39 protein-coding genes and 3 tRNA genes are annotated in these 45,249 nt (G+C 40.7%); 12 read left to right on the top strand and 30 right to left on the bottom strand.

Annotated elements, in window-relative coordinates; genetic code table 11:
* Positions 1-197: 197 nt before the first annotated feature.
* The 12 genes from H0U71_07285 to H0U71_07230 all read right to left on the bottom strand — a co-directional run bounded on the left by H0U71_07285 (position 198) and on the right by H0U71_07230 (position 10,651).
* Positions 198-1,910: a glycosyltransferase family 39 protein gene (locus H0U71_07285; protein ID MBA2654852.1), complete on the bottom strand. Its 1,713-nt coding sequence runs from the start codon at positions 1,908-1,910 to the stop codon at positions 198-200.
* A complete protein-coding gene (locus tag H0U71_07280; protein ID MBA2654851.1) occupies positions 1,907-2,692 on the bottom strand; it encodes a TatD family hydrolase in 786 nt (261 codons plus the stop codon). Before H0U71_07280 ends, H0U71_07285 begins: the two co-directional genes overlap by 4 nt.
* A complete protein-coding gene (locus tag H0U71_07275; GenBank protein MBA2654850.1) occupies positions 2,679-3,656 on the bottom strand; it encodes a DNA polymerase III subunit delta' in 978 nt (325 codons plus the stop codon). Before H0U71_07275 ends, H0U71_07280 begins: the two co-directional genes overlap by 14 nt.
* 41 nt (positions 3,657-3,697) lie before the next feature.
* Positions 3,698-4,333 carry a dTMP kinase gene (locus H0U71_07270; GenBank protein MBA2654849.1) on the bottom strand — a complete coding sequence of 212 codons (636 nt, stop codon included), beginning with the start codon at positions 4,331-4,333 and terminating at the stop codon, positions 3,698-3,700.
* On the bottom strand, positions 4,317-5,456 hold the full coding sequence (gene mltG, locus H0U71_07265; GenBank protein MBA2654848.1) for an endolytic transglycosylase MltG: 1,140 nt from the start codon (positions 5,454-5,456) through the stop codon (positions 4,317-4,319). The genes H0U71_07270 and mltG overlap by 17 nt, the downstream gene beginning before the upstream one ends.
* 13 nt (positions 5,457-5,469) lie before the next feature.
* Positions 5,470-6,711: a beta-ketoacyl-ACP synthase II gene (gene fabF / locus H0U71_07260; GenBank protein MBA2654847.1), complete on the bottom strand. Its 1,242-nt coding sequence runs from the start codon at positions 6,709-6,711 to the stop codon at positions 5,470-5,472.
* 32 nt (positions 6,712-6,743) lie between these two features.
* Positions 6,744-6,995, bottom strand: a complete 252-nt coding sequence (gene acpP, locus H0U71_07255) for an acyl carrier protein (GenBank protein MBA2654846.1) — start codon at positions 6,993-6,995, stop codon at positions 6,744-6,746.
* Positions 6,996-7,160: 165 nt separating this feature from the next.
* Complete coding sequence (gene fabG, locus H0U71_07250; protein MBA2654845.1) at positions 7,161-7,907, bottom strand: 3-oxoacyl-ACP reductase FabG; 747 nt, start codon at positions 7,905-7,907, stop codon at positions 7,161-7,163.
* 53 nt (positions 7,908-7,960) lie between these two features.
* Positions 7,961-8,914: a ketoacyl-ACP synthase III gene (locus tag H0U71_07245; GenBank protein MBA2654844.1), complete on the bottom strand. Its 954-nt coding sequence runs from the start codon at positions 8,912-8,914 to the stop codon at positions 7,961-7,963.
* Entirely contained in the window at positions 8,911-9,954 is a 1,044-nt protein-coding gene (gene plsX, locus H0U71_07240) for a phosphate acyltransferase PlsX (GenBank protein MBA2654843.1), read from the bottom strand. Before plsX ends, H0U71_07245 begins: the two co-directional genes overlap by 4 nt.
* A gap of 1 nt (position 9,955) precedes the next feature.
* A complete protein-coding gene (gene rpmF / locus H0U71_07235; protein ID MBA2654842.1) occupies positions 9,956-10,147 on the bottom strand; it encodes a 50S ribosomal protein L32 in 192 nt (63 codons plus the stop codon).
* Positions 10,148-10,150: 3 nt separating this feature from the next.
* Positions 10,151-10,651, bottom strand: coding sequence for a DUF177 domain-containing protein (locus H0U71_07230; GenBank protein ID MBA2654841.1), 501 nt, complete (start codon positions 10,649-10,651; stop codon positions 10,151-10,153).
* Positions 10,652-10,756: 105 nt separating this feature from the next.
* Between H0U71_07230 and H0U71_07225 the strand changes: the two genes are divergently transcribed.
* Positions 10,757-11,869, top strand: a complete 1,113-nt coding sequence (locus H0U71_07225) for a DotI/IcmL/TraM family protein (protein ID MBA2654840.1) — start codon at positions 10,757-10,759, stop codon at positions 11,867-11,869.
* A 43-nt stretch (positions 11,870-11,912) separates the two neighbouring features.
* Positions 11,913-12,491: a septum formation inhibitor Maf gene (maf, locus tag H0U71_07220; GenBank protein MBA2654839.1), complete on the top strand. Its 579-nt coding sequence runs from the start codon at positions 11,913-11,915 to the stop codon at positions 12,489-12,491.
* Here maf and H0U71_07215 read toward each other — a convergent pair whose 3' ends face one another.
* Complete coding sequence (locus H0U71_07215; GenBank protein ID MBA2654838.1) at positions 12,492-13,424, bottom strand: RluA family pseudouridine synthase; 933 nt, start codon at positions 13,422-13,424, stop codon at positions 12,492-12,494. It lies immediately after the preceding gene.
* A gap of 519 nt (positions 13,425-13,943) precedes the next feature.
* On the opposite strand from H0U71_07215, the gene H0U71_07210 reads away from it, so the two are divergent.
* Positions 13,944-16,346 (top strand): Rne/Rng family ribonuclease, encoded by a 2,403-nt coding sequence (locus H0U71_07210; protein MBA2654837.1) that lies wholly within the window; start codon positions 13,944-13,946, stop codon positions 16,344-16,346.
* Positions 16,347-16,394: 48 nt separating this feature from the next.
* Positions 16,395-17,165 carry a sulfurtransferase gene (locus tag H0U71_07205; protein ID MBA2654836.1) on the top strand — a complete coding sequence of 257 codons (771 nt, stop codon included), beginning with the start codon at positions 16,395-16,397 and terminating at the stop codon, positions 17,163-17,165.
* Positions 17,166-17,167: 2 nt separating this feature from the next.
* Here H0U71_07205 and H0U71_07200 read toward each other — a convergent pair whose 3' ends face one another.
* From H0U71_07200 to recQ, 12 genes are all read right to left on the bottom strand, one after another.
* Positions 17,168-17,338, bottom strand: a complete 171-nt coding sequence (locus H0U71_07200) for a Trm112 family protein (protein ID MBA2654835.1) — start codon at positions 17,336-17,338, stop codon at positions 17,168-17,170.
* 16 nt (positions 17,339-17,354) lie between these two features.
* A tRNA-Pro gene (locus H0U71_07195) sits at positions 17,355-17,431 on the bottom strand.
* An 18-nt stretch (positions 17,432-17,449) separates the two neighbouring features.
* Positions 17,450-17,830 (bottom strand): MerR family transcriptional regulator, encoded by a 381-nt coding sequence (locus tag H0U71_07190; protein ID MBA2654834.1) that lies wholly within the window; start codon positions 17,828-17,830, stop codon positions 17,450-17,452.
* Complete coding sequence (locus H0U71_07185) at positions 17,793-18,110, bottom strand: integration host factor subunit alpha (protein ID MBA2654833.1); 318 nt, start codon at positions 18,108-18,110, stop codon at positions 17,793-17,795. Before H0U71_07185 ends, H0U71_07190 begins: the two co-directional genes overlap by 38 nt.
* A 4-nt stretch (positions 18,111-18,114) precedes the next feature.
* Positions 18,115-20,490, bottom strand: coding sequence for a phenylalanine--tRNA ligase subunit beta (gene pheT / locus H0U71_07180; protein MBA2654832.1), 2,376 nt, complete (start codon positions 20,488-20,490; stop codon positions 18,115-18,117).
* Between the two features lie 14 nt (positions 20,491-20,504).
* Positions 20,505-21,515 (bottom strand): phenylalanine--tRNA ligase subunit alpha, encoded by a 1,011-nt coding sequence (gene pheS, locus H0U71_07175; protein ID MBA2654831.1) that lies wholly within the window; start codon positions 21,513-21,515, stop codon positions 20,505-20,507.
* A gap of 76 nt (positions 21,516-21,591) precedes the next feature.
* Complete coding sequence (gene rplT / locus H0U71_07170; protein MBA2654830.1) at positions 21,592-21,951, bottom strand: 50S ribosomal protein L20; 360 nt, start codon at positions 21,949-21,951, stop codon at positions 21,592-21,594.
* Between the two features lie 35 nt (positions 21,952-21,986).
* A complete protein-coding gene (gene rpmI, locus H0U71_07165; GenBank protein ID MBA2654829.1) occupies positions 21,987-22,190 on the bottom strand; it encodes a 50S ribosomal protein L35 in 204 nt (67 codons plus the stop codon).
* Positions 22,191-22,256: 66 nt separating this feature from the next.
* Positions 22,257-22,808, bottom strand: a complete 552-nt coding sequence (gene infC / locus H0U71_07160) for a translation initiation factor IF-3 (GenBank protein ID MBA2654828.1) — start codon at positions 22,806-22,808, stop codon at positions 22,257-22,259.
* Positions 22,780-24,711, bottom strand: coding sequence for a threonine--tRNA ligase (gene thrS, locus H0U71_07155; protein ID MBA2654827.1), 1,932 nt, complete (start codon positions 24,709-24,711; stop codon positions 22,780-22,782). Before thrS ends, infC begins: the two co-directional genes overlap by 29 nt.
* A gap of 22 nt (positions 24,712-24,733) precedes the next feature.
* Positions 24,734-24,808 (bottom strand) — tRNA-Val (locus H0U71_07150).
* A gap of 98 nt (positions 24,809-24,906) precedes the next feature.
* Positions 24,907-26,730, bottom strand: a complete 1,824-nt coding sequence (gene recQ, locus H0U71_07145; GenBank protein MBA2654826.1) for a DNA helicase RecQ — start codon at positions 26,728-26,730, stop codon at positions 24,907-24,909.
* Between the two features lie 535 nt (positions 26,731-27,265).
* Between recQ and H0U71_07140 the strand changes: the two genes are divergently transcribed.
* Positions 27,266-31,573, top strand: coding sequence for a hypothetical protein (locus tag H0U71_07140; GenBank protein ID MBA2654825.1), 4,308 nt, complete (start codon positions 27,266-27,268; stop codon positions 31,571-31,573).
* Positions 31,574-31,867: 294 nt separating this feature from the next.
* Here H0U71_07140 and bioA read toward each other — a convergent pair whose 3' ends face one another.
* Positions 31,868-33,169 (bottom strand): adenosylmethionine--8-amino-7-oxononanoate transaminase, encoded by a 1,302-nt coding sequence (gene bioA / locus H0U71_07135; GenBank protein ID MBA2654824.1) that lies wholly within the window; start codon positions 33,167-33,169, stop codon positions 31,868-31,870.
* An 89-nt stretch (positions 33,170-33,258) separates the two neighbouring features.
* On the opposite strand from bioA, the gene bioB reads away from it, so the two are divergent.
* The 4 genes from bioB to birA are packed head-to-tail and all read left to right on the top strand — an operon-like array spanning position 33,259 to position 37,043.
* Positions 33,259-34,224 carry a biotin synthase BioB gene (bioB, locus tag H0U71_07130; GenBank protein ID MBA2654823.1) on the top strand — a complete coding sequence of 322 codons (966 nt, stop codon included), beginning with the start codon at positions 33,259-33,261 and terminating at the stop codon, positions 34,222-34,224.
* Between the two features lies 1 nt (position 34,225).
* Complete coding sequence (gene bioF, locus H0U71_07125; GenBank protein ID MBA2654822.1) at positions 34,226-35,386, top strand: 8-amino-7-oxononanoate synthase; 1,161 nt, start codon at positions 34,226-34,228, stop codon at positions 35,384-35,386.
* Entirely contained in the window at positions 35,367-36,044 is a 678-nt protein-coding gene (gene bioD / locus H0U71_07120; GenBank protein MBA2654821.1) for a dethiobiotin synthase, read from the top strand. Before bioF ends, bioD begins: the two co-directional genes overlap by 20 nt.
* A gap of 18 nt (positions 36,045-36,062) precedes the next feature.
* Positions 36,063-37,043 carry a bifunctional biotin--[acetyl-CoA-carboxylase] ligase/biotin operon repressor BirA gene (gene birA / locus H0U71_07115; GenBank protein MBA2654820.1) on the top strand — a complete coding sequence of 327 codons (981 nt, stop codon included), beginning with the start codon at positions 36,063-36,065 and terminating at the stop codon, positions 37,041-37,043.
* Positions 37,044-37,095: 52 nt separating this feature from the next.
* Here birA and uvrB read toward each other — a convergent pair whose 3' ends face one another.
* A complete protein-coding gene (gene uvrB / locus H0U71_07110; GenBank protein ID MBA2654819.1) occupies positions 37,096-39,096 on the bottom strand; it encodes an excinuclease ABC subunit UvrB in 2,001 nt (666 codons plus the stop codon).
* A 220-nt stretch (positions 39,097-39,316) separates the two neighbouring features.
* Between uvrB and H0U71_07105 the strand changes: the two genes are divergently transcribed.
* From H0U71_07105 to H0U71_07095, 3 genes are all read left to right on the top strand, one after another.
* Entirely contained in the window at positions 39,317-40,513 is a 1,197-nt protein-coding gene (locus H0U71_07105; GenBank protein MBA2654818.1) for a pyridoxal phosphate-dependent aminotransferase, read from the top strand.
* 56 nt (positions 40,514-40,569) lie between these two features.
* Positions 40,570-40,645, top strand: a tRNA-Asn gene (locus H0U71_07100).
* 232 nt (positions 40,646-40,877) lie between these two features.
* Positions 40,878-42,320, top strand: a complete 1,443-nt coding sequence (locus H0U71_07095; GenBank protein MBA2654817.1) for a hypothetical protein — start codon at positions 40,878-40,880, stop codon at positions 42,318-42,320.
* A 140-nt stretch (positions 42,321-42,460) separates the two neighbouring features.
* Here the strand turns inward: H0U71_07095 and H0U71_07090 are convergent, their stop codons facing one another.
* From H0U71_07090 to H0U71_07080, 3 genes are all read right to left on the bottom strand, one after another.
* Positions 42,461-43,372, bottom strand: a complete 912-nt coding sequence (locus tag H0U71_07090; protein MBA2654816.1) for an Abi family protein — start codon at positions 43,370-43,372, stop codon at positions 42,461-42,463.
* 181 nt (positions 43,373-43,553) lie between these two features.
* Positions 43,554-43,814, bottom strand: a complete 261-nt coding sequence (locus H0U71_07085) for a hypothetical protein (GenBank protein MBA2654815.1) — start codon at positions 43,812-43,814, stop codon at positions 43,554-43,556.
* Positions 43,815-43,876: 62 nt separating this feature from the next.
* Complete coding sequence (locus H0U71_07080) at positions 43,877-45,031, bottom strand: site-specific integrase (protein MBA2654814.1); 1,155 nt, start codon at positions 45,029-45,031, stop codon at positions 43,877-43,879.
* Positions 45,032-45,249 lie beyond the last annotated feature (218 nt).

Genomic DNA, 45,249 nt, shown 5'->3' with positions numbered 1-45,249 from the left:
GCGACTTGATCGCGGGATCCAGCCTCGAACCTGGATCCCGCGATCAAGTCGCGGGACGACGTAGAAATATATATGCGAGGCTAGTAGAAATATATATGCGAGGCTAGTAGAAATAAATATCGCGAGGCTACGTAGAAATAAATATCGCGAGGCTCGTAGAAATGCATTCCGCGGAGCTACATGGAAATACATTTGGATTATTGAGCCTCACATTCCTCAAGTTTATTGCTTAACAATACACTGGAACCACTCTGCGCAAGAATACAATATTCATGCGGTGTGACAGCGTGTAAAAACTCCATTAGTCTATCTTTTCGAGCGATAACATAATGCGTTTCTTTATCCTTAGTATTTAAAAAATTATTCAAAGAGAAAAACCAATCTTCTGAAGAAAGCTTACGCATACCGTATTCAAGATCTTTGCTTTGGCTATCAATTAGAGGCAGTCTCTTTTGAAGATAAAACACAATCGAAGAAATTTTTTCATAATCTTGATAAAGATAAGTTGGACGATTAGGATCGTGCTGACTAATGAAGTTAGCTAAGCTTTTTTCTGATAAACGATAGCCAATTTTTTGTTTATTGATCACATAAAAAGCGACGATAAAGAATATAAGACAAATAATTGCTAAAAAATGGAGTAAGGGCTTCTTGTTATATTTAATGCAGAGCAATAGTCCGGCAAAGGTGACAATCGTTGCGCTCACAAATAAAATATAGAGGGAGTGCGCTAAAAATAAATCTAATCGCCAAAGATCAGGCAAATAAACGCCAATTTTATTTTGCACAGTAGCACTATAAAGTAAACCAAAAACCGTGATTTCGAAAAACCCTAGAAATGCAAAAAAATAGATAAAGGTTTTATTTTTTGTCGTAAATATCTCATTAATTTTAAAACTCAATAGCAGCGCCAATGCAGGTGTTGCGACTACCATGTAATAATCACCTTTCGCCTTAGCTAATGAGAAAAAAATTAGTGGTAACGTAAACCATACCCATAAAAAACGGTACAGAGATTTTTCGAGATGCTTATCGGGTTTGAGAAGTAAAAAAGATAATAGACTCCAAGGAAACAGGTAGAGCAAAATATTCGGAATATAAAAATAAATAGGTCCGGTATGATAATCATTGGGTGTACGCTCCCCCAGAAATCGGAACACTTGTTCATTAACAAAATAGTCCCAGATAAATCCAGCTTGTTGGTGCATTGCTAAGTAGTGCCATGGAATAATTATCGCTCCTAAAAGTGAGATACCAACCACGTCAAGGCAGGCCAACATTTTTTTGGAAGATACTTGCATGGATAAAAGAAATAACATTCCAATGAGAGGAATAAGTAAAGCGAGCATGCCCTTTGTTAAAAAGGCTAATGCAAAAAATACATAAAATATACGCAGATAGCCGACACGATTACTCTTATACCATGAGTAAAAAGAAAACAGAGCAAGGGTGAAAAATAAGGTCAAAGCCATATCTAGAATTAGAACCCGCGCAGTAGCAACAAAACCGATACTGGTTGCAAGGATGATCGCTGCCAACCACCCTTCTCTATTACGTCTGAGGACATGACCAAAATAGACTAAACTTAAGCAGATTAAGGCGGCTGAAGTAGCAGGCACCACTCTTGCACTCCAAGTTGATATGCCAAAAATCTTGTAACTTAATGCAATCAGCCAATAAAAAAGTGGCGGTTTTTCAATATAAGGAAGAAAATTAAGCTTTGGAATAACATAATTACCTAGTTGTAGCATTTCCCTTGGTATTTCTGCATATAACCCTTCATTAACATTCTCTATCCCATACGTACTCATGCCTAAGTAAAAACTCAAAAATAACACAACAAAAAGTATCACATATTCTAGCCACCCTAAGCGGTAGTAAGTATTGAACTTTAGTGTGAAGTTCCTCATTGTTGATGAGCCTCTGCAAATAATTTAAAAAAGTTTGCGCTGGTAATTGCTGCAATTGTCTCCAGGGATTCATTCTTAATTTCAGCAATTTTTTCAGCCACATAACGCACATAGCCAGGTTCATTTGATTTGCCTCGAAATGGAACTGGCGCTAGATAAGGGGAATCAGTTTCGATTAATAGTCGGTCAAGCGGCACTTGCTTTACAACATCACATAATTCTTTTGCATTTTGAAAAGTGATTATGCCCGAAAAAGAAATATAAAAATTGAGATCAATCGCCTGCTTGGCCATTTCCCAATTCTCAGTAAAACAATGTAATACGCCGCCTATGTCACTGGCCTGCTCTTCTCTAATTATGCGCAGGGTATCTTCTCTCGCTGCACGTGAATGCACAATGAGGGGTTTTTTAGTTTCTTTAGCAACTTGAATATGATTTCTAAAGCGGGTCAGCTGCCATTCAGTATTTTCTGCTGTTCTAAAATAATCAAGGCCGGTTTCCCCTATAGCAATAACTCCAGGTAATTGTGCTAAACCTATCATTTCCTCAACAGTGGGTTCGTGGGTGACCACTTCATTTGGATGGGTACCAATACTTAAATAAACATTAGGAAAATTTTTTACTTTATCGCGCATTTTTTCAAAATCATTTTGAGTGATACAAACACAAAGAAAATGTTCAACCCCTAATGAGTTCGCCCGTTCTAAAACAGGTGCTAAGTTATCATCATCGTTAGACAAATCTAAACAATCAAGATGGCAATGAGAGTCAACTAATTTCATTGATATACCGCCAATTTATAAATATTTTTTCCATTAATAATTGCAAATTCACATTGTTTCGGTTTGACAACAATTTGTTTGCCTCTAAAATTTTTTCTAAAAAATGAAACAATCTTTTTATAGATATTTTATTACCAAGTTCTGTCAGAGACGATATTTTATCATGATGATTTAAGAAAGCTTTAGCCGAAAACTTAATGCGAATCATATCAGCGATAAAGGTAATAAGAAATTGTAATGCATTCTCAGTAAGTGCCGTACACTCAGCAGCAATTTTAATAGGGTCAACCTCTCCGCTCTGAATTTGCTTAAGATAGGTTATTAAAGTTTCACCCACTTGATCTTGCCCTGTGTTTGCATATGCTAAAGCCTTCAACGGTAAATTATCGGCCAGTGACAAACAGCGTTGAATTAAGATCTTCGATTCTACCTGGCTAGCCAACCACTGCTCCGCCTCTGCTTTACTGGGCAGAGGCAATTTTATATTTTGACAGCGACTTCGTATTGTTGCAGGGATGGCACTTGGTTTATTACTCAATAAAAGTAGAACCACATTTCCTCTTGGTTCTTCTAATGTTTTTAATAAGGCATTTGCTGCTGCCTTATTCATATTTTCGGCTAACGAAATAATACCCACTTGGAAGTCACTTAAAAGAGGAGTTTGGGCCAGGGATTCAATAAGGTTTCTAATTTGATCAATCTTGATTGCAGCATTTTTCTCTTCGCCTTCAATCAAAAAATAATCCGGATGATTTCCCGCTCCAAAGAGAATGCAAGCACGACACTGCTTGCAAACATTTTCATCGTTACTCGTACATAAAATAAATTGAGCATATTCTTTAGCAAAAGCTAATTTGCCAATGCCTTCAGGACCCGTGAATAACATACCGGGCGGTAATCGACCATTCTTTTTATAGGCAATGCTGTGCTGCCAAGATTGCATTAACCACGGAAAAGTATTCAAATAATGTCTCCAAAAAGGGGCGCTTTATCTTAGTGTAACAATTACACAGAAATATAATGAGAAATAGTTGTGCGCAATTCGGCTTGCACTTTAGCGATGGTTTGCGTGGCATCAATGATTTTGAATCGCGCGCCGAACTGTTCCGCACGCTGAAGATACGCCTCACGCACGCGATGAAAGAATTCGATTTTTTCTTGCTCAATGCGATCTTTGGCGCCGCGAGAAAGAATTCTATTTAAACCCACTTCAATAGGTGCATCCAACAAAATAGTGAGATCAGGTTGAAGATGACCTTGGACCCAGCTCTCTAACGTGGCGATGCGATCGAAACTGATTCCTCTCCCCCCGCCTTGGTAAGCATAAGTGGCATCCGTGAAACGATCGCTTAGAACAATTTTTGAAGCAGCTAAGGCGGGTTTGATGACTTTGGCAATATGTTGCGCCCGACTAGCAAACATGAGCAATAACTCCGTATCAGAAGCCATAGATTCTGTATGGTGTTCAAGAATTAGCTGGCGAATGGATTCCGCAATTTCAGTACCACCAGGCTCTCGAGTCAAGACATAGTCTAGATTCTGTTCTTGGAAAAATTTCTCCAAAAACTGCAATGCAGTACTTTTGCCGACTCCCTCAATTCCTTCAAGGGTGATAAAGATGCTTTTAGTTTTCGCTGTCATTTACTTTCCCAGTTTCGCTTGGTAGCCCTAACAATAGATTCAGCTGATAGCCATTCAGCTCACCAAACCAGGGAATGTAATCTTTCCTGAGCGGAAGCTTCGAATCATTATCATCAGGCGCAAGGTGACCAACATGGTATTTTCGAATAGCAGCGTGGTGTTGATCAAGACTGACCGTGAATTCATGTGTACCATCTCCACGCCCCACATAAAACAACGCAGTACCGGCTTCCGGATGTAAGGCGGCAATGATAGAGGGTAGACTCGGCATAGCAATCGGTGTTGGGGGTAATCCTGGATGTAGATAGGTATTAAAAGGCGTGTCTTTTTTCAAATCTTCCCAAGTGATTTTACCGGTATAATCACTGCCCAAACCATAGATCACTGCAGCATCAATTTGTAATAACATTTTTTTCTGCAAACGTCGCACAATCACACCTGCAACCTTGCTTCTTTCGCTCGGCTGGGCAGTTTCTTTTTCAATTAACGAGGCCACAATCAAGGCAGAATAGGGATCATTATAGGGTAAGCCTTGAGCTCTGGTTGGCCAAAGTTTGGTTAAGTTTTTTTGCATACTTAAAAAGGCTTTTTTTATTATGATCACATCTGCCACACCGCGCGCGAAGAGATACGTGTCTGGATAGAGATAGCCCTCAAAATTTTCACCGTTAAACCCTATTTTCTTAGAGATTTCGATAGGCATTAACTGATTAATCGTATGAGAAAGATATTGATTACCGTTAATAGCTGCATACACTTGCTTTAATGTCCAACCCTCTACTATGGTGAAATGACGTAGCAGCACTTTTCCTTGAACTATTTTTGACAAAAGTTCTTTAGGGGTAGTACCTGGATCAACTTTATATTCTCCTGCCTTAAGCTTCTTTTCTTGGTGGAGTAAATGGGCGAAAAAAATAAGCATCTTTGGGCGTTGCAATATTCCTTTAGAATCCAACATATTGGCTACGGAAAAAATAGAGCTACCGGGGGCGACGTAGATAATTTCACTTTTAGATAAGGAGAGCGGAGTGTAAACGAAATTTTTCCAGAGGAAGGCAAAACTGATTAAAATCAAACAGCCTATTAGAAGGAGGAGATAAAAAAGCCTTCGTAATAAAAACATTTTCTATATTCGTTTACTCTACCCGTTTAAATAATAGACTGCCATTTGTACCCCCAAAGCCAAAAGAATTGGATAGTACTATGTTGATTTTCATTTCTTGAGCCGTTTTAGGTATAAAATTCAAATCGCATCCTTCATCAGGATTATCCAAGTTAATGGTAGGGGGAGCCACTTGATCACGCATCGCTAAGATAGAGATAATCGCCTCAACTGCGCCTGCTGCTCCCAATAAATGACCTGTCATAGACTTAGTTGAACTTACGCCAAGATTATAGGCGTGGGCACCGAATGCTTTTTTAATTGCTAAGGCTTCGATAACATCTCCCACAGGCGTTGAAGTGCCGTGAGCATTAATATAATCCACTTGTTCCGGCGCAATTTTGGCATCATGTAAAGTGTTGATCATTGAGCTAACAAAACCTTTACCATCTTCTTCGGGTGCAGTCATATGGTAGGCATCAGCACTCATGCCAAAACCAATCAACTCTGCATAAATGGTGGCACCGCGCTTTTTAGCATGTTCGTATTCTTCAAGAATGAGTACGCCTGCTCCCTCGCCTAACACAAAACCATCTCTGTCTTTATCCCAAGGACGACTTGCTCTCTCAGGATCGTCATTACGCGTAGATAATGCCCGTGAAGAAGCAAATCCGCTAATGCTCAACAATGAGGTGGCCATTTCCGTCCCCCCAGTTACCATTACATCAGCATCACCATAAGTAATCATTCTTGCTGCATGACCAATATTATGAGTGCCCGTGGTACAAGCAGTAACGATGGCAATATTAGGCCCTTTAAGCCCGTACATAATGGAAACATATCCCGCGACCATATTAATGATAGTGCCGGGAATAAAGAAGGGCGAAATTTTGCGGGGACCAGAATCTTCTAATATCTGGCAGTTTCTTTCAATGATAGGTAATCCGCCAATACCCGACCCAATAGCAATACCGATACGATCTAAATCTTCGGTATCGAAATCTAAATGGGAATCTTCAATTGCCTGTTTTGCTGCAGCTACGCCATAGTGGATAAAGGTATCTAAACGACGCACATCTTTAGGATTCATAAACTGCGTGGCATCGAAATTTTCGACATTACCACAAAATTTAACGGGGGATTCTGAAGCATCAAAATGTTTGATCAGACGAATACCGCTTTTACCTGCGGTAATGCCTTCCCATGTTTCTTTAACAGTTAGTCCTAAGGGGGTAATCATTCCCATACCCGTAACAACTACACGTCTCTTCGCCAATTTATGTCCCCTTAGGTGTCACTCTATACTAATTAAACGGCTTCTCTAAGGTTAGATTCAATATACTCGATCGCTTGTTGTATGGTGGTTATTTTTTCAGCATCCTCATCAGGAATTTCCATGCCAAACTCTTCTTCTAATGCCATAACTAATTCGACTGTGTCTAAAGAATCAGCCCCTAAATCATCTACAAATGAAGCATCATTCGCTGGGTCTTTATCTAAACTTAATTGCTCAACGACAATTTTTTTAACGCGTGTAGCAATTTTCTCTTTGTCTACCATTTTCAGTCCCTCTAAATAAAAGATTAATGTAGTCTTTGAGGAAGCGCTGCGAATCAATGCTTACAAGGCTACGCTCAATGACCATCAAGTTTATGTCAAAAAATTAAACTTGCAATAAAATATCTTAATTTCACTCCAAAAACAAATACCTGTTTTTGAATAAACTTAAGCCATGTACATACCACCATTCACGTGAAGGGTTTGCCCAGTAATGTAGGCAGCTTGATCGGAAGCTAGGAAAGAAGCTACAGCAGCAATCTCTTCTGGTTTCCCTAGACGATGCATAGGGATGGTACTTAATAAGTGTTGTTTATGCTCGTCTGGCAGCCCACGCGTCATATCCGTGTCGATAAAACCGGGGGCGATTACATTGACAGTGATATTACGCGAAGCTATCTCTTGTGCCAGCGACTTAGAAAATCCTATCAACGCTGCCTTCGCCGCCGCATAATTAGTTTGACCTGCATTCCCCGTCGTTCCAACTACAGAGCCGATGTTTATTATGCGACCCCATCTGGCTTTAAGCATATTTTTTAAAAGCAGCTTAGTTAAATGAAATACAGAGGTTAAATTAGTATTAAGCACATCATTCCATTCCTCCTGTTTCATTCGCAGAAATAAATTATCGCGCGTAATTGCTGCATTATTAACCAATATAGCGGGAGGACCATATTTTGTAGCAATACTAGCTAAAACTTCCTCAACCTCGGCTAGTTGATTGATATCTAAAATTTTACCCTCGCCCTTGAGGCCTAACTGCTGAAACCTGACATTAATAGCATCAACCCCCGCTTGAGAAGTAGCGGTACCAATTACGGTCGCCCCCTCTTCACCCAGTTTGGTCGCTATAGCGCTTCCTATACCTCGATTGGCACCCGTAACAAGCACTACTTTTCCATCTAATATCATTATTAATCTCCTATATCAGTAAGCAAGGATAATTGGAATATGGTGGAGGGATAATACTAATACTTAATTAAAGCTGACCCCCAAGTCAGTCCCGCACCAAATGCTTCCAGCAGAATCATTTCACCACGTTTGATGCGTTTATCACGCACGCCTTTATCAAGCGCTAGAGGAATCGATGCAGCAGAGGTATTGCCATGATCTTGAACGGTTAAAATAACCCTTTCCATCGGCAAATTGAGTTTTTTGGCTGTCGCAGTGATAATTCGGAGGTTAGCCTGATGAGGTATCAGCCAATCAATTTCAGATTGGTCGATATTATTATACGCTAGGGTTTCATCTACAATATCACCCAGCGTTTTGACCGCTATTTTGAACACCTCATTACCTTGCATCTTTATATAAGCAGGCTCTTTGAGCTCTCCAATACGGTTTCCGGCATATAAGAGATCATTATAATACCCATTGGCATGTATGTGTGTCGATAAAATGCCGGGCTCATCGGTCGCTTCTAAAACTACAGCACCCGCCCCATCGCCAAATAATACGCACGTCGACCGATCGGTCCAGTCAACTATTCGTGATAATGATTCAGCACCAATCACTAGAGCGTTCTTTACTACGCCATTTTTGATATATTGATCTGCAATACTTAAACCATAAATAAATCCAGCGCATGCGGCGCCAACATCTAAAGCAGGACAACCAAACGCCCCTAGCCTATTTTGCAATATACAAGCCGTACTAGGAAAAGTCCGGTCAGGTGTTGCGGTCGCTACCAGGATGAGTTCGACATCTTCTGGATTCAACCCTGCAACTTCAAACGCCTTTCTAGCAGCATTCTCTGCCATACTTGAAGTAGTTTCATGGTCAGCCATGATATGCCTATTACTAATACCTGTTCTTTCTAAAATCCATTGGTCAGATGTATCAACCATCTGCTCAAGATTGCTGTTACTCAATACTTTTTCTGGAAGATAGCCACCAGTGCCAGCGATACGGGAGCGTTTCATCGTAATTCTATTTCCTTTAACCGAGTTCCTACTTCTTGACGAATTAATTGGGGGATATTGTTTTCTACTTCGTGAACAGCTTCTTCAATAGCGTTGGCAAAAGCATATGTTTTTGCACTGCCGTGGCTTTTTATGACAATTCCCTGTAATCCAATCAAACTCGCGCCATTTCTTCGTCCGGGATCCATTGATGTTTTGACATAGTTCAAAGCAGAGTGGGCAAATAATGCTGACAGCCGGTTGAACCAATTACGTTTAAAAGCCTCTTTCATATAATTGGCGAATAGATTTGCAGTGCCTTCAAGCGTCTTCAAAGCTATATTACCTACAAAGCCATCACACACTACTACGTCTGCCTTGCCTGAAAAAATGTCATTGCTTTCAATGTATCCAATATAATTAACTACCTGGCTTTCAGATAGCAGCTGCGCCGCATTTTTAACCAGATCATTGCCCTTCATTTCTTCCTGACCAATATTTAACAATGCTACTTTAGGATGCTTGATATTATCTAAGGCGGCGACGAGGACAGAACCCATCACTGCAAACTGAAATAGATGATTAGGCCCGGAATCAACATTGGCTCCGAGATCTAATACCCTAACTTCTTTATTTTGCTGAATGGTAGGCAGTGAAGTGATAATTGCAGGACGATCCACCCCGGGTAATGTCTTCAAAACAAAACGTGCAATTGCCATAAGAGCACCCGTATTACCGGCACTCACGCAGGCTTGCGCCGCTCCCTCTTTAATTTGATTAATCGCAACCCGCATAGACGAGTCTTTTTTTGTCCGAAGAGCACTCGAAGGCAATTCATCCATAGCGACTTGTTCAGTACTATGAATAATTTCAAGCCTGCTGAGCCAGCTTTTCTCATCATTAGATAGAAGTTGCAATTCTTTACGGACAGAAGGTTCATCACCTACCAGAATTAATCTTAATTCAGGATGCTTCTTTAATGTCAAAATTGACGCCGGTACGGTGACTTTTGGACCAAAGTCGCCGCCCATTGCATCAATTGCAATTGTCTTAAGACTCAACCTATTCTTCTTCCACTACTTCATTAACAACAATAACTTGTCGCCCTTTATAATGACCGTCAGCGGTTAGATGATGCCTAAGGTGGGTTGCCCCTGTGGTTTGATCAATCGATAAAGCTGGGGTGGTTAATGAATCATGCGCGCGACGCATGCCCCTTTTTGAACGTGATTTTCGACTTTTTTGTACAGCCATGATTTACTCCCGTAATAATTTCTTTAACTCATCAAAAGGATTTTTTTTATCCTTTTCATCCTTACATTCAACGAATGTCGAGGATTTAACATTGCATTCATTAAGCGAATGCTTTGGCACAAGGGGGATACTGAGCAATATTTCTTCTTCTACCATCGGCATTAGCTCTACAGTATCACCGGCTAATAATAATGGATCATAATTCTTGGGTAAGAGTTCCGCTTCTTCATCATTGCGAATTGGACTTACCTCCACAGCAATATTCAATGTCAGCGACATTGGCGAATTGCATCGTTGGCAAATTACTTCAAACCCCGTTTTAATACTACCCCGTACATAAGGAAATTTAAGGATATCGCGGCCAAACTTAAAATCAATTAAGACTGTCCCAGCGTTCCCGTAAATCAAATCCTTCAACCGATCCATTTCAGAAAGAGGAAGCTCCCCTTTTAAGGACTTTTTAGTATCAGCCAATTGAATCGGATCGATCTGTTTTGGTAGCATTGCATTAGCCATAAGTGCACAATAGTATCTTTATGAAATTAAGGTGTCAAAGGGGAAAAAATTGTTATAATCAACCCACAGTTTAAATTACGGAGGATTTATAGAATGACATCATGTCAAAAGTCACAGAAAAACAAATCTAAGCCTACTGCTCTCGCGCTAACTACTTTATTTATAGCTACTTTTTCAGCGTGTTCTTTTAGTGTAGCCTATGCAGCAGGAATGGCGACTAATGCAGTAGCGAGTAATCCTGAACAACAACCCACCGCAATGGTAGCAGATAAACCCACAGGGATGACGTCTCCTCCAACCATATTGGCACCCACAGACACTGTTACATCCAACGTCAACGCTCCTCTCACTGAGCCTAATATGTCTGACAGTGCAGTGTTGACCTACGCAACCGATGCCGCTAAGTCAGCTTATAGTTATGACTTTAAAAATTACAATAAACAAATGCAAATGAATCAACAATATTTCACCGGCCCAGGCTGGACGGCTTTCATGAATGCTTTAGATAAATCTAATAATTTAAAAGTGGTCGAAAGCAAGAAATTGGTAGCCTCTGCAACCACCACTGCTAAACCCGCCATTGTCAATAAAGGCATTAAAAACGGGGTTTACACCTGGAAAGTGGTAGTGCCTGTGCTGGCAACTTACGAGAATGAAACCAAGTTGATTAAGCAGAGCCTGCTTATAACGATGTTGATTAATCGCAACAATTCTCCTTCTGGAGTGGGTATAAGTCATTTCGTTGCTGAAGTGGTGCCGGCACAGCCAATGACGATAACTTCTCCTTCAACGGTTACTTCTGCCCCAGTAACGGGGACCACCACCACAGTGACCACACCAAGCACTACTACTGGACCAATGACACCGTCGACAAGTGGCGGGGTAACAGGCTCAGGGACGACTCCTCCGGTTATCACTTCTCCTTCCACAACAGGCACACCCGGTGGATTGAATACTCCTAGTACAACCGGCACAACAAGCGGTACCACTACTTCTCCTAGTACCACAGGCACCATTTCTCCAACAACCGGTACTACAGGCATAACAACACCTTCTACCGGTACGACCACTCCGGCTACCACCACTCCAGGCGGTAGCACTACGAGAACGACTGGTACAACGGGTCCAACTGGCCTCGGCGGCACCACCACCGGAATACCCGGCGCCAGCTCAGGAACCACCAGCACTCCTGGCACAAGTCAATAATAGAGGAAATCCCGCGGTAGAAACTGCGGGATTCTTTTTAAGTATGAAAGAATTAGTATTAAGCTCCAGCTCTCCTGCCCGTAAAGCACTTCTTGAAAGATTAGGCCTTACCTTTAAAATTATTGCTCCGGATATTGATGAAACTCAATTGCAAAATGAGTCACCCCAGCAACTAGTTACAAGACTCGCCATTACCAAGGCCAAGGTCCATCATGAAAAATTCCCTAATGCCCTTGTTATAGGGAGCGACCAAGTGGCAGTGATCGATAATGAAATTGTCGGCAAACCCCATAGCCACGAAAATGCGGTCAAAATGTTGACCCGAGCCAGTGGTCAAGTCATTACTTTTTATACCGGACTCTGCTTATTTAACACTGACACTTCAACTACCCAGAGCGCCATTGAGGAGTACCGAGTCAAATATAAAACCTTATCCCCTGAAACCATTGAAAACTATCTACGCAAAGAAAAACCTTACCAATGTGCTGGCAGTATCAAATTAGAAGGCCTCGGCATTGCCTTAATGGAAGAATTGTGCGGCAAAGATCCAACCACCCTGGTAGGCATGCCCATTATTGCCTTAGTAGGCATGCTGGAAAAAGAGGGGTTCCAGGTAGTTTGACTATAAATGCTCTACCCAAGGTTCTTTCAGAAGCGCACAAATAGCAACTTTCCTTTCCTTACTTTGTAAGTAGAATTCAATTGAAGAAGAATGCAAACAAAGCTGATTGATCCCCTGTCGTCTGCACTCCTTATTTACCTCATGATCGCCATATTTGTCATCCCCGACAATGGGATGACCAAGATAGGCAGCATGCACTCTAATTTGATGGGTTCTACCTGTTACAGGCTTCGCTTCAAGGAGAGACAAGTTACCGATGTGCTTTATACATTTAAAAATTGTCTTAGCCGATTTACCCTCCTCATCAACCACCACAATTCTTTCGCCAGATTTAAGAATATTTTTTTGCAGAGGAGCCTCCACTGTCTCTTCTTTAAAATCACATTTACCCGCAACTAATAGCCAATAGGTTTTAGTGACTTCTCTTGCAATTAATAAGGAGTGGATTTCTTTTAGCACGCTACTTTTCTTAGCAATCAGCAAACAACCCGAGGTGTCTCTGTCTAAACGGTGCACAAGTTCTAAAAACTTGGCTCTAGGGTTGAGCGCGCGCAATATTTCAATCACACCAAAACTGATGCCGCTCCCTCCATGAACTGCAATGCCGGCGGGTTTATTGAGAATGATCAGGTCATTATCTTCCATCATAATTTGTGTCTTAATGAGTTCGGACAGTCTGGTACCCGGAACGGCTGGTTTGTTCTCATCCTTCATGGGTGTTCGAAAAGGCGGCAGACGAAGAATGTCCCCCAACTGCAGCTTATATTCCGGCTTCACCCTTTTTTTATTTACCCGGACCTCCCCCTTTCGCAAAGCCTTATAAATCCGCGACTTAGGGACTCCTTTTAATTGACTGAAGAGAAAATTATCAATCCTTTGCTGGGTATGATTTTCATCCACCTCTAATTGCTGCACGCCTCCTTTATTATCCATTTTTAGCACCCTAATTATTTGATGTGACTTTTGATCTCTGATAAACTGCTTCTCACTTACAATCTCTGTAATAGCCCCATGAGAAGGGCTTTTTGATTTTTACATTATTTATTGTAAAAAAAGAAGAATTTTTAAAGGTTGGAGTAAAATTCACCTAAAAGAAAGGCAACATTAAGTTTGCCCCAAAAAGGCTTTATAAAGCCCAGAATTTTCTAAATATTATTGGTTAACAAGAAATTGAATAAAATTGATTGTTAGTATGTTAAACCGCGTTTTTCCGGTTAAAGTTTAAAAGTAGCTTAGTATCACTTATATTCAGGATACGACTGACTAGTTAAAGGTTTTGAGTGAATGCTCTTACATAATTTATATAACTTGCTTAGAAGCTCGGTGATATAAAAATTACTGTTACATTACTATCGCTAAAGCAATTCACCCAAAGTGAGCGCTTAGTCAGGCCTTTGATAGCTTTAACTCTACCCATTTGGTTGGTAGGACGCCTAATATCGGGTTAAAGATATGTCTACAATGCTAATTAATGCGACTCAAGCTGAAGAGCTTAGAGTGGCCCTCGTCGATAACAACAAACTCCTCTATGACTACATTACAGAACGGTCCGGATTTGAAGAAAAAATCGGCAATATCTACCTAGGGGAAATCACCAGTATTGAACCGAGTTTAGATGCTGTTTTCGTCAATTATGGCAGCAAACGCCACGGTTTCCTCCCCTTAAAAGAAATAGCGAGAGAATACTTTCTAACACAAGATCCTGAAAAACTGGAACGACCTAATATCAAAGAACTGCTTAAAGAAGGTCAAAAAGTACTCGTTCAAGTGGAAAAAGAGGAACGTGGCAACAAGGGCGCTGCCCTCACTACTTTTATCAGTTTAGCGGGTTCATATTTAGTGCTGATGCCTAACAATCCTAGCGCGGGTGGAATTTCACGGCGAATTGAGGGTGAAGATCGAGATGATCTGCGTGAAATTTTAAGCAAGCTTGATATTCCGGCAGGCATGGGTTTAATCGTTCGAACCGCAGGGGTGGGCAGATCGTTAGAAGAACTGCAATGGGACCTAAATGTGCTCCTAAATTTTTGGGAAGCAATCAAAAAAGCGTCTCAAAATCGGGCCTCTCCCCTACTAATTCATCAAGAAAGTGATGTGGTGATTCGTGCCATTCGCGACTACTTGCGTCAGGACATCAATGAAATTGTCATCGATCATCCGAATGTCTTTGAAAAAGCTAAACACTATATCGAACAAGTGCGCCCTGACTATATTACCCGCTTGAAACTTTATGAAGAGAAAATCCCCTTATTTATCAGCCATGAGATTGAACACCAAATTGAACTGGCCTATCAAAGAACTGTCCGTCTTAAATCAGGTGGTTCTTTGGTAATTGACCATACCGAGGCCCTGGTGAGCATTGATATTAACTCTGCTAGAGCGACCAAGGGGGGCGATATTGAAGAAACAGCCCTCAATACAAATCTTGAAGCCGCTGAAGAAATTGCAAGACAACTGAGACTACGTGATATTGGCGGCTTAATAGTCATCGACTTCATTGACATGACACCCATAAGACATCAGCGTGATGTTGAAAATCATTTGCGCAATGCTTTAAAACTTGATCGTGCCCGTGTACAAATTGGTCGTATTTCGCGCTTTGGTTTATTAGAAATGTCTCGTCAAAGATTAAGACCTTCTCTACAAGAGGCGATCCAAGAAATTTGTCCTCGCTGCAATGGCCAAGGTTCTATTCGTAGCGTGGAATCATTAGCGTTAACAATTATTCGAATGATTGAAGAAGATTCTATAAAAGAAAATACGGCCCAAATTCAACTGCAACTGTCTAACGAAGCTGCGACCTACCTATTAAATGAGAAACGCGGCATTATTACGGATATAGAACAAAGACAACATGTCAGCATTTTAATTATCCCTAATCCTAATATTCAATATCCCAACTATCAAATTAAACGTCTACGTAAAACGGACCTCATCGAACAATCAAGCCGACTTCAATCAAGTTATAGAATGATGGAATCCGCTGCGATAGAGGCGCCAGCCACTAAGAAAACGGTATCTGGGAAAACACAAGATCAACCGGTCGTAAAGAATCTATTGCCCACCCTACCCCCTGCTCCTTCCTCTAAAAAGCCAATGCAAGGATTGATTAAAAGATTGTGGTCAACGATGGTTAGCGGCGTATCTCCTAAGGAGAAAGACAAAGAAGGCACTGGTACCTCTGAAGGAGGAAGCGGAACCACTTCGACGAGCACGAGAAGACCTCAACACCCACGCGGCAAAGGTCCGCATCATAAACAACGGCAACGTACTAGCAGTCACAAAACGGGTCCGAAGCCTCAGAGATATCAACCCATTGATGAAAAAAAATCCCACTTACCTCATGCGCAGCCTGAATATCAGCCGGGCTATCAAAAGTCTCTCGAAAGACAACAGTCTGAACTTCAATCGAAGGAGAGACAAGAGCAGCAGCCGAGTGAAAAAATAGAGCCACAACCACCGCGTCAGAGACCTGAGCAACCACCTAGAGAAAGAGCGGAACAGCAATCTCGGGAAAGAACGGAGCATGCACCGCGCGAAAGAACGGAGTCAACTCATCGTCCACGAAGAGAACATTCACGGCCACATCATCATACTGATAATAGACGAAGAGAAAATAAGGACGATCGCAGCCAAAAAGCCGAAGAACCGACACAATCCAAACCGGACAATGTTGTCCCAATTACCAAACCTGAGCAGGAACAGAAAGTCCATAAGCCCATTGAGAAAGAAGCCATATCGTCTAAAGATGAACAAGCGCCAATTATCATCCGACCCACTATAAAGAAAGAGGATGACAATACGAACTCCAAGGCAAATGCTCATCCCACTCCAGAAAACGAAACAGAAAAATAGGTTATCTCGCGGCAATGCCGCGAGAACTATCTGCCGTGGAATAAAAATATGTCACAAAACCACAATGGGGCTACTGCCTTAGACAACGAAGATGAATTTTGCAATGTAGCTGCCTATAAGTTTGTCACACTGGATGCCGCAGAACTAATCGCACTGCGCAAAAAATTCAAACAACGTGGAACCGCTCTTTCTATCAAGGGGACTATCCTTTTGAGTACTGAAGGAATTAATCTTTTTTTAGCGGGTCATGCGGCTGACATCGAAAATTTTCAAAAATTACTTCACTCTCATGCTTTTTTTGAAGATCTGTCGTATAAATATAGCTATTCCCGGTTCATTCCTTTTGAAAAATTATTTGTCAAAATACGGACTGAGATAGTCACTTTCCGGCAGCCGCACATCCAACCTGCTATAGCAACTGCTCCTTATCTATCCCCCCAAGACCTCTACAATAAATTGCAGAGGAATGACGATTTTCTTTTGCTAGATACCCGCAATACATTTGAGTATGAAATGGGTAGCTTTGATAAAGCAACCCATCTTAATATTGAGAATTTTAGAGAGTTTCCTGACGCCTTACATCAAAATGACGATCAATTAGATAAAAACAAACCGGTAGTGACTTTTTGCACTGGGGGAATTCGTTGTGAAAAAGCGGCCGCCTATTTATTAGAGCAAGGATTTCGAGAAGTTTATCAGCTACAAGGTGGAATATTAAATTATTTTGCAGAATGTGGCGGAGAACATTATACCGGAAATTGTTTTGTGTTTGATGACAGGGTCGCTATCAATGACCGACTCGAACCTGTCGATAATTAGTCTTATTCAGGTTTTATAACCTCTGCTTGATCTTCCAACATGATCGGAATTCCGTTACGTATAGGATAGGCAAGGTTATCATACCGACAAACGAGTATTTGTTTGCCTTGATCATACACCAGCTTGCCTTTACAAATTGGGCAGGCAAGAATCTCAAGTAATTTTTTATCCATACTATCCTACTTAAATTGGTCGGGACGGCGGGATTTGAACCCACGACCACTTGCGCCCCATGCAAGTGCGCTACCAGGCTGCGCTACGCCCCGTTTTTGATTAGGGAAATTCTAGTGTTCGAGCTCTGTTAATATTGTTTCTAAATTTTTGATCGTTTCTTGTATCAAATGAAAATGCATCACATCGTTAGTTTGTTGGTCGCGTTCTGTGTTTAGTTTGGAACGGGCACCTTCAATTGTAAAGCCTTGTTCGTATAACAACGACATGATCTCACGAATCATGAGGACATCTTTGCGTTGATAGTAGCGACGATTTCCTCTGCGCTTCGAGGGGTTGAGCTGGGGAAATTCTTGTTCCCAGTAACGTAATACATGAGATTTCAAATCACACAGTTTACTTACTTCACCGATAGTGAAATATAGTTTATCTGGAATAGCGGATAAGCCTTCGCTATTACGTTGCCTCCGTTTGTTGTTTTTCTGGTCCAGCATATTTTTCCACTCTGGCTTTCAGTTTTTGACCCGCTCTAAATGTGACCACTCTTCGCGCTGTTATCGGTATTTCTTTACCGGTTTTAGGATTTCTCCCTGGTCTTTGTTTTTTGTCGCGAAGATTAAAATTGCCAAACCCTGAAAGTTTGACTATTTCACCCCTTTCAAGCGCGAATCTAATTTCCTCAAAAAACAATTCTACAATCTCTTTTGCTTCTCGCTTATTTAGGCCCAATATTTGGAATAGATTCTCAGCAATGTCAGCTTTAGTTAAAGCCATATCTCTAATCCCTCAATGTGGCATTAAATTCCTTATGCAAATTATTGATGGTTATTTGCATAAAGTCATTGATTTCAGCATCCACTAATGTACGAGAAACATGTTGAAAAATTAAACTCAGCGCAATACTTTTTTTACCTTCTTCGATACCCTTTCCTTGATAGATATCAAAAATTTGCACATTCTTCAACAACTCTCCTCCAGAATCAAGAATTTTCTCTCTTATCTTGTCTGCTGGTACATTTGTTTTTACTACCAAGGCCAAGTCACGCCTAATTGCAGGAAACTTTGATACCGCTTCATACATAGGCAACAATGTTTCTATTATAGATTCTAAATCTAAATCGAACAAATAAAGTGTTTGATTAATATCGAATTCTTGAGCAATACGCGGATGAAGTGCGCCTAAATATCCTATAAGACGTTGCCCACAAAAAATTCCAGCTGTTTTCCCAGGGTGCAATGCGGGATGTGCGCAAGTTTCGAACCTAAAATGCGATAGCGGCCGAGAGAGTGTTAAAATATTTTCAATATCTGCTTTAACATCAAAAAAATCGACAGAACGTTTGGTTTCACCCCATTGTTCTTTAAATAAGGGTCCTGCTACAACGCCCCCTAATCGTAATTTTTGCTCAAGTTGCTGGGGTCTATTAATAAAACACAACCCTACCTCAAACAGTCTAATTCTCGGTTGTTGCCGGTTGGAGTTATATAGGTAAGCCTTGATAAGACCGGACCAATGATTTGACCGCATCACCGATAAATCGGCAGAAATAGGATTCAATAAGGAGAGTAACTCTGTCTCAGGAGCGAGTTTATGTTCAAAAACTGGATCGACAAAGCTATAAGTGATTGCTTCTTGATAGCCATTATCGACGAGGACATTTTTGATTTTTGAAATATCCAGCTTCGTTTCACTCTTACCTAAAAAATTTAACGTGGGCATGAGTTTTGTTGGCGGTATATTTTGATAACCATAAATTCGTGCAAGCTCCTCAATTAAGTCAATTTCGGTATTGATATCATTTCGGTAACTCGGGGGAACAACTTGCCACCCTATCGGCTGGGTAGAAACTTTCATTGCTAGACGGGTGAGAATGTCGTTAACAGTGTCATCAGACAAATTGATTCCCAAACAACGAGCGATACTCTTTCTATTAAGCATTATTGGACTTTTATCCTGGAAAGATATTCCTTCTTCAACGATATCTCCCAATTCGCCCCCCGCTAATTCAAGAATTAGCTGCGACGCTCTCTCCAAGGCTAACTGTTGTAATTTATAATCCATACCTCGTTCATACCGGTGGGACGCCTCGGTAAAGAGCCCAAATTTCCGGGTTGTTTTAGAGATAACGGAAGATGTGAATAAGGCGCTTTCTAGGAAGATATCTCTTGTTTCCAAGGTTACTCCTGATTCATTGCCGCCCTTAATACCGGCAAGCGCAACAGGATGGCCATTACTGGCTATTACTAGGTCGCAGGCGCTGAGCACTAATTTTTGATCATCAAGGAGATTTATGCACTCATTATCTCTTGCATATCTAACTTCAATGCCAGAACTGACAGACTTTAAGTCAAACGCATGTAAGGGCTGCCCCATTTCTAGAAGAACATAATTGGTAATATCGACGATGACTGAAATAGAACGGGTATCACTCCGGCGCAATCGTTCTTTCATCCACAGGGGAGTTTGTGCCTTGGGATTAATATTACGGATAATACGTCCCACATAATGTGGGCTAGCGCCGGGCTCTGAAAGAGTAATGCCCAGGGTATCTTTTGATGCAGTAGTGGCGTTTTTTTCAGCGAAAGGAGGGGTTAATGTTAACTTATTAAGGACTGAAACTTCTCTGGCCAATCCTAAAATACTCAAGCAATCACCTCGATTAGGCGTTAAGGCTATATCAATAATAGCATCGTCCAAGTCAAGATAATCACGTATATTCTTTCCAACGGGGGCTTGGGAAGGTAGCTCCATGATGCCATCACTTGTTTCCGCTAAGCCGAGCTCAACTTCAGAACAAAGCATACCATAGGATTCAACACCGCGAAGTTTACTTTTCTTAATCTTAAAGTTACCGGGTAATACTGCATCAATTTTAGCCACGGCAACCTTGATATTCTTGCGGGCATTTTGTCCGCCACACACAATACTTAGGGACTCTCCCTCCCCTACATCTACCGTACACACTTTTAAGCGATCAGCATCGGGATGTTGCATTATGTCAACAATTTCTCCTACCACTACATTAGAGAACGCCCCCGCTACTGGGGTTATGCTATCCACTTCCAACCCTGCGAGGGTTAGTTGATCCGCTAACTCTTTTGTCGAGCTAAGTGGATTCACCCATTCGCGTAACCAAAGTTCACTAAACTTCATCTTTATTCCACTTATTAGAATTGACTTAAAAAACGCATATCATTTTCAAAGAAAAGTCTTAAATCGTTCACGCCATATCGCAGCATAGCTAAACGATCAATTCCTATTCCAAAAGCAAATCCACTATATATCTCGCTATCAATCCCTACATTTTGCAAGACTTTAGGATGGACCATGCCACATCCCAGTACTTCAAGCCAGCCACCCTCAGCATTAAGAATATCTACTTCGGCAGAAGGTTCGGTGAAAGGAAAATAGGAAGGTCTGAAGCGTAATACCATTTCTTTTTCAAAAAATGCCGTGAGAAAATCTTGAATAAGGCCCTTTAGATGGGCGAAGGTAACATTTTCACCAATCATGAGACCTTCTAACTGATGAAACATGGGGGTATGTGTTTGATCTGAATCACATCGAAATACCCGACCTGGTGTAATAACACTTATGGGGGGCTTTCTGTTTTCCATCGTTCTGATTTGCACAGGTGAAGTGTGGGTTCGGAGTAATAAACCATTGTCAAAATAGAATGTGTCGTGCATCGCCCGAGCAGGATGGTCAGCAGGAATATTTAATGCTTCAAAATTGTAATAGTCGTTTTCAACTTCCGGTCCTTCTACGACTTCAAAACCCATCGATAAAAAAAGTTGTTCTAAACGTTCACGTGTCCGTGTAATAGGGTGCATATTGCCTATGCTCATGCCGCGCCCTGGAAGCGTGACATCGATAGCCTCAGACATTAATTGGGTATTTAGCGCAGTAGCTTGAAAAGCGTCTGTCTTAACCTTGATTTGGGCTTGAATGGCTTGTTTTGCAAGATTAACTTCCTTCCCCACGCTAGGGCGAACTTCTTCTGGTAAGGAGCCTAAATCTTTAAGTAATTCGGTTAAACACCCTTTCTTGCCAAGATAGAGCAATCGTAATTGCTCAAGTTCATGCTGGTTAGTGACCAATTTTATGGCATTCAGAGCAGTGGTTAAGAGAGAGTCAATTTTTTCTCTAACATCATCGTGGATGCTTGCATTTTCCATATTAGCTACCAAGCAGAAATTAAAAAATCAAACAAAGAAAGCCGCAGCGCGGCTTTCAATGATTAGCAAAAATTGACTAGCTTGCTAAAGCAGCTTTAGCTTTTTCAGCAAGAAGCGCGAAAGCGGGCTTATCAGTTATCGCTAAATCGGAAAGAATTTTACGATCGATATCAATACTTGCTTTCTTTAGACCATCCATGAAACGGCTATAGGAAAGACCCGATAATCGAGCGCCCGCATTGATTCGAATAATCCAAAGGGCTCTGAAAACACGTTTCTTCGTTCGGCGATCGCGATACGCATATTGTTCAGCTTTAATAACAGCTTGTTTTGCGACACGAAAGACCCGGCTGCGAGCGCCGTAATATCCTTTAGCCTTATCCAAAACTTTTTTATGACGAGCACGTGCTGTGACACCACGTTTCACTCTTGGCATTATTTTTCTCCAAAATAAAGGTTAAGCAATTCTTTTTAGAGGGTAATTACAAGCATACGACAGATGCTTTTTACATCACTCTTATTTACTAATACATTTGAGCGCAATTGACGTTTTAGTTTTTGCGTCTTTTTTGTCAAAATATGATTACGGAAAGCACGCTTGCGCTTAATACCGCCAGCCGTTACTTTGAAGCGCTTGGTAGCACCTCTATTGGTTTTTAATTTTACTTTAGCCATTCTGTCCCCCACTGCAAACATTACATTCTATTAAAAAAATAAATTTTTTCAACTAATTTCAGAAGATTAGCCCGTTTTTCGGGGTCCAATCAGCATAACTATCTGTTTTCCTTCTAACTTGGGCTGTTGTTCTACCATTCCCTGCTCTGTTAAATCGATTTCAATCTTTTTAAGTAAGGTCATCCCTAATTCAGGATGCATAAGCTCGCGGCCCCTGAAACGAATGGTAACTTTCACTTTATCGCCGTCTTCTAAGAAGCGCATCATGCTACGAATTTTTACCTGGTAATCTCCGGTATCCGTTGTCGGACGGAGTTTCACTTCTTTAATTTGTATTTGTTTCTGTTTTTTTCGTGACGCAGCTTTCTTTTTATTGATTTCAAATAAGTGCTTACCATAATCCATAATACGACAAACCGGGGGTTCGGCATTAGGTGCAATTTCAACAAGATCGAGTCCCACGCCTTCCGCCCGAATGAGGGCATCTTTCAAACTGACGACTCCTACCTGGGTACCGTCCTGGTCTACTAATCGTATTTCCTGGGCTACAATCCCTTTATTAACGCGAATACTTTTGTCTTGCTTAATGTTAGTTTCCTCCGATGTGGTGCGATACATGGCGTTTATTTATCTCGTTGGTTAGTTGTTCAATAAAATCTGTCATCTTCATATTACCCAAGTTTTTTCCTTCTTGGGTTCTAACAGCGATAAGTTGCTGCTCTAGCTCGCGCTCCCCAATGACGACTTGGTAGGGAATACGTGCGATGGTATGCTCTCGGATTTTAAAACCGATTTTTTCATTTCTCAAGTCTGAAATGGCCCTAATACCCAGTTTTTGCAAAGATTTAACCATTTGCTCGGTATATTGTGCTTGCGCATCTGTAATATTCATTATGACAACTTGCACCGGTGCCAGCCATAGCGGCAAATTTCCGGCGTAATGTTCTAATAAAATTCCAATAAAGCGTTCAATGGAACCGGATATCGCCCGGTGCAACATTACAGGGACCAGTCTATCACCATTTTCAGCTACATATTGTGCGCCCAATCTTTCTGGCATGGAGAAATCTACTTGAATAGTACCACATTGCCACACACGGCCAAGACAATCTCTTAGTGAAAACTCTACTTTTGGACCGTAAAAAGCGCCTTCCCCAGGGAAAAAATCCCAATCTAACTTTTTATTTGTTAAAGCGGCAGCCAAAATATGCTCTGCTTTATCCCATACTTCATCGGAGCCTACACGTTGTTCGGGGCGGGTGGAAAGCTTTATGATGACATCATTAAAGCCAAAATCTGAATAGACTTCAAAAAGTTGATCGATAAAGGAGGATACCTCTTGTTCTATCTGATCTTCAGTGCAAAAAATATGTGCATCATCTTGAACAAAATTGCGTAATCGCATTAGCCCATGCAAAGTACCTGAGGGCTCATTACGATGACAAGAACCAAACTCTGCAAGACGAAGTGGAAGGTCTCTATAACTTTTTATGCCCTGCTTAAACACTTGAATATGGCAAGGACAATTCATCGGTTTTATGGCATAACGCCGACTTTCAGCCTCAACTAAGAACATTTCGTGACCAAATTTAGCAAGGTGCCCTGACTTTTCCCATAAGGAGGTGTCGGCCAATTGGGGGGTGCGAATTTCCTGGTAGCCATTTACGAGTTGTTTAGATCGTATATATTCAAGAACTTGCTGATAAATAGTCCAGCCACCAGGATGCCAAAAAACCATTCCAGGAGCGATATCTTCAATATGGAATAAGTCCATTTTTTTAGCTAATTTACGATGATCTCGCTTTTCAGCCTCTTCTAACCGTTTTAGGTAGGCCTCAAGCGATGCTTTATCGGACCATGCGGTACCATAAATGCGTTGCAGCATTTCATTATTGGAATCGCCTCGCCAATATGCACCTGCTAATTTGGTGAGTTTGAATGCTTTTAATATTCCTGTTCTTGGAACATGGGGACCACGACATAGATCGACAAAATCGCCTTGTTTATACAGGGTCAACGTTTCGGTTTCAGGAATGTCTTCAATAATACGCGCTTTATAGTCTTCACCCAGATCGCGAAAATACGCAATTGCTTCATTACGACCTATTATCTCACGCGAAACCGAATGATCTTCCTTGGCAATTTCCTGCATTTTCGCTTCAATGCGTTCTAAATCCTCTAAGGTAAAACCTTCAGGATAAGCAAAATCATAATAAAAACCATCTTCGATGACCGGGCCTATTGTGACTTGCGCTGTGGGAAATAATTTTTTGACGGCATGTGCCAATAAGTGAGCAGCGGAATGACGTATAATTTCTAAGCCTTCGGTATCTTTACTCGTAATGATGGCTACGTTGGCATCGTCTTCAATTTGATGAAACAGGTCGACTAATCGATCGTTAACCTTCCCTGCCAATGCGGCTTTGGCTAATCCCGCACCAATACTTTGGGCAACTTCTTCGACGCTAACGGGTCGATCAAATGTCTTTTGGGTACCATCTGGTAATGTAATCACAGGCATTTTGCATCCATTTGCTAAATAATGGTAGGCACGAGTGGGATCGAACCACCGACCACCACCATGTCAAGGTGATGCTCTACCACTGAGCTACGTGCCTTCAGTTTAAAACGCTCGGGGTTTAATTGAGCCCAAAGTGCTTCAAAAATAAGGTGCTTAAGATATATTAATTCCAGGAGGGGAGCAACACTCTTGTCATCATACACTGTGTTGAACTGTATGATGCGCTTTAATCGTTTCAATAAATACATCACCGTAACTTTCCAGTTTTTTCTGGCCCACTCCGTTAATCTTTAAAAATGCGTCTCTGTCAGCGGGTTTGGTAGCCGCCATCTCCTGGAGGGTGGCATCACTAAAAATAATAAAGGGAGCCACATTCGCCGCTTGGGCTAAATTCTTTCTCAGCTTACGTAATACTTCAAACAAATCAGGATCTGAAACACTTACCGTCGCTTTTGATTTCAATTTCTTGAGAACCGCCACCTGTTTGACGCGAGGTTTGGCGAGCAGCAACTGCTCTTGACCTGTTAAGACGGGTCGAGCACGTTCTTTAAGTTTCAACACTGAATAATTAGCCACATCTTGTTCTATATATCCCTTGTGAATCAATTGCCTAAATAAACTATGCCAGGCTTCTTGCGTCAAATGTGCACCAATACCGTACACCGATAATTGATCATGCCTTAGATTTTTAATACGCTGACTTTCTGCTCCTCGTAAGACCTCAATCACATGCGAAACCCCAAAACGCTGCCCTACCCTATAAATACAGGATAATGCTTTGCGTACATCTTCCGTCCCATCATAGGTCTCGGGAGGGTTTAAACAGATATCACAATTCAAACAGTCTTCTTCTAATACTTCATCGAAATAATTGAGCAATACCCGACGGCGACAAAATAGTGCTTCAGCGAAGGCCGCAATCATATTTAGCTTGTTTAATTCAATTCTTCGTTGTTCTTCATTTTTATTTTGAATAATGATTCCTCTTACCACGGCCGTATCACTAATTCCATACAGTAATAGTGATTCAGAGGGTAAACCATCTCGTCCTGCCCTCCCCGTCTCTTGATAATACGATTCGATATTTTTGGGCAGATCATAGTGCACAACAAAACGCACATTAGGCTTATCTATGCCCATTCCAAAAGCAATGGTCGCCACAACTATATCAATGTCGTCTTTTTGAAACATTTCTTGCGTTTTTTGACGCTGTGCATTTGAAAGGCCTGCGTGATAGGGCTGGGCAGAGATTCCCTGCTGCTGAAGTTTTTCTGCAACCTCTTCCACACGATTGCGGGTTAAGCAATATACAATTCCCGCTTCCCGCGGGTGGGTAGTAATAAATTGCTGCAACTGCTTAAAGGGCTGGTGTTTCTCGAGGACGGTATATTGAATATTATGCCGATTGAAACTACCCAAATGAAAATCAAACTGTCTAAAACTTAGTTTTTCTTTGATATCATTACGCGTTTGTTTATCGGCAGTCGCCGTAAGCGCTATGATGGGAGTGGCGGGAAATAGCTGCTTTAACTGACCCAGCTGCAGGTATTCAGGGCGAAAATCAGGTCCCCACTGGGATACGCAATGCGCTTCATCTATAGCAAACAATGCAATGGGAATTTCTTTCAATCGTTCTAGAAAACTAGCAGACATGAGTCGTTCGGGCGCTATATAAAATAGATCCAGCTCTGCTTGATGCAATTTAGCCAATACTGTTCTTGAAGTTTGCGCTGAGAGCGAGGAGTTATAGTAAGCTGCCGCAATGCCATTTGATTGGAGCGCCTGCACTTGATCTTGCATCAATGAAATTAAGGGAGAGACTACTATGGCAACGCCTTTGAGTATCAAGGCAGGAATCTGGTAACATAAGGATTTGCCGCCGCCGGTTGGCATTAAGACGAGATTGTCGCGACCTTTCAATACACTTTCAATCACCGCTAATTGCAGCGGCTTAAACTGACCAAAGCCGAATGTTTTTTGTAGAATATGTAAAGGGCTAGGAGCCGTAATGCTATCCATGTTCTTATTCTTTTATATCTAGAATTTGGTATTGTTTCACATCTTGCCCGATTCGCCTATCCTTTGGGTGAATTCACAGTAGTCGGGGCTTATTAATAGAAAGAAAGATGAGCACATGCGCACTTGGCCCTTGATTCTACTTCGTGTCATCAAGGCTACAAAGACGTAGCCTTGATGACACGAAGTAGAATCAAGGTTTTAGCCTTTCGATGGCAATCATCCCGCCCCCTTCTCGACACACGACATCGGAGATTCTGAATCCGCGATCGAGTCGATCAACGATAACCGGGCAAAATCGCGGCAGAGAGCTGGTAGCACGAGAAGTAGAAATGACTGTAGCCAACTGGGGGCACGACAGACGAAAAAGCACTGCTAGCAGCGCAACAGGGGATGTCTAGATAACGACACAATGGCGATTGTAGCTAAGTTTTTGCTAGTATAAGGCGAACACCTAATTTTTATCAGCCTATTAAGATTTACTTAATCTTTCTTAGGTAGAATGGATAAATGTTCCAAATGTTAATGGGAAAGAGATATGGCGATAAGAGTTAAAGCTGACCAATATGGGTTGAGATATAAGTCTAAATTTCCTGGGGCGCACAAAGATGACATCAGTGCAGACTTAGGCAATCTGATTGAGGGTGCGGCAAACCGCGCAGCTTATTGGGAAGAATTCAAAGCTCACCCGAATCGTACCCACCATATGTTCACATTTGAGGCAAAATGTAAAATTCTGGGCGAACCTCGTTTCGAGGGTCTTTCACTCGATGAGGCGGACAAAGAAAGAGATCTATTTTTCAAGCACTTAGAAACTGGAGATTTTGCCAACGCTCTTTTTTCAGACGCACCACTTTATCCAGAAGATATCCAAAAAGTTATCAACGTTCTCAAATCTATAATTTCCACCCAAGCAGGCCTGAATGCTTTTTTAAAGCAGTGTCCTAATACTCTCGCTGCACTAAATGCAAATCAAAAACTAGCTGTTTTTGCTAAGGATAATGTGCTGTTAGCTTTGGTGCTTTTTAGAAAACCTTCCTTAATAGCGGCCCAGAATCGTCAAGCCGTATTGAGTGAGGTATCTCAACATTACGATAATAATCTTGAAGTAGCTGTCAAGGGTCAAAAGCATATTCCCCAACCGCCAGCGGCAGGGGACGCAGTGGAACCACCACCACCAAGTGTATTTTTCCCCGCATATGATAAAGCAGTTTGTGCCAAAAACTTGGCTTATTTCCATAGATACCCTATCACTTGCGCAGAATTAGCTAAATTAACTAAGGGCGACCTCGCTGTTATTTTTTCGTTAGAAGAAGAGCAAAAACCATACAATCCTAAATTCTTCTTACAGAATTTTTACTTATTCCAAAAATATTGTCCTGTTGCATTTAAAGCATTATTAAAAGAAGTAGCACAAGAAGAGCAAGCGAATTATCGACCCGCTGCGGATGCGCCTGTAACCGCACAAGAAAAGGGTCAAGAAAAGGGTAAGGAATTATTCAGAAAGCATCTTTACCACGCAGACTACTGGGCAAGCGAACAGGTGGGCGTATCCAAGAAAAGAGCGGCTAGAGATCTGAATGATGAAACTGCCGAGTTATTACAATCCAATATTGAGAATTGTAAGTTGTTATATCTTGATGGTGATCAAGTTCTCAATGACAATATCGTTAAATTATTGTCCCTTACCCGCCATTCTGAAAAATCAACGCTTAAATTCACTGATACTCTATTAAAGAGAAAAGCTCTTCCTAATGAAGCACTGGGTAAAGTTGCCCCCTATATGTCGCAATTTCTTAAAGGTGATGGGTTTAATAAATGGTGGCGCAGCTTAAAATCAAATGCCAAAAATTTCGTCTTATTTGTAAAAGAAAGAATTAATTCAAAATCGAATCTAGCGGCACAGCCGTTGCAACCTTTGCAAGTCAGCATCATTAATAATGTCTTAGCGGATAAGAAAGTCCGAGGGAAGCTAGATTTATTCCGAAAAGGCCCCAAACCTCCCCAGCAAGAACAGCAACAAGTAGAACAGCAACAAGTAGAACAGCAAACTGAAATAAGTAATATTGTAAGTATGTTGAATGCTGATCAACTCAGTCCAGTGGCTTTAAAAGGGTTGGCACTCGATAGTGAATTATGGCCAGAGATCAAGCGTCGTGCATTTGATAACCAATCACCAGAGGTCAAGCTAGAGTTTTTATCTAAAAGCATTTATTTCTATCCAGGAATAGTGGGTATTCCTATTATTGATCTTTTGTTGGATCGTCCTTACTGTCCTAAAAGTCATCCAAATATTAGTGAAGAAAATTACCAAAAAAGTCAAGCAGGCTTCCAGAGCATATTGAATGGGCTAGGTGACAGATTTGACCAAATTATAGAATCGGATACGGGATTAATAAATTGTCTTCTGCAATATTCTACCCGTGCTAGCACTGTTCCTCTTTACTTACTGGCCTCCAAATCACCTTCAATAATGAAAGCCATTGTCAGCCAAGGTTATTTGCATAAAATTTTTGACATGAAACCAGCCGGCCCATTTCAGGGACTTACTGAGCTACACTCAAGGTTTATTACTGGAATGTTGCAGTTGGATTTAAGCGCCACAGAAAAGAAATACGCGTTTGAATATTTCAGACGATATGCCACTACTGCACAATTACATGAACTTGCATTTAAATACCCGGCAGAAACCTCAATGTTGTACGACGCTACAATTCAACAACAACACTGGGTACAAGATAGCAAATGTGAAAATATTGATTTAAAATTTGAGGGAAATCCAAAACACTTTATCGAACTGCTGGTGGATTCTGTCCCCCCCGAGCGATTGAGTCCAACTTTGCTCAAGGCAGTTGTTTACTGGGCAAATTCTCCTGATTATAAAGAACTACTCGATGAATTACTCAATTGTAAATTGAGTCGCTTGGGTAAAACAGTTCAGAAGGATATAAACTCATACATTAAAGCGGCATCTGAATATCGAGAAAAGATGAAGAAGTGGCCTCCCCACTTCCAGTCTAGAATTGATCAAGCCATACAAAGTCCTTTATTGCATGGAAAATTAAATTTTACAGGCCAGCAGTTATATACATTAATCATCGATGGGATGGACCCTCTTTCTTTGAAAGCTATTAGTTTATCCCCGAGATTAAGTGAAATCCTTTCTTCCTACTCCAGCTCATTAGATCTCCCGGTCCAACAGGCGCTGCAGGATAAGTCCCCTTATTTTCATATCCATGATTTGTATAAGGAAATTATCCTCGAAGATGAGCGGGTGGAATTAATTTCAGATTTAATTTTCAATATTAATAAAGGTGAATTCCAGAAAGATGGAATAGATCGTTTTCCACGTTCTCAAGTTCTTTTTACCGGGGGAGGTGCCTATGGTCCTGCCGCCATAAGTGCGCTACTGGAAAGAGATGGACCTTTAAGGAAAGCAATTTTTGAGCGATATTTTTCAAATAATGTTGTTGAAAAGAATCCTGAAGATTTTAAGATCATCAAAAAGCACTCAGGATTATTGCCCTTTTTATTACCTGGTCTCCCCTTATCAAATGAACAATGCGTTCAACTGAGTCTAGCAGTACCTGCAGTAACCCATCTAATTTCGGATCAAATCTTTACTGCAATTAAAACTGATGAAGCTATTGCTTTGGGCGTACTAAAAGCAGCCTCCAACAATAATGAAGGTGCAGTTTCTTTAGTTGGAATGATTTTTACGGATAAAGAACAAGAGGTAATTACAAAGCTAAAAGACTGTCTAAAAGATTTAAATGTATTAGAAAGGGGCTCTCTTGCAGACAAAATCCCTCAATTAAGAATGGCTATAGATGATGTTTCACTACAATTATCACGGGAACAATTCGAGCCTCAGAAAAACAAAAACAACACAATTAATGTCGACACTGATAATGCGGCGTCCAGTTCGGCGACTACGCTAGTAAAGGAGAACCCGGAAGGAGCAAAAAGATTTTTTCGTGCATTGAGTACGAAATTTACTAAGGATGAGCTAAACAGATTTGGGTCCGATAATTACAATCCTAATCTTAATGACAACAATAATGTTCCATCCCAAAATAGCCACACTGGCATAATTTCTCAATTGAACTCTAATTCAAATGATAAATTAAAAGATAACAACGCGGAGGCATCCAAGGAAAATAATAATAGTTCTCCACCATCCAAGCCAGTAAACAATGTTATTCCGCCGCCACCGCCGCAGCCAAAAAGTGCGGTTGATACTGATTCTAATAATTCAACGTCTGCTAATAGACGTGAGCCAACACTTTCAAAGGCACCTTCGTTTTTTGACTCAATTAGAAGTCAAAGTTTGAAGGGCAGTGATGACAGATTCGGTTTGAGCCAAGAACTTTACGATTCAATTCGCAATAATCTTAAAGATCCAACAGATCTTCGTACAGCTAACCTATATTTGAAGCAATATATGCAACAAGGAAACGTTTTAACTAAGTCTCATAGTATTAGCAATACCAAATCTCCTAGTGTCAATGATAATGAGGCACTTGCAAATGTTCTAAAGCAGGCAATAAATTTGAGAAGACACTCTATACAATCCCCTAATAAACCCACAAACCCTAATATACCTGAAATTACTGATGAAGAATGGGATGATCCAGTTACTATGGCTGTAAAAAAAGCATCTGAAGCCACACCAGATACTCAACGACCAAAGGGACTAGAGGAATTAGGAAAGCTTTTAAATTCTGAAAGCGGACTTGGTATTTGTCAAAAAATAGTTGCAGAAAAAGAAGCACTGCAAAAATTAGCAGACGAAGCGGAAAGCTTAACCACGCAAGATGTGAATAATAATAATTCCTTCAAGTAAAACTCTATTCCCCGGCTTTTCCTTCAGCAACGAAGCTACCCGGGGAATACTCTAACTAACGTGCGCTAAGCGCTTGTATCGTAATATCTCCCAACTTCTCTATGTCTGCATTACTTATATTAAGCGGCGGAAGCCAATAAATCGTATTGCTTAAGGGCCGCACAGTAAGGCCCCAGGCAATGGCTCTGCCGTAGCCCGGATGAAGCGGAGCGTAATCCAGGTCTCCGCTATCTTGTATGAAAGAGACCCGGATTACGCTCCGCTTCATCCAGGCTACGAATACATTTTGATAATTTACGTAAGCGCCCGGATTGTAATATCGCCCAGCTTCTCTATATCTGCACTACTTATATTGAGCGGCGGAAGCCAATAAATCGTATTGCCTAGGGGTCGTAGTAAGGCGCCCATTGCGACGGCTCTGCGGTAGACTTCATAGCCTTGGCGTGCTGTGCCATCTGGGATGAGATCAGCAGCCACGATGCCTCCCATTGTCCTAATATTAGTTAACTTGTGAGTGGTTTCATTCACATAGTGCATAGCGTCATGTAATTTCTGCTCCAGCGCTATCACGCCAGTCACTATATTTTCATCTTGCATAACCTGAAGACATTCCAGTGCTACAGCGGCCCCAAGTGCATGGCCACTGTAGGTGTGTGAATGTAAAAATGATTTTTGTGTTTCATAATCATTATAAAAAAGTTCATAGATGTCATCTGTCATTAATACTGCGCTCATGGGCAAAACGCCGCCGGTCATTCCTTTTCCGAGGCATAAGATATCAGGCTCTATTCCAGCGTGTTCAACGGCAAACATTTTTCCTGTGCGTCCAAATCCCGTCATGATTTCATCTGCAATCAAATACACATCATTTTTAAAACACCAACTACGTAGCTTAGATAAAAAATCTTGGCTATATACCTGCATACCGCCCGCGCCTTGCACAATGGGTTCTAAAATAAGGGCGCAAGTTGTCTCTTTTAGTGGCTCAAGCTGTGTTTCAATTAACCCCCAATTACCATCACAATTGGCCCAAAGAGCCTCTTTTCTTGAATTAACATAGGGTAGATTTCGGATAAAATTAGTTTTGGGCAAAAGGTGTTCATAAGCATTGCGATATAGGCCTAAATCACTTACTGCCATCGCAAATAAGGTTTCGCCGTGGTAACCATTGCTGAGTGCAATAATTTCTTTTTTTTGGGATTGACCCTTTAACTCTGTAGCGTGTACCGCTAACTTTAGTGCTATTTCAATCGCTGAAGATCCCTCGGAGGCATAAAAAATTTTGCGGAGATTAGCAGTCAGACCCGTTAATTGAGAAGAAAGCGCCTCAATATTTTTGTTAGTAGTATTCGCCAAGATCACATGCTCAAATGACTTTGTTTGCTCCATCAAAGCGCTCAATAATCTTGGGTGGCCATGACCCAAGTTTTTGCACCACCAACTTGAAATCGCATCGAGCACTTGCGTGCCATCTTCTAAAATAAGGTAGGAACCCCGAGCACTGGCTATTTTCAGAGGGGGGAAATTTTCGTAATCCTTCATTTGAGAGCAAGGATGCCAAATTTTGTGCGTTTTGAAATTAGTTTCAGTGATCATTTTTTAGCCATCAGTAAATTTTAATAAGTTAATTTAGTTGACAAGATGCGCTCACACAATATCATCAAGCAAAAGAATTACAAGGACTCATGATGGCTAATTTTGAAATTCGGAATAATTGGGACGCAGAGGAAGTAACTGCAATCTACACCCTTCCCTTTATGGATCTTATCTATCACGCTCAAACGTTACACCGAAAATTTTTTAATCCTCACGTGGTTCAAACGTCAACTTTAATTAGTATCAAAACCGGAGCCTGTCCTGAGGACTGCGCTTATTGCCCGCAAAGTGCACGTTATAAAACTGAGATTAGTATCGAAAAATTATTTACTGTAGAAAAAGTTCTCGACTATGCGAAGCGCGCTCAAGAAAATGGAGCGACGCGATTTTGCATGGGGGCGGCTTGGCGACACCCTAAACCAAAAGATCTTGATGCTGTGAAGCAGATGATTATCGCCGTCAAAAAATTAGGCATGGAAACCTGCGTTACCCTGGGCATGTTAACGCCGGAACAAGCAGATGAGCTCAAAGAAGCAGGCTTGGATTATTATAATCATAACCTGGATACTTCCCCCGAATATTATCCTGAAATTATCACGACTCGGACGTATCAAGATCGTTTAGACACGCTGCAAAATGTCAGACGTTCGAACATCAAAGTATGCTGCGGTGGTATTGTGGGGATGGGCGAAACTCGAGAAGATCGAGTGGGATTATTATTGAATTTAGCAAACCAAGAAACACATCCTGAGAGCGTGCCGATAAATTTATTAGCACGCGTCAAAGGCACCCCTCTTGATGATGCGCCCGATTTCGACGCACTAGAATTTGTACGTACCGTTGCGTCTGCTCGAATTTTAATGCCCAAATCTTATGTGCGTTTATCTTGTGGCAGAGATAGCATGAGTGATGAAATGCACGCACTGTGTTTTTTGGCCGGCGCAAATTCTATCCATTATGGTGAAGAAAAATTATTAACCACTCGCAACCCTTCTATTCAGAAAGATCAAGCACTTCTCGAAAGGTTGGGCATGAAAGCATTGGATTACGTTTAAAATGTTCGATGCAACATTACAACAGCGCCTGGATGCAAGAAACAATAATTTTCTACTGAGGTCACAGCAACAAATTGAGCCCAATGAAGGCATGTTTATTAATCTGGATGGAAAAAAAACCCTTTCATTTTCATCCAATAATTATCTCGGATTATCACAGCACCCTGCTGTCATAAAAGCTTGTCAAAATGCTTTAAGAAAATATGGCGTGGGAAGTGGCTCTGCGTATTTAGTGTGCGGTTACACTGACCTACACAAGCTGTTAGAAGACAAGCTTGCTGAGTTTTTAAATTATCCGCGCGTATTATTAGTGTCATCGGGCTATATGGCGAATACAGGTATTATCAGCACGTTATTTTCTAGCCAAGATGAAATCTATGCAGACAAACAATGCCATGCCTCCATCATTGATGGCTGCCTGATGAGTAGGGCCACCACTAAACGTTATCCCCATTGTAATTTAGCGACTCTTGAAAAGCATTGCCAACGTTCTGCGCCTAATAAACTGATCATTACCGAAGGGTTATTTGGCATGGATGGCGATGTTGCCCCCTTAGATAAAATTCATCGTATAGCTACAAAAAATAACACCCTAATAATGGTGGATGACGCACATGGCATTGGTGTACTCGGCCAACGAGGTAGAGGTGCATTGGAACTTTATAATTTAGGACAGAAAGAAGTTGCTATTTTAGTCGGCACGCTGGGGAAAGCTTTTGGAAGTTATGGCGCATTTGTAGCCGGTAGCGCGTTAATCATCGATAACTTAATTCAACAAATGCGACCTTATCTTTATACAACTGCCCTGCCACCCATGGTGGCCGCTGCATCATTGGCAAGCTTGAAAATTATTCAAGAAGATGAATCGCGACGTAAGAATCTGCACGCGCTAATTCGATATTATCGTAAATGCGCGCATCAATTAGGAATGAAAACGAGTAATTCAAATACGCCGATCCAACCCCTTGTTTTGGGTTGTCCGCAAAAGACTTTGGAAATTAGTCGGCAATTAGGATTAAAAGGATTATATGTAAAAGCAATACGCCCCCCTACCGTGCCCCAATCAAGTTCGCGTTTAAGGATTACCCTTTGTGCCGAGCACACTCGATCACACATTGATTTTTTATTGGAGTCTTTATCTCATGCCATCAAAATTAGCTAAAGCATTTTTTGTTGTTGCAACAGATACCGATGCGGGAAAAACGTATGTTACTAATCATCTGATCAAACGGTTACAACATCAACAATTCAAAGTGATTGGCTGTAAACCAATTGCTTGTGGGCTTAACGCTGCTGGTGATAATGACGATGTATTAAGTTATCAACGCATAAATTCTTTGCCTCTTTTGCGGGAACAAATTAACCCACTTTGCTTTCCCCTGCCGGTCTCGCCTAATATTGCTGCTAGCGCTATAAATGAACCTATTTGTCTCAAGCGTTTAGGTATTCAATTGAAATTGTTACGTGAATTACCTGTGGATTATGTGTTTTATGAAAGCATTGGCGGATGGAAAGTTCCCATAAACGAGCATGAGACTACCATTGATTTAGCGATTCAATTGGCCGTACCCATTATTTTTGTCGTAGGCATGCGGGTGGGTTGTTTAAATCATGCCTTATTAACATGGGACGCAATTTGCAAAGAAAATATTATCACTGCAGGATGGGTAGCAAACATCATAGCTCCCGAAACGCCAGCGATGGAACAACATATTTTGACCTTAAAGCACTGGATTTCAGCGCCATATCTGGGTACCCTTCCCTTTCAAGAAAATAATACGGTCGCGGAAAGTTATCTAAAGCTTGAGCTATTAATTTAACCCCTATCTGGACTACTGATGTCATTAAAATACGCATTAATTAAATTGCTAGCGGATGGAAAATTTCACTCAGGTGAAGAGTTAGGTCAATCTCTGCAAATCACTCGCAGCGCCATTTGGAAGATGATAAAACAAATAGCTGAGATGGGTATCGACATTCAAAGTGTTAAAGGTAAGGGCTATAAAATAGATAATGGATTAGACTTATTAAATCTTGATGCAATTAAAAATAAGCTTTCTGATTCTGCACTGAAACAAGTGCACCTTGAAGTATTAAACGAAGTCGATTCTACTAATCAATACCTCCTAAACCATGCCAGCGAAAAAAAATCTGGCACTATTGTATTTGCTGAATATCAAAAACAAGGGCGAGGCAGGCGTCTTCGAAAATGGATTTCGCCCTTCGGTGGCAATATTATATTTTCTATTTTATGGTCATTTAATAAAGATCCCAGTGAATTAGGCGGGCTGAGTTTAGCCGCAGGTGTGGCCGTTGCGAATGCATTAGAAAGAGTTGGCATTCATAATATTAAGCTCAAGTGGCCAAATGATATTTTGTGGGATAATAAAAAAATTGCCGGGATTTTAATCGAAATGTCGGGAGAAAGTTATTCCACTACACAAGTCATCATCGGTATCGGTATAAATATTCACATGCCTTCGCAAGTTGCCATCGATCAACAATGGATTGATCTAGCCAGAATTACAGGTCAGAGACCTGAACGTAATTGCATTGCCGCTTATATTGTGGAAGAGATCATTGAAATGATGACGATTTTCCAACAGAAGGGTTTCAAAGCATATGCAAAATATTGGCGAGCGTTAGATGCTTATTATGACCAACAAGTAGAAATTTCTACTCCCAGCAAAAAGTATGTCGGAATCGCAAAAGGAATTAATGCCAACGGTGAATTGCTTCTACAAACAGCAGAAGAAAAAGAAGTTCGATTTTTACATGGGGAAGTCAGCTTACGATTAGCTGCTGAAACAATATTATGAATTCCGGTAGGTGTGTTCAGCCTCAATATGAACGTCCTCACCAAGTACTGATTTACGAATTCCTTAACATTACTTCACGAATCTTCCGAATATCATCACGTATCCTGGCTGCTTCTTCAAATTCTAAATTTTTTGCATGAATGAACATTTTCTCTTCTAAAGTTTTAATTTCTTTAGAAAGTTGTAAGGGAGATAATGCGTTATATTTTTCGGCTTCTTCTGCTATGAGGAGTTTTTTCGATCCTTCTTGAGAAATAGCTGTATCAAGAATATCTTTTATCGCTTTTTCTATTCCCCTTGGCGTAATGCCATGTTGTACGTTGTAATCTCTTTGTAGCATTCGCCGTCGGTCGGTTTCATCGATCGCTTTTTGCATCGCTGGCGTAATGGTATCAGCATACATAATAACTCGCCCGTTAATGTTTCGTGCAGCACGCCCAATTGTTTGTATCAGAGATCGTTCTGAACGTAAAAATCCTTGTTTATCTGCATCAAGAATGGCGACCAAGGATACTTCAGGTAAATCTAAACCTTCTCGTAATAAATTAATACCAACGAGAACATCGAATACACCGAGTCTTAAATCTCGTAAAATTTCTACACGCTCAACAGTATCAATATCAGAATGAAGATACCTGACTTTAATACCATGCTCTAAAAGATAATCGGTTAAATCTTCGGACATTCTCTTAGTAAGCGTCGTAATCAAAACACGTTCCTTCAAAGCGGTACGTTTTTTAATTTCGGATAATACATCATCCACTTGGGTACGCACCGGTCTTACTTCAATTTCTGGATCGATCAAACCGGTGGGCCTTACCACAAGTTCTGATATTTGATCAGAATTTTCTAGTTCATAAATGCCTGGCGTAGCTGAAGCAAAAATGGTCTGCGGGGATATCTTACAAAACTCATCAAAATGTAAGGGTCTGTTATCCAATGCAGAAGGTAACCGAAAACCATATTCCACCAAGGTTGTTTTTCGAGACCTATCGCCATGATACATGGCTGACAACTGGGGCACCGTTACATGCGACTCATCAATCACAATAAGACCATTCGCAGGGAGATAATCCATTAATGTGGGTGGTGGTTCTCCCGGCTTACGCCCTGACAAATACCGCGAATAATTTTCAATGCCAGAACAATAGCCCATCTCTAAAATCATCTCAATATCGTATAAAGTACGTTGTTCCAGCCTCTGAGCTTCGACCAATTTGTCTATTGACCGCAGATGCTCCAACCTTTCACGAAGCTCTCCCTTGATAAGATCGATAGTATCTAATAATTGTTGACGGGGGGTTACATAGTGCGTTTTGGGGAAAATGGTGGTGCGTGGCGTTTTTTTTAAAACTTCCCCAGTCAGGGGATCAAAGAGGCTTATTGATTCCACTTCATCATCAAAAAGCTCCACACGCACCGCTTCATAATCAGACTCAGCGGGATAAATATCTATGACATCTCCGCGAACGCGATAAGTCGCGCGTCTAAAATCCATATCATTGCGTTTGTACTGCATCTCTGCAAGTCGACGCAGGATAGCACGTTGGTCTATATGCTCCCCAACGCTGATATGAAGCACCATGCTCAGGTAAGATTGGGGATCTCCCAAACCATAAATAGCAGAAACCGTCGCGACGATAATAGTGTCCTTCCTTTCTAATAAGGCCTTCGTCGCGGATAAACGCATCTGCTCAATTTGCTCATTAATAGAAGCGTCTTTTTCTATATAAGTATCGGAGGAAGGGACATAAGCTTCGGGCTGATAATAATCATAATAAGAGACAAAATACGCTACCGCATTACGGGGGAAAAACCCTTTCATCTCACTATAAAGCTGCGCTGCTAACGTTTTATTGGGAGCGATGATAATTGTGGGACGTTGTACTTTTTCAATGACATGGGCGATCGTGTAGGTTTTACCGGAACCGGTCACCCCTAGCAACGTTTGCCGGTATAAGCCACTCTCCAGACCATGCACCATTTCTTTTATAGCCCGCGGCTGATCACCTGCAGGGTCAAACTTGGATTCAATTATAAATTTTCTACTCATAAACTCGATTTAGTGCTTTAAATATTGGGACCTAAAGATTATTATTCTTCTTTAGGATTGAATAATTGCGTCATGCGGCATATCAGTGAAGTCTCAAAAAAATGAGCTTAGGTGAACTCAGTAAGTCCGCGGTTTAAACATCAATAAATTGCAGTAATTGTACATTATAGTCGAATTTTGACTATAAGCTAGCCTAAGTCAACTAACAGGATACCGGACTATGAACATCATCCTTTCTGAAAAGGTCGAAGCGGTTAAGCCCTCTCCTACGCTGGCTGTGTCTAATCGAGCAACAGAACTCAAGGCAAGTGGTAAAGATATTATTGATCTTGGACTTGGCGAGCCTGATTTCGATACGCCCGACCATATTAAGGAAGCAGCGATTAAAGCGATCCATGATGGCTTCACCAAGTATACGGCAGTAGACGGAATTCCCAGTTTAAAAAAAGCGATTGTAAGCAAATTTGCTCGCGAAAATAACCTGCAATACTCTCTTAACCAAATTCTTGTTTCTAATGGGGCAAAACAAAGTTTATATAACTTATTCCAAGCCTTACTTAATAAAGGCGATGAAGTAATTATTTCCGCTCCCTACTGGGTTTCATATCCTGATATGGCCCTACTTGCCGATGCGACACCGGTAATTATTTATACAGACATTCAAGATGGTTTCAAAATTAGCCCTGAGCAGCTTGATAAAGCGATTACGCCCAAGACTCGGCTTTTTGTACTTAATAGCCCTTCAAATCCTACCGGCGTGGCTTACAGCAGCGATGAATTGATTGCTTTAGGCGATGTTTTAATGAAACATCCCCACGTCATGATTGTGACGGATGATATTTATGAACATATTCTCTGGCGCGACGAGCCTTTTAGCAACATTATCAATGTGTGTCCTCAACTATATGATCGAACTATTGTGGTGAATGGCGTCTCTAAAGCCTATGCAATGACTGGCTGGCGCATAGGGTACGCTGCTGGTGCAACACCCATTATTAACGCCATGAAAAAAATCCAATCACAAAGCACCTCTAACCCAAATTCGATTGCTCAAGTAGCGGCCCAAGCTGCGCTTGAAGGTGATACACGTGAGTTAATAAAGATGGTGAGCGCTTTTAAAGAGCGTCATGATTATGTTGTCCAATCACTTAACTCAATGGAAGGATTTGAATGCCTTCCTGCAGATGGCACGTTCTATGCGTTCCCCTGCGCAATAAAATTAATGGAGCAACTCGGTTTAAATTCAGACATCGAGCTGGCTGATTTTCTTTTGAATGAAGCCGAAGTCGCCGTCGTGCCAGGTTCCGCCTTTGGCTGCCCTGGATATCTGCGACTTTCTTACGCCACGAGTTTGCACTCTTTACATAAAGCGATGGATCGCATAGAACAGGCGGTTAAAGCCAAGGTAAGTAGCTAATAATTCTTGTAAAAGCTATTGACCAACCCAATATGCACAAGTAGTATACGATTCATTCCCCGGTAGCTCAGTTGGTAGAGCAGGTGACTGTTAATCACTTGGTCGGCGGTTCGAGTCCGTCCCGGGGAGCCAATATAATCAATGACTTAGCCACTCTTCCCTTCACTACTAATTAACTCAATGCGTAATTCCTGTGTAATTATGTCGATCTTGCGGCTCTTTCCCAATTCAGGGGGCACAGCTTAAGCACAGAGCACTCTAATTCTTAAGCTATAATTTATTGTTATTTTTTAATATTTAATTAAGGTAATTTATCTAGAATGGCTGGATATAATCACATTCAATTTATCACAGGTTTTTATATATGAGAAAAATTATATTAAGCACAACTGTTCTTGGCGACGGCACCGGCGATTTTCACCATTTATTAGGCATAGTTAAGGCTCTGAAAAGCAAACAAAGTATGAATGGCTTTGAATTTGTAATCTTAGTTGCTACTCAATGGAAGGAGACTATCTCTTATTTTGAACAGTGCTTAATAAACCTAGGAGTAAAATTCTACTTAAGTACTCAGAAAGATTTTAAAAAAGATTTTTTAAATGACCAATCATTAATTAATGATCTTAAGGAAGCCGAACAAATCATTAGAATCTCAGCTGATAGAGGTATTGTAGATAGAGATGATGACTTTAAAAAACATTTTAATCCCGATGTTAAAGTAACATATATAGGTGAGCACGAACGCACCTCCTCATTCTCTAACCTGCCAACGTTTTCACTTGGGCTTGGGGGTGAAGCCTTTGGACTTAAATTAGAACACATCAACAAAGTTAACAGTGTAGAGGCGCTACAAGTTTTTCAAGAAAATGATCCGTTGTTTGCTAACGATTTGCTAACCTTTACACAATCAAATAATGCTGATGATTTATTTTCTAATAATATTTTAATTCCAGCTTATTTCAATAAACGATTACCATTTACCCGGATGTTAGAGTTACTTGCAATTAATGATAACTTGCCAATAAATAAAAATATTATTGTTAGTTTATCGGGTGAACAAGGTGATGATTATTTTGAAGATTTAGAAAGCTTCACATCAAAAGATCCTTATTTTATGAATTCTTCCATTAAAGAAGTAACAAAAATAAACGGACTGACTAAACAAATTTCTTCTTTTGTTGTTAACCCAAATGGCAGTAGATCAATATACATATTTGACAATTATAAAGTAAGCGACAAATCATACTTAACCATGCATCAACAATCTATGTTTGATGGAGTATCAGGAGATAACACACTTGAGCTTGCAATATCTGCTAAATCATTACCTTATTATCATTCAACAAATGCTGGCGCTAAGGAAGATACTCTCCGATCATTAATCAAAATCATAAAAAATCTAGATCTCCCAGAAAAAATTAAACATGATTTCGTGACCTATTTTGAAAATCTCTCTGCATGGTGTCAACGTGTCGATCGTTATGTCATTCAAAAGGACCTACAAGAAATTTATGAAAAGTATAAAAAACTTGATCTCCCGAAGATGATGGAGATATGGCCTGTGGTTGCTGATTATCTTATCAAACATTACAATTTTTATGACCGACTTGATTCAATAATTACAGGAAAACTAGTTAACAACAATGAACATTATTTTGAAAGTAGCAATAAATCAATGGCGCAATTAATATCTACATACAATACATCACCCTCAGCTACGCATCCTGTTTATGCTCCTTGTTCATTGCCATCATCAAACAATTCGTCTAATTCAACTGACGCTTCCCATCAGCTGACGCAAACGTAGCATCTGTATCCAGCATTTTTTTATAGAAACAAGGAGATCAAGTCTAGAAATTCGCCTTGTCCAATGGCTGTATAAAAAAATAATAGAAAAACTTTTATCAATTCTGAGTTTCGTACCAACGGTTTCCAACTTTTTTTTATCTATAAATCCCAAAAACTATCCTTCCCCCACTCTTTTGAAAAGCCCATCATGTGAAAGGGTACATCAGGATAATTGTCAAAAAGTTTATTTAGCCTTTTTTTCCAAGACGAATTAACCGAAAATGAAGTAATCAATTTATCTAAAATATATGCCACGCGGTAAAAACTAAAATCTTTCACCCCTATTCTACTTGCAACGGGGTCGTTTTTTGGTAACAAAGGTGAAATCACAAACCATCTATTCCATAAACGTGAATGATGTGCACATAAATTTCTTGTATAAGTTAATGACGCCATCCAAGAGTCAATGACAGTGGGATGTTGTTGAAAAATTTCTGAAATGCTTTTTTTATCGGCAACAGATTTTAAATTTCTAAATAATTTAGAACACGTACCAAAGGAGAGACATTCGGCCAACATCCAAACTGGCGGATAAAATGGATTGCTGTAATGTTCATAATAATGTTTGATAAATACTTCTGATTTATCACGAATAATTTGGTCCACTGCTTTAATAAATAAAGAATGCTGCTTTGGATTCTTAAAATGATGCTTCTCAAGATACCAGTGACCACCATAGAGTATGCTCATTTTATTAACAAGGCTGGTTCTGAATGCAATCTCAATTGCTTCAATTGCATCAGAAACTAATAGGCGTAATTCCTTATCAAATTGGTAGATATGCCAAATTAGTTCAAAGGTTACACTTGTTTTAAACTTCCTTGGTCCTAGAGTATGTGGTTCCTTAAAAGGTAATGTATATCCTGATAACCGATAAAAGCTTACAGCTTCTAATATCTGACTAGCATAAGCCAAATTGTTGATGATTAGACCTTGCTGTTTAAGGAAGGAAACTTGATCTTCAACACTAAGTGGGAGCTTAGTGTATTTTCTTTTTTGTGAATCACTCATAAAAAATAACCCGCCTTGGTGCGCATCGTTGAGAGGCGTGGCGGGCATGGTTAATAAATATTATAATCCCACCCACCCTAACTTTGCAAATTGATTAGATAGCATTTAACCTGTACTAACAGCTAAGAGCAAACAATTTCATGCCAAAGTCTACATGTCCTCTGGGTAGATGAGTGCGACACTAATTAGCCCAATGTGTAATTGGGAGGACCGTGTTTTGGCTCTTTTCGACTTTTTCCAATTTGAGTCCGTGACAAAATGTCACGACCTCGCTGCCTTCTTTGATAATCCTTTGCTTTAACTTTCTCCAATAAGAACCAGCATCAAGGCTATCTGTTAATACTGAACACACATCAACTACACTAAACCACCACTCTTCGTTATGCCATATACGCCGAACAGTCTTCTCTTTGAAAAGAACAACAGCTGTTTCTTTATTCATTTGTTTGTCCTTTGAGTTAGCTTTGAACAAGGCATAAATTGCCTGTATTCCAAATCAAATAATCAAGTAATGACTGATTTCTTGTCGTCACCTCGATAGCGCTGTTCCAACTTATCCATAGCCTCCTGTATGTGAGCGCCGTTTTGATGACTATAACGTTCGACCATCTGTAAAGTTTTATGTCCTGAGATCCTCTTAACGGTCGGTAAATCAACTCCAGCTTGAACAAGATGAGTGATGGCTGTGTGTCGTAGTGTGTGTCGCACTACTTGTTTAGGATCCAAATCAGCTCTCATCACAACTCTTCGGAAAGCCTTTTCAATATTCATAACGTGACCAGTGCTTGATTTCGTGGCTGGAAAAAGCCAAATCTGTGGATCTATAGACCCAATGTATGTCTTCAAGAAATTGGTCAGATAAGTAGTAATAGGTTGCTCTCTCGCACCCGCTTTGGCTTGTGGGATGTAAATGATCTTACGATTGAGGTCGATGTGCTCTAGACGAATACTGAGTATCTCGCTGCGACGCATCGCTGTCTCTAAACCAATCACAACGAATGGATAGATGACTGGATTTTGATCCTGTTTAGCTGCTTCTATTAATCGTTCAACTTGCTCAGTTGTTAAATAGGTAATCCGGGTTTGCTCTTCTTTTAAACGTCTAATGGTGGCGGGCTTTGTGTCTAACCAATTCCATTCAATTGCTTTCGTAAATAAATGTGATAAAACTGATAATTCGCGATTAATGGTAGAATGCTTTGCACCCTGTTCTAAACGCAATTTCTTATATTGCTCAATGTTAAAATTAGCAATTTTATTGAGAGGGAGTTCACCAAAAAAAGGAATTAGGTGTAATCGTAAGTGATGTTGTTTTTTCTTTAAATTTTTAGCTCCCTCTGCGACTTGTCTTTCTAAATATTTTTCAGCAGCTTCTTTGAAAATAAAAGTAAGTTTTCGTCCTCTTGGTAAATTTAGACGACCTAATTTTGCTTCTTGCTTTACCTTTGCGATAAAGGCTTCTGTTTGAGTTCTGGTAGTACCATCTGATTCCTTACCAATTACACGATGAACGCGTTGACCATCAACCATGATGTTGACTGTGTAGCGGCCATCGCCATTTTCCAATCGCTCAAAGATTATCCAATGTTCAATTATTTTTTCATTTACCAATAACTTACGCATATTAGCTCTAGTTAATTTTGAAAACTTAATTGTCATGCTGCCCCCTTTGGTTCAAACTGAAACTTCCCAGAAAAAGAGATAAATGAGAAAAAAGCTCCACCGTTCACTTGATAGGGAAATATTCAGCTTTAAGTGACCCCCATGTCTAGACCAGCAACCAATTAAATTTTAGGAGATATCACCCTCTTAAAATTAATAAAATATTTGTTGAGCCTGTGGGTATGTGGGTAACTCGAGCTTGCGAGAGTTATCCA

This window comes from Gammaproteobacteria bacterium, from assembly GCA_013697705.1.
Taxonomy (GTDB): domain Bacteria; phylum Pseudomonadota; class Gammaproteobacteria; order UBA6002; family UBA6002; genus UBA6002.
This window is presented reverse-complemented; position numbering and strand designations above follow the sequence as displayed.

Bases quoted from the DNA above. Each gene is read 5' to 3' on its own strand.
- H0U71_07285 (MBA2654852.1), bottom strand. From the start codon at position 1,910: ATGAGGAACTTCACACTAAAGTTCAATACTTACTACCGCTTAGGGTGG.
- H0U71_07280 (MBA2654851.1), bottom strand. From the start codon at position 2,692: ATGAAATTAGTTGACTCTCATTGCCATCTTGATTGTTTAGATTTGTCT.
- H0U71_07270 (MBA2654849.1), bottom strand. From the start codon at position 4,333: ATGACAGCGAAAACTAAAAGCATCTTTATCACCCTTGAAGGAATTGAG.
- mltG (MBA2654848.1), bottom strand. From the start codon at position 5,456: ATGTTTTTATTACGAAGGCTTTTTTATCTCCTCCTTCTAATAGGCTGT.
- acpP (MBA2654846.1), bottom strand. From the start codon at position 6,995: ATGGTAGACAAAGAGAAAATTGCTACACGCGTTAAAAAAATTGTCGTT.
- H0U71_07245 (MBA2654844.1), bottom strand. From the start codon at position 8,914: ATGAAACGCTCCCGTATCGCTGGCACTGGTGGCTATCTTCCAGAAAAA.
- rpmF (MBA2654842.1), bottom strand. From the start codon at position 10,147: ATGGCTGTACAAAAAAGTCGAAAATCACGTTCAAAAAGGGGCATGCGT.
- H0U71_07230 (MBA2654841.1), bottom strand. From the start codon at position 10,651: ATGCTACCAAAACAGATCGATCCGATTCAATTGGCTGATACTAAAAAG.
- H0U71_07225 (MBA2654840.1), top strand. From the start codon at position 10,757: ATGACATCATGTCAAAAGTCACAGAAAAACAAATCTAAGCCTACTGCT.
- maf (MBA2654839.1), top strand. From the start codon at position 11,913: ATGAAAGAATTAGTATTAAGCTCCAGCTCTCCTGCCCGTAAAGCACTT.
- H0U71_07215 (MBA2654838.1), bottom strand. From the start codon at position 13,424: ATGGATAATAAAGGAGGCGTGCAGCAATTAGAGGTGGATGAAAATCAT.
- H0U71_07210 (MBA2654837.1), top strand. From the start codon at position 13,944: ATGTCTACAATGCTAATTAATGCGACTCAAGCTGAAGAGCTTAGAGTG.
- H0U71_07205 (MBA2654836.1), top strand. From the start codon at position 16,395: ATGTCACAAAACCACAATGGGGCTACTGCCTTAGACAACGAAGATGAA.
- H0U71_07200 (MBA2654835.1), bottom strand. From the start codon at position 17,338: ATGGATAAAAAATTACTTGAGATTCTTGCCTGCCCAATTTGTAAAGGC.
- H0U71_07190 (MBA2654834.1), bottom strand. From the start codon at position 17,830: ATGCTGGACCAGAAAAACAACAAACGGAGGCAACGTAATAGCGAAGGC.
- H0U71_07185 (MBA2654833.1), bottom strand. From the start codon at position 18,110: ATGGCTTTAACTAAAGCTGACATTGCTGAGAATCTATTCCAAATATTG.
- pheT (MBA2654832.1), bottom strand. From the start codon at position 20,490: ATGAAGTTTAGTGAACTTTGGTTACGCGAATGGGTGAATCCACTTAGC.
- pheS (MBA2654831.1), bottom strand. From the start codon at position 21,515: ATGGAAAATGCAAGCATCCACGATGATGTTAGAGAAAAAATTGACTCT.
- rplT (MBA2654830.1), bottom strand. From the start codon at position 21,951: ATGCCAAGAGTGAAACGTGGTGTCACAGCACGTGCTCGTCATAAAAAA.
- rpmI (MBA2654829.1), bottom strand. From the start codon at position 22,190: ATGGCTAAAGTAAAATTAAAAACCAATAGAGGTGCTACCAAGCGCTTC.
- infC (MBA2654828.1), bottom strand. From the start codon at position 22,808: ATGTATCGCACCACATCGGAGGAAACTAACATTAAGCAAGACAAAAGT.
- thrS (MBA2654827.1), bottom strand. From the start codon at position 24,711: ATGCCTGTGATTACATTACCAGATGGTACCCAAAAGACATTTGATCGA.
- recQ (MBA2654826.1), bottom strand. From the start codon at position 26,730: ATGGATAGCATTACGGCTCCTAGCCCTTTACATATTCTACAAAAAACA.
- H0U71_07140 (MBA2654825.1), top strand. From the start codon at position 27,266: ATGGCGATAAGAGTTAAAGCTGACCAATATGGGTTGAGATATAAGTCT.
- bioA (MBA2654824.1), bottom strand. From the start codon at position 33,169: ATGATCACTGAAACTAATTTCAAAACGCACAAAATTTGGCATCCTTGC.
- bioB (MBA2654823.1), top strand. From the start codon at position 33,259: ATGATGGCTAATTTTGAAATTCGGAATAATTGGGACGCAGAGGAAGTA.
- bioF (MBA2654822.1), top strand. From the start codon at position 34,226: ATGTTCGATGCAACATTACAACAGCGCCTGGATGCAAGAAACAATAAT.
- bioD (MBA2654821.1), top strand. From the start codon at position 35,367: ATGCCATCAAAATTAGCTAAAGCATTTTTTGTTGTTGCAACAGATACC.
- birA (MBA2654820.1), top strand. From the start codon at position 36,063: ATGTCATTAAAATACGCATTAATTAAATTGCTAGCGGATGGAAAATTT.
- uvrB (MBA2654819.1), bottom strand. From the start codon at position 39,096: ATGAGTAGAAAATTTATAATTGAATCCAAGTTTGACCCTGCAGGTGAT.
- H0U71_07105 (MBA2654818.1), top strand. From the start codon at position 39,317: ATGAACATCATCCTTTCTGAAAAGGTCGAAGCGGTTAAGCCCTCTCCT.
- H0U71_07095 (MBA2654817.1), top strand. From the start codon at position 40,878: ATGAGAAAAATTATATTAAGCACAACTGTTCTTGGCGACGGCACCGGC.
- H0U71_07090 (MBA2654816.1), bottom strand. From the start codon at position 43,372: ATGAGTGATTCACAAAAAAGAAAATACACTAAGCTCCCACTTAGTGTT.
- H0U71_07085 (MBA2654815.1), bottom strand. From the start codon at position 43,814: ATGAATAAAGAAACAGCTGTTGTTCTTTTCAAAGAGAAGACTGTTCGG.
- H0U71_07080 (MBA2654814.1), bottom strand. From the start codon at position 45,031: ATGACAATTAAGTTTTCAAAATTAACTAGAGCTAATATGCGTAAGTTA.